The organism is Bacillus sp. FJAT-26390, from assembly GCF_001682865.1.
Lineage (GTDB): Bacteria > Bacillota > Bacilli > Paenibacillales > Paenibacillaceae > Pristimantibacillus.
In genome coordinates this window covers 55,914-111,431 of sequence record NZ_MAQX01000036.1, presented here as the reverse complement: position 1 = coordinate 111,431, position 55,518 = coordinate 55,914, and the positions used below count along the sequence as shown (strand labels likewise).

General features: G+C 48.4%; 66 protein-coding genes and 1 pseudogene (2 of these 67 running past the window's edge). 57 read left to right on the top strand and 10 right to left on the bottom strand.

Annotation, left to right across the window (positions count from 1 at the left end; all coding sequences use genetic code 11):
* From A7975_RS31195 to A7975_RS31155, 10 genes and pseudogenes are all read left to right on the top strand, one after another.
* A protein-coding gene (locus A7975_RS31195) for a hypothetical protein (RefSeq protein WP_053376776.1) crosses the window boundary here: on the top strand, positions 1-2 show a 2-nt sliver of it. The gene continues 199 nt to the left of window position 1, outside the view; a 2-nt sliver of its 201-nt coding sequence is all that appears in the window; its start codon lies off the left edge, out of view; the stop codon is cut by the window's left edge — 2 of its three bases fall inside, at positions 1-2.
* A 35-nt stretch (positions 3-37) separates the two neighbouring features.
* Positions 38-262 (top strand): hypothetical protein, encoded by a 225-nt coding sequence (locus tag A7975_RS31190; protein WP_053376775.1) that lies wholly within the window; start codon positions 38-40, stop codon positions 260-262.
* A gap of 74 nt (positions 263-336) precedes the next feature.
* Entirely contained in the window at positions 337-774 is a 438-nt protein-coding gene (locus A7975_RS31185; protein ID WP_065387742.1) for a Fur family transcriptional regulator, read from the top strand.
* 17 nt (positions 775-791) lie between these two features.
* A complete protein-coding gene (gene yidD / locus A7975_RS31180) occupies positions 792-1,031 on the top strand; it encodes a membrane protein insertion efficiency factor YidD (protein ID WP_065387811.1) in 240 nt (79 codons plus the stop codon).
* A 155-nt stretch (positions 1,032-1,186) separates the two neighbouring features.
* Positions 1,187-1,360, top strand: a complete 174-nt coding sequence (locus A7975_RS35720; RefSeq protein ID WP_483295941.1) for a hypothetical protein — start codon at positions 1,187-1,189, stop codon at positions 1,358-1,360.
* Positions 1,361-1,437: 77 nt separating this feature from the next.
* Entirely contained in the window at positions 1,438-3,420 is a 1,983-nt protein-coding gene (gene metG / locus A7975_RS31175; RefSeq protein ID WP_065387741.1) for a methionine--tRNA ligase, read from the top strand.
* A gap of 287 nt (positions 3,421-3,707) precedes the next feature.
* Positions 3,708-4,727, top strand: coding sequence for a metal ABC transporter solute-binding protein, Zn/Mn family (locus A7975_RS31170; protein WP_065387740.1), 1,020 nt, complete (start codon positions 3,708-3,710; stop codon positions 4,725-4,727).
* 188 nt (positions 4,728-4,915) lie between these two features.
* Positions 4,916-5,611, top strand: a pseudogene (locus A7975_RS31165) (metal ABC transporter ATP-binding protein); the annotation flags it as partial.
* A complete protein-coding gene (locus A7975_RS31160; RefSeq protein ID WP_065387739.1) occupies positions 5,595-6,404 on the top strand; it encodes a metal ABC transporter permease in 810 nt (269 codons plus the stop codon). The pseudogene A7975_RS31165 and the gene A7975_RS31160, both read left to right, overlap by 17 nt.
* A gap of 21 nt (positions 6,405-6,425) precedes the next feature.
* Positions 6,426-7,139 (top strand): cytochrome c biogenesis CcdA family protein, encoded by a 714-nt coding sequence (locus A7975_RS31155; protein ID WP_053376768.1) that lies wholly within the window; start codon positions 6,426-6,428, stop codon positions 7,137-7,139.
* A 10-nt stretch (positions 7,140-7,149) separates the two neighbouring features.
* Here A7975_RS31155 and splB read toward each other — a convergent pair whose 3' ends face one another.
* Positions 7,150-8,217: a spore photoproduct lyase gene (splB, locus tag A7975_RS31150; protein WP_065387738.1), complete on the bottom strand. Its 1,068-nt coding sequence runs from the start codon at positions 8,215-8,217 to the stop codon at positions 7,150-7,152.
* 211 nt (positions 8,218-8,428) lie between these two features.
* Here splB and mntR point away from each other — a divergent pair, with 211 nt between their 5' ends.
* Positions 8,429-8,851, top strand: a complete 423-nt coding sequence (mntR, locus tag A7975_RS31145) for a transcriptional regulator MntR (protein WP_053376766.1) — start codon at positions 8,429-8,431, stop codon at positions 8,849-8,851.
* Positions 8,852-8,924: 73 nt separating this feature from the next.
* Here the strand turns inward: mntR and A7975_RS31140 are convergent, their stop codons facing one another.
* The gene (locus tag A7975_RS31140) at positions 8,925-9,242 is read right to left on the bottom strand and encodes a hypothetical protein (RefSeq protein ID WP_053376765.1); all 318 of its coding nucleotides are present in this window, start codon (positions 9,240-9,242) and stop codon (positions 8,925-8,927) included.
* A 37-nt stretch (positions 9,243-9,279) separates the two neighbouring features.
* Positions 9,280-10,242 (bottom strand): DUF1385 domain-containing protein, encoded by a 963-nt coding sequence (locus A7975_RS31135; protein WP_053376764.1) that lies wholly within the window; start codon positions 10,240-10,242, stop codon positions 9,280-9,282.
* Between the two features lie 214 nt (positions 10,243-10,456).
* Here A7975_RS31135 and A7975_RS31130 point away from each other — a divergent pair, with 214 nt between their 5' ends.
* The 5 genes from A7975_RS31130 (at position 10,457) to A7975_RS31110 (ending at position 14,561) form a co-directional block, all read left to right on the top strand.
* Positions 10,457-10,957 (top strand): YqhR family membrane protein, encoded by a 501-nt coding sequence (locus tag A7975_RS31130; protein ID WP_053376763.1) that lies wholly within the window; start codon positions 10,457-10,459, stop codon positions 10,955-10,957.
* A gap of 92 nt (positions 10,958-11,049) precedes the next feature.
* Positions 11,050-11,490, top strand: a complete 441-nt coding sequence (gene aroQ / locus A7975_RS31125) for a type II 3-dehydroquinate dehydratase (RefSeq protein ID WP_053376762.1) — start codon at positions 11,050-11,052, stop codon at positions 11,488-11,490.
* A 26-nt stretch (positions 11,491-11,516) separates the two neighbouring features.
* Positions 11,517-12,590, top strand: coding sequence for a M24 family metallopeptidase (locus tag A7975_RS31120; protein ID WP_065387737.1), 1,074 nt, complete (start codon positions 11,517-11,519; stop codon positions 12,588-12,590).
* Between the two features lie 28 nt (positions 12,591-12,618).
* Positions 12,619-13,176: an elongation factor P gene (efp, locus tag A7975_RS31115; protein WP_053376760.1), complete on the top strand. Its 558-nt coding sequence runs from the start codon at positions 12,619-12,621 to the stop codon at positions 13,174-13,176.
* A 131-nt stretch (positions 13,177-13,307) separates the two neighbouring features.
* Positions 13,308-14,561 carry an aspartate kinase gene (locus tag A7975_RS31110; protein ID WP_065387736.1) on the top strand — a complete coding sequence of 418 codons (1,254 nt, stop codon included), beginning with the start codon at positions 13,308-13,310 and terminating at the stop codon, positions 14,559-14,561.
* Positions 14,562-14,658: 97 nt separating this feature from the next.
* Here the strand turns inward: A7975_RS31110 and A7975_RS31105 are convergent, their stop codons facing one another.
* The gene (locus A7975_RS31105) at positions 14,659-15,381 is read right to left on the bottom strand and encodes a 2-phosphosulfolactate phosphatase (protein ID WP_369688974.1); all 723 of its coding nucleotides are present in this window, start codon (positions 15,379-15,381) and stop codon (positions 14,659-14,661) included.
* A 130-nt stretch (positions 15,382-15,511) separates the two neighbouring features.
* Here A7975_RS31105 and A7975_RS31100 point away from each other — a divergent pair, with 130 nt between their 5' ends.
* The 26 genes from A7975_RS31100 (at position 15,512) to spo0A (ending at position 37,355) form a co-directional block, all read left to right on the top strand.
* Complete coding sequence (locus tag A7975_RS31100; protein WP_053376758.1) at positions 15,512-15,778, top strand: YqhV family protein; 267 nt, start codon at positions 15,512-15,514, stop codon at positions 15,776-15,778.
* A gap of 102 nt (positions 15,779-15,880) precedes the next feature.
* Positions 15,881-16,930: a stage III sporulation protein AA gene (gene spoIIIAA / locus A7975_RS31095; protein WP_082198575.1), complete on the top strand. Its 1,050-nt coding sequence runs from the start codon at positions 15,881-15,883 to the stop codon at positions 16,928-16,930.
* Positions 16,927-17,445, top strand: a complete 519-nt coding sequence (spoIIIAB, locus tag A7975_RS31090; protein ID WP_053376757.1) for a stage III sporulation protein SpoIIIAB — start codon at positions 16,927-16,929, stop codon at positions 17,443-17,445. The genes spoIIIAA and spoIIIAB overlap by 4 nt, the downstream gene beginning before the upstream one ends.
* Before the next feature lie 15 nt (positions 17,446-17,460).
* On the top strand, positions 17,461-17,664 hold the full coding sequence (spoIIIAC, locus tag A7975_RS31085; protein WP_053376756.1) for a stage III sporulation protein AC: 204 nt from the start codon (positions 17,461-17,463) through the stop codon (positions 17,662-17,664).
* A 39-nt stretch (positions 17,665-17,703) separates the two neighbouring features.
* On the top strand, positions 17,704-18,099 hold the full coding sequence (spoIIIAD, locus tag A7975_RS31080; RefSeq protein WP_053376755.1) for a stage III sporulation protein AD: 396 nt from the start codon (positions 17,704-17,706) through the stop codon (positions 18,097-18,099).
* A 5-nt stretch (positions 18,100-18,104) separates the two neighbouring features.
* On the top strand, positions 18,105-19,352 hold the full coding sequence (gene spoIIIAE / locus A7975_RS31075) for a stage III sporulation protein AE (protein WP_053376754.1): 1,248 nt from the start codon (positions 18,105-18,107) through the stop codon (positions 19,350-19,352).
* Between the two features lie 17 nt (positions 19,353-19,369).
* Positions 19,370-20,125, top strand: a complete 756-nt coding sequence (spoIIIAF, locus tag A7975_RS31070) for a stage III sporulation protein AF (RefSeq protein WP_065387735.1) — start codon at positions 19,370-19,372, stop codon at positions 20,123-20,125.
* Positions 20,126-20,156: 31 nt separating this feature from the next.
* Positions 20,157-20,789 (top strand): stage III sporulation protein AG, encoded by a 633-nt coding sequence (gene spoIIIAG, locus A7975_RS31065; RefSeq protein WP_053376752.1) that lies wholly within the window; start codon positions 20,157-20,159, stop codon positions 20,787-20,789.
* A gap of 31 nt (positions 20,790-20,820) precedes the next feature.
* Positions 20,821-21,438, top strand: coding sequence for a SpoIIIAH-like family protein (locus A7975_RS31060; RefSeq protein WP_053376751.1), 618 nt, complete (start codon positions 20,821-20,823; stop codon positions 21,436-21,438).
* A gap of 242 nt (positions 21,439-21,680) precedes the next feature.
* The gene (gene accB, locus A7975_RS31055) at positions 21,681-22,172 is read left to right on the top strand and encodes an acetyl-CoA carboxylase biotin carboxyl carrier protein (protein ID WP_053376750.1); all 492 of its coding nucleotides are present in this window, start codon (positions 21,681-21,683) and stop codon (positions 22,170-22,172) included.
* A gap of 53 nt (positions 22,173-22,225) precedes the next feature.
* The gene (accC, locus tag A7975_RS31050; protein ID WP_053376749.1) at positions 22,226-23,581 is read left to right on the top strand and encodes an acetyl-CoA carboxylase biotin carboxylase subunit; all 1,356 of its coding nucleotides are present in this window, start codon (positions 22,226-22,228) and stop codon (positions 23,579-23,581) included.
* Between the two features lie 135 nt (positions 23,582-23,716).
* The gene (locus A7975_RS31045) at positions 23,717-24,124 is read left to right on the top strand and encodes an Asp23/Gls24 family envelope stress response protein (protein ID WP_053376748.1); all 408 of its coding nucleotides are present in this window, start codon (positions 23,717-23,719) and stop codon (positions 24,122-24,124) included.
* Between the two features lie 102 nt (positions 24,125-24,226).
* On the top strand, positions 24,227-24,784 hold the full coding sequence (gene amaP / locus A7975_RS31040; protein WP_053377865.1) for an alkaline shock response membrane anchor protein AmaP: 558 nt from the start codon (positions 24,227-24,229) through the stop codon (positions 24,782-24,784).
* A 14-nt stretch (positions 24,785-24,798) separates the two neighbouring features.
* Positions 24,799-25,029, top strand: coding sequence for a DUF2273 domain-containing protein (locus A7975_RS31035; protein WP_053376747.1), 231 nt, complete (start codon positions 24,799-24,801; stop codon positions 25,027-25,029).
* A gap of 137 nt (positions 25,030-25,166) precedes the next feature.
* The gene (gene nusB, locus A7975_RS31030; protein ID WP_053376746.1) at positions 25,167-25,610 is read left to right on the top strand and encodes a transcription antitermination factor NusB; all 444 of its coding nucleotides are present in this window, start codon (positions 25,167-25,169) and stop codon (positions 25,608-25,610) included.
* Positions 25,611-25,675: 65 nt separating this feature from the next.
* Entirely contained in the window at positions 25,676-26,536 is an 861-nt protein-coding gene (gene folD, locus A7975_RS31025) for a bifunctional methylenetetrahydrofolate dehydrogenase/methenyltetrahydrofolate cyclohydrolase FolD (protein WP_053376745.1), read from the top strand.
* 8 nt (positions 26,537-26,544) lie between these two features.
* A complete protein-coding gene (xseA, locus tag A7975_RS31020) occupies positions 26,545-27,927 on the top strand; it encodes an exodeoxyribonuclease VII large subunit (protein ID WP_065387734.1) in 1,383 nt (460 codons plus the stop codon).
* Positions 27,899-28,159 (top strand): exodeoxyribonuclease VII small subunit, encoded by a 261-nt coding sequence (gene xseB, locus A7975_RS31015; protein ID WP_065387733.1) that lies wholly within the window; start codon positions 27,899-27,901, stop codon positions 28,157-28,159. Before xseA ends, xseB begins: the two co-directional genes overlap by 29 nt.
* Positions 28,160-28,161: 2 nt before the next feature.
* Entirely contained in the window at positions 28,162-29,076 is a 915-nt protein-coding gene (locus tag A7975_RS31010) for a polyprenyl synthetase family protein (RefSeq protein ID WP_053376742.1), read from the top strand.
* A gap of 67 nt (positions 29,077-29,143) precedes the next feature.
* Positions 29,144-31,093 carry a 1-deoxy-D-xylulose-5-phosphate synthase gene (dxs, locus tag A7975_RS31005; protein WP_442950633.1) on the top strand — a complete coding sequence of 650 codons (1,950 nt, stop codon included), beginning with the start codon at positions 29,144-29,146 and terminating at the stop codon, positions 31,091-31,093.
* Between the two features lie 15 nt (positions 31,094-31,108).
* Complete coding sequence (locus tag A7975_RS31000) at positions 31,109-31,939, top strand: TlyA family RNA methyltransferase (RefSeq protein WP_053376741.1); 831 nt, start codon at positions 31,109-31,111, stop codon at positions 31,937-31,939.
* 156 nt (positions 31,940-32,095) lie between these two features.
* Positions 32,096-32,593 (top strand): hypothetical protein, encoded by a 498-nt coding sequence (locus A7975_RS30995; RefSeq protein ID WP_255314624.1) that lies wholly within the window; start codon positions 32,096-32,098, stop codon positions 32,591-32,593.
* Between the two features lie 17 nt (positions 32,594-32,610).
* Positions 32,611-33,063 carry a transcriptional regulator AhrC/ArgR gene (gene ahrC, locus A7975_RS30990; RefSeq protein ID WP_053376740.1) on the top strand — a complete coding sequence of 151 codons (453 nt, stop codon included), beginning with the start codon at positions 32,611-32,613 and terminating at the stop codon, positions 33,061-33,063.
* A 15-nt stretch (positions 33,064-33,078) separates the two neighbouring features.
* Complete coding sequence (gene recN, locus A7975_RS30985) at positions 33,079-34,791, top strand: DNA repair protein RecN (RefSeq protein ID WP_065387732.1); 1,713 nt, start codon at positions 33,079-33,081, stop codon at positions 34,789-34,791.
* Positions 34,792-34,914: 123 nt separating this feature from the next.
* A complete protein-coding gene (spoIVB, locus tag A7975_RS30980) occupies positions 34,915-36,243 on the top strand; it encodes a SpoIVB peptidase (RefSeq protein WP_053376738.1) in 1,329 nt (442 codons plus the stop codon).
* A gap of 299 nt (positions 36,244-36,542) precedes the next feature.
* Positions 36,543-37,355 carry a sporulation transcription factor Spo0A gene (spo0A, locus tag A7975_RS30975; RefSeq protein ID WP_053377862.1) on the top strand — a complete coding sequence of 271 codons (813 nt, stop codon included), beginning with the start codon at positions 36,543-36,545 and terminating at the stop codon, positions 37,353-37,355.
* Between the two features lie 110 nt (positions 37,356-37,465).
* Here the strand turns inward: spo0A and A7975_RS30970 are convergent, their stop codons facing one another.
* Together A7975_RS30970 and A7975_RS33885 are read right to left on the bottom strand one after the other, a co-directional pair.
* Positions 37,466-38,686, bottom strand: a complete 1,221-nt coding sequence (locus A7975_RS30970) for a GNAT family N-acetyltransferase (RefSeq protein ID WP_065387731.1) — start codon at positions 38,684-38,686, stop codon at positions 37,466-37,468.
* Positions 38,687-38,957: 271 nt separating this feature from the next.
* On the bottom strand, positions 38,958-39,125 hold the full coding sequence (locus tag A7975_RS33885; protein ID WP_141680466.1) for a mechanosensitive ion channel protein MscL: 168 nt from the start codon (positions 39,123-39,125) through the stop codon (positions 38,958-38,960).
* Between the two features lie 135 nt (positions 39,126-39,260).
* On the opposite strand from A7975_RS33885, the gene coaD reads away from it, so the two are divergent.
* The gene (gene coaD, locus A7975_RS30965; RefSeq protein WP_053376736.1) at positions 39,261-39,737 is read left to right on the top strand and encodes a pantetheine-phosphate adenylyltransferase; all 477 of its coding nucleotides are present in this window, start codon (positions 39,261-39,263) and stop codon (positions 39,735-39,737) included.
* 83 nt (positions 39,738-39,820) lie between these two features.
* Here coaD and A7975_RS30960 read toward each other — a convergent pair whose 3' ends face one another.
* Positions 39,821-40,114, bottom strand: coding sequence for a DUF2627 domain-containing protein (locus tag A7975_RS30960; protein ID WP_065387730.1), 294 nt, complete (start codon positions 40,112-40,114; stop codon positions 39,821-39,823).
* A 208-nt stretch (positions 40,115-40,322) separates the two neighbouring features.
* Here A7975_RS30960 and lpdA point away from each other — a divergent pair, with 208 nt between their 5' ends.
* The 5 genes from lpdA (at position 40,323) to lipB (ending at position 46,031) form a co-directional block, all read left to right on the top strand.
* The gene (lpdA, locus tag A7975_RS30955; protein ID WP_065387729.1) at positions 40,323-41,750 is read left to right on the top strand and encodes a dihydrolipoyl dehydrogenase; all 1,428 of its coding nucleotides are present in this window, start codon (positions 40,323-40,325) and stop codon (positions 41,748-41,750) included.
* Between the two features lie 96 nt (positions 41,751-41,846).
* Entirely contained in the window at positions 41,847-42,881 is a 1,035-nt protein-coding gene (locus A7975_RS30950; protein WP_053376733.1) for a thiamine pyrophosphate-dependent dehydrogenase E1 component subunit alpha, read from the top strand.
* Positions 42,881-43,864, top strand: coding sequence for an alpha-ketoacid dehydrogenase subunit beta (locus A7975_RS30945; protein ID WP_053376732.1), 984 nt, complete (start codon positions 42,881-42,883; stop codon positions 43,862-43,864). The genes A7975_RS30950 and A7975_RS30945 overlap by 1 nt, the downstream gene beginning before the upstream one ends.
* 122 nt (positions 43,865-43,986) lie before the next feature.
* Positions 43,987-45,312: a dihydrolipoamide acetyltransferase family protein gene (locus A7975_RS30940; protein WP_065387728.1), complete on the top strand. Its 1,326-nt coding sequence runs from the start codon at positions 43,987-43,989 to the stop codon at positions 45,310-45,312.
* A 17-nt stretch (positions 45,313-45,329) separates the two neighbouring features.
* Positions 45,330-46,031 (top strand): lipoyl(octanoyl) transferase LipB, encoded by a 702-nt coding sequence (lipB, locus tag A7975_RS30935; RefSeq protein WP_053376730.1) that lies wholly within the window; start codon positions 45,330-45,332, stop codon positions 46,029-46,031.
* Here lipB and prli42 read toward each other — a convergent pair.
* Positions 46,023-46,124 (bottom strand): stressosome-associated protein Prli42, encoded by a 102-nt coding sequence (gene prli42 / locus A7975_RS34420; protein WP_169081880.1) that lies wholly within the window; start codon positions 46,122-46,124, stop codon positions 46,023-46,025. The two genes, lipB and prli42, sit on opposite strands and share 9 nt — an antisense overlap.
* A 96-nt stretch (positions 46,125-46,220) precedes the next feature.
* Between prli42 and A7975_RS30930 the strand changes: the two genes are divergently transcribed.
* Positions 46,221-47,354, top strand: coding sequence for a M20/M25/M40 family metallo-hydrolase (locus A7975_RS30930; RefSeq protein ID WP_053376729.1), 1,134 nt, complete (start codon positions 46,221-46,223; stop codon positions 47,352-47,354).
* A gap of 131 nt (positions 47,355-47,485) precedes the next feature.
* Here A7975_RS30930 and mciZ read toward each other — a convergent pair whose 3' ends face one another.
* Complete coding sequence (gene mciZ / locus A7975_RS35560) at positions 47,486-47,650, bottom strand: Z-ring formation inhibitor MciZ (protein WP_082198572.1); 165 nt, start codon at positions 47,648-47,650, stop codon at positions 47,486-47,488.
* A 168-nt stretch (positions 47,651-47,818) separates the two neighbouring features.
* Here mciZ and A7975_RS30925 point away from each other — a divergent pair, with 168 nt between their 5' ends.
* From A7975_RS30925 to fur, 3 genes are all read left to right on the top strand, one after another.
* Entirely contained in the window at positions 47,819-48,310 is a 492-nt protein-coding gene (locus tag A7975_RS30925) for an NUDIX hydrolase (protein ID WP_483295942.1), read from the top strand.
* Positions 48,311-48,901: 591 nt separating this feature from the next.
* Positions 48,902-49,528, top strand: a complete 627-nt coding sequence (gene spoIIM / locus A7975_RS30920) for a stage II sporulation protein M (RefSeq protein WP_255314623.1) — start codon at positions 48,902-48,904, stop codon at positions 49,526-49,528.
* 92 nt (positions 49,529-49,620) lie between these two features.
* Entirely contained in the window at positions 49,621-50,094 is a 474-nt protein-coding gene (gene fur, locus A7975_RS30915) for a ferric iron uptake transcriptional regulator (protein ID WP_053376727.1), read from the top strand.
* Positions 50,095-50,150: 56 nt separating this feature from the next.
* Here fur and A7975_RS30910 read toward each other — a convergent pair whose 3' ends face one another.
* Complete coding sequence (locus A7975_RS30910; protein ID WP_082198571.1) at positions 50,151-51,314, bottom strand: S8 family peptidase; 1,164 nt, start codon at positions 51,312-51,314, stop codon at positions 50,151-50,153.
* A gap of 258 nt (positions 51,315-51,572) precedes the next feature.
* Here A7975_RS30910 and ald point away from each other — a divergent pair, with 258 nt between their 5' ends.
* From ald to A7975_RS30885, 5 genes are all read left to right on the top strand, one after another.
* A complete protein-coding gene (ald, locus tag A7975_RS30905) occupies positions 51,573-52,715 on the top strand; it encodes an alanine dehydrogenase (protein WP_065387726.1) in 1,143 nt (380 codons plus the stop codon).
* A 77-nt stretch (positions 52,716-52,792) separates the two neighbouring features.
* Entirely contained in the window at positions 52,793-53,026 is a 234-nt protein-coding gene (locus A7975_RS30900; protein ID WP_053376724.1) for a YqzK family protein, read from the top strand.
* A 115-nt stretch (positions 53,027-53,141) separates the two neighbouring features.
* Positions 53,142-54,032 (top strand): site-specific tyrosine recombinase XerD, encoded by an 891-nt coding sequence (gene xerD / locus A7975_RS30895; protein WP_065387725.1) that lies wholly within the window; start codon positions 53,142-53,144, stop codon positions 54,030-54,032.
* A gap of 45 nt (positions 54,033-54,077) precedes the next feature.
* Positions 54,078-55,253, top strand: a complete 1,176-nt coding sequence (deoB, locus tag A7975_RS30890; protein WP_065387724.1) for a phosphopentomutase — start codon at positions 54,078-54,080, stop codon at positions 55,251-55,253.
* Between the two features lie 59 nt (positions 55,254-55,312).
* Positions 55,313-55,518, top strand: partial view of a purine-nucleoside phosphorylase gene (locus tag A7975_RS30885; RefSeq protein WP_065387723.1) — the start only. Its footprint extends 634 nt past the window's final position; the window shows 206 of its 840 coding nt (coding positions 1-206); it begins with the start codon at positions 55,313-55,315; its stop codon lies beyond the right edge, outside the window.

Below are 55,518 nucleotides of genomic sequence, written 5' to 3'. Positions count from 1 at the left end.
AGCATTTCTATAGCTGATCACAACCGGAGGTAGTAGCTTGTTCTGGACAGTCATTTGGTTTTTCGTTAACATGCTGTTTGTCGCTTCGATTATTACCTATATGTTCATGCACCGATCCTTTACGGAAACAAAACGGCAATCAGGTGATATGGCGCTTATCAACAGGCTGAATACTAGGCGCAAGCTGTTTGGCATTCTTAGTATCGTTCTGTTCGTCGCGATGTCGGCAAGCTTTATGATTAACATGAGATTAAACGGTTAAGAGGCTCTCATTGACGAGAGCTTTTTTTTTCGTCATTATGGAGATAGACATTATAGAGTCCGGAGGTTCGACATATGCATACAATGGAAGACATTATAAGACGCATGTCAAGTCAAGGATTGCGAATTACCGATCAAAGAAAGACGCTGGCCAAGCTGTTTTCGGAGACGCAGGGTTATTTGGCTCCGAAGGAAGTTTACGAATATATGGGAAAATCCTATACCGGCTTAAGTTTTGATACCGTTTACCGAAACCTGCGTGTCATGGAAGAGCTGGGCGTGCTGGAGCAGGTCATTTTCGAGGATGGCGGCAAGTTTAAGCTTCACTGCAGAGAAAATGATCATCATCACCATATGATTTGTTTGCAATGCGGCATGACCTATCCGATTACATTCTGTCCGATGGAGCAGACTAACGTACCCGAGGATTTCCGAGTGGTGAAGCATAAATTCGAGGTATTCGGCTACTGCAAGGAATGTGCTCAGGATGAGCCGGCCGTAAGCGAGGCCTAATGCCCAAACAGCGAATGATGCAACGGGTGACGCTGGCGCCGATTCATTTTTACCGCAAGGTCATCTCACCGCTCACCCCGCCGTCATGCCGTTTTTATCCGACCTGCTCGATGTATGCGCTGGAAGCGATTGAGAAGCATGGGGCTGCTAAAGGCTCATGGCTTGCGGCCAAGCGCATTGCGCGCTGCCATCCGTTTAATGCTGGAGGATACGATCCGGTACCGCTCGCAAAAAACGACAAGGCAGATGCTCCTTGACAGAGAGGGTTCTGTTTCGGTATATTTTGATTTATAAAGCATTCAAGTTATTTCTAGTAATCTCCATATATCCGAGGAATGGATAAGTACAATAGAACAACTTTTGCAGAGAGCCGGGATTGTTGGTGGAAGCCGGTAGGGGACACTATTGGAAAATGGTCCGGGAGGATTCGTTTTCGAGCCGCAGCATTTTTAATGGCTGGGTAAGGGGGCGACGCGAAGCTGGCGTTAACGGCGACAGCCGCCATGAAGGCGGCACACGAAGCTTTCTCGATAAGCCCGATTTTGCCGGCCGTTTTCGAGATCGAAATTTGGGTGGTACCGCGTGAGTTCAAACTCTCGTCCCATGATGGACGGGAGTTTTTTGCGTTTTTTTAAACCAAAAAAATCAAATAGGGGGATTCACATGACAAGCAAAAACACGTTTTATATTACGACGCCGATTTATTATCCAAGCGATAAGCTTCATATCGGCCATGCATACACGACGGTTGCCGGTGATGCAATGGCGCGTTACAAGCGGCTTCGCGGCTATGACGTATGGTATTTGACAGGGACGGACGAACATGGCCAGAAGATCGAGCGCAAAGCGAAGGAAAAGGATCAAACGCCGCAGCAGTTCGTCGATGATATCGTGGTAGGCATTAAGGATCTATGGGCGAAGCTTGAAATTTCCAATGATGATTTCATTCGCACGACAGAAGAGCGCCATAAGCTGGTTGTTGAGAAAATTTTCGCCAGGTTTTTGGAGCAGGACGATATTTACAAAAGCACCTATGAAGGCTGGTATTGTACGCCGTGCGAATCCTTTTTCCTTGAGCGTCAGCTCGTAGATGGCAATTGTCCGGACTGCGGCCGTCCGGTTGAGCTTGTGAAGGAGGAGAGTTATTTCTTCCGCATGAGCAAATATGCAGACCGCCTGCTGAAGTACTATGAGGATAACCCGGATTTCATTCAGCCGGAATCGCGCAAAAACGAGATGATCAACAACTTTATCAAACCTGGTCTTGAGGACTTGGCTGTTTCGCGCACGACATTCGATTGGGGCGTTAAAGTGCCTGGAGATCCGAAGCATGTCGTTTATGTGTGGATCGACGCTTTGTCTAACTATATTACAGCGCTTGGCTACGCCAATGAGGGCAATGATCAGAAATTCCAAGATTTCTGGCCTGCTGACGTTCATTTGGTCGGGAAAGAAATCGTTCGTTTCCATACGATTTATTGGCCGATCATGTTGATGGCGCTTGAGCTGCCGCTTCCTAAGAAGGTATTTGCGCATGGCTGGCTCTTGATGAAGGATGGCAAAATGTCGAAGTCCAAGGGCAACGTCGTAGACCCGGTAATGCTGATTGACCGTTACGGCCTTGACGCGCTTCGTTATTATTTGCTGCGCGAGGTGCCATTCGGAGCGGACGGGACGTTTACGCCGGAAAACTTCGTTGAGCGGATCAACTTTGACCTTGCCAACGACCTTGGCAATCTGCTGAACCGGACCATTGCGATGATCGACAAATATTTTGACGGCGTCGTTCCGAACTTCGCAGGCACCGTAACAGCTTTCGACGATTCCTTGCAGAAGCTTGCGAGCGAAACCATCGTGCAGGTGGAGGCAGCGCTGGAAACGATGGAGTTTTCGGTGGCGCTGGCAACTTTGTGGCAGCTCGTAAGCCGTACAAACAAATATATCGATGAAACGCAGCCGTGGGCGCTTGCGAAGGATGAGGCAAAGAGCGGAGAGCTTGCTTCCGTTATGTACCATTTGGCGGAATCGCTTCGCATCGTATCGATTCTGCTTCAACCATTCTTAACGCATGCTCCGCGTGAAATGTGGAAGCAGCTTGGCCTTGAGCAGGGCGAGTTGACGGCGTGGGAGAGCACCAAGCAATTCGGATCGCTGCCAGGCGGAACGAAAGTAGTCAAAGGCTCGCCATTATTCCCTCGCCTTGATACGGCGGAGGAAGCTGCTTTTATCGCAGCGGCAATGGGCGGCGGTGCGCAGGCTGAGCCGGCTGCAGCGGAAGCAAAGGCAGAAAGCGAAACGCCGCAGGCAGCCGTAGAGTCGAAGGAAGAGATCGCGATTGATGACTTTGCGAAGGTAGAGCTGCGCGTAGCGCAAGTTATCGCGGCAGAGCCTGTGAACAAAGCGGATAAGCTGCTAAAGCTGCAGCTGGATCTAGGTTATGAGCAGCGCCAGGTTGTTTCCGGCATCGCTAAGTTTTACACGCCGGAGCAAATGGTAGGCCGTAAAGTGATTTGCGTGACGAACCTGAAGCCGGTGAAGCTGCGCGGGGAATGGTCGCAAGGAATGATCCTTGCTGCTTCGCATGGCGATCAGCTGACGCTTGCTACTGTGCCGGATGACATGCCAAATGGCGCGGTTGTTAAATAAAGCATACAGCCTATCTACGAAACGGAGTCGCCCTAAAAGTCATAAAGACTTTTAGGGCGATTCTATTTTTGTTACACGATTCTCAGTCGTTGCGAGCGACTACAGTATCCTGTCATATTTTTCTTTATTTTTGTCCATACAAGTAATTGAAGGGCAGCAGCTTTTCATGTCGCCTCTTTTTTTTGCGAAAGAAATAAGGTTGACAGTCTATTTAAAGGCATCGTATAATACAAAACGTAATAGTAACGATTACGAAGAAGAGAGAAACGGAATGGAGAGAACACCAAATGAAAGATTCGAAATCATCGATACGTAGGATGGCGCTTAGCCTGCTGCTGACAGCTATGCTGCTAGTGACGGCAGCTTGCGGCAATAGCAACCATGCAGGCTCACCGAATAATGCAGCGAATCCAACAAATGATAGCTCGGCTGCTGCAAACAAAGCAGAGAAAAATCAAGTCAGCGTCGTCACGAGCTTTTATCCTTTATATTTTCTAGCATCGGAAATCGGCGGGGAACATATTAAAGCCGTAAACCTTATCGCTGCCGGCGTCGAGCCGCATGACTGGACACCGAAAAGCCGGGATTTGGACACAGCTTCGAAGGCACGGCTGTTTCTGTATCACGGAGCGGGCCTTGAGGGCTGGGTGGATGGATTTTTGAAGGGATTATCCAAGGATAGCGCGGTCGTAACTAAAGAGATTAGCGACGGGATAACGCTTATCGAGGGCACGGAAGAAGAGCATGAAGAAGAGCATGCGGATGAAGCAGGACATGATCATGGCAGCATTGATCCGCATACTTGGGTTAGCCCAAAATCAGCGCTTAAGCTAGCTGAGAATGTGAAAAACAGTTTAATTGAAGCCGATAGCGCAAACCAAGCCGATTACGAGAAAAACTATGCGGCGCTCAAAACAAAGCTGGAAGCCATCGATGCGGATTATTCCGCCAAGCTTGCACAGGTCGCAAACAAAAATATTGTGACATCTCATCAAGCATTCGGGTACTTAGCACGCGACTACGGCTTAAAGCAAATATCCATTATGGGTCTTAGCCCGGATGCCGAGCCGCGCGCGCAGGATTTGCTGGACATCGCGAAGTATGTTAAAGCAAACAACGTCAAATATATTTTCTTTGAAGAGCTGGTATCCGATCAACTGGCTAAGACGCTCGCAAGCGAAGCTGATGTCGAGACAATGGTGCTTAACCCGCTTGAAGGCTTAACGCCAGAGCAGGATAAGAAAGGCGAAACCTACTTAACGCTTATGGAGCGCAACTTGCAAAATCTTGTGCAAGCATTACAATAGAACAAAAGGCTAGCCTGCGGAGCTGATCTAAGCTCCGTATTGCTGTGAGGAGAGAAATTATGGCGCAATCGAATCGAATAACTAACGCCGACACTAGCTGCCACCAAGAGGTTATCTCATTGGAGGACGTCTCCTTTTCTTTTCAGCAGCAGAATGTCATTACGGATTTAAGCTTTGCGGTGAAGGAACGTGACTTCATTGGCTTAATAGGTACGAATGGCGCTGGAAAAACAACGCTGCTGCGCATGATTGTTGGCTTGCTCAAGCCAACGAGCGGCACGATCCGTTTATTTGGAGAGAGAGTGGATAAGTTTAAGCAGTGGGAGCGCATCGGCTACGTTCCGCAAAAAAATTCTTTAAATCCTTTGTTTCCGGCAACCGTGCGCGAGGTCGTGATGTCGGGACTTTATGGGCGAAGCAAGCTGTTTAAGAAGATGAACAAAGCGGATTTCATTAAGTGCGAGGACGCGCTTCATGCGATGGGCATCGAGGATTTACAAGGTAAACGAATCGGCCAGCTGTCAGGCGGCCAGCAGCAGCGTGTGTTTCTAGCCAGAGCGCTGATCAACAGCCCGTCATTGCTCATTTTGGATGAGCCTACGGTAGGCATCGATACGGAAACGCAGGAGAGCTTCTTCCATATGATCAAGCATATGCATCAGCATCATAATATTACGTTTCTGATGGTTTCTCATGATTTGGATATGATTCGTTCTTATTTAGGGCAAGAACCGGCAGCATCGAACGGGAAGCTCAAGTTTCACATTAAGCATTCGCATGAAACGCAGGATTGCGTGGAAAATGACCTTGCGCATAGCCTGAAAGGGCTTAGGAAGCAAATGGAGAGCAGGAAAGAGGTTGTTTTGATTGGAGATCGTAACTAGCGAATTTTTTCAACGAGCCCTAATTGGCGGGTTGCTTATCGGCGTAACTGCCCCGCTAATGGGCTTATTTCTTGTGCTGCGCAGACTGTCCATGATAGGAGACACCTTATCTCATGTCTCTATTGCCGGCGTAGCGCTCGGGTTTTTGATCGGCGTATATCCCATTGCTGTGGGGCTGCTGTTCGCCATCGCGGCATCCTTTGCGATCGAGAAGCTTAGGAAAGCTTACAAATCCTATGCTGAGCTGTCCATCGCCATTATCATGTCCGGAGGGGTTGCCCTTGCCTCCTTGCTCTTTACGATGGGAAAAGGATTCAACAATAATGTGAACAGTTATTTGTTCGGCAGCATTTACACCCTCAATAACACCGATCTGTATGTGATAGGAGGCGTTACCATCATTGTGCTTGCGGCGATTTGGCTGCAGGTGAAGGAGCTTTTCCTCATTACGTTTGATGAAGACGCGGCTGCTGTGAGCGGCTTGCCCGTGAAATTTTATAATGTTATGATTAGCGTGCTTACCGCACTTATTATTAGCGTTTCTATCAAAATCGTAGGTGCGCTGCTCGTATCCGCATTGCTCACAATACCTGCTGCATGCAGCTTGATCATTGCCCGCAGCTTCCGTCAAAGCGTCATTACTGTCGTCATTATCGGCGAGCTGGCTGTAATCATCGGGCTGTTAATCGCAGGAGTATGGAATTTAGCGCCAGGCGGTACGATCGTATTGCTGCTAATTGCGGTGCTGCTATTGCTGCTTGTGTTCAGGCGTGGTGTTCGGGCAGGCAGTTGATTCGAATCGGGGTGAGAGAACTTGTCTGATATTAACATTTGGCTGGCTTTCGGCGCCGGCTTTGCATCGTTTATTTCGCCTTGCTGCCTGCCGCTGTACCCCTCCTATTTATCGTACATAACGGGTATATCGGTAGCGGACTTAAAGGAGAATTCGAATGCAAAACAAAAACGTATGCGAACGATGTCGCATACGCTGTTTTTCATTTTGGGCTTTTGCACCGTTTATTACGCATTGGGCTACGGAACAAACGTGTTTGCCGAGTTTTTCAGTGAATACAGGCAGCTTATAAGGCAGCTATCGGCTATTTTGATCATTTTGATGGGGCTTTTTCTGATCGGTTTATTCCAGCCGCAGCTTCTCATGAAGGAGCGAAGAATGAATCTGATTCCTAAGAAAGCGAACTATGTCAGCTCGTTTATTTTTGGAATCGGCTTTTCGGCAGGCTGGACGCCTTGTATGGGTCCTGCTTTGACCGCGATTTTGGGCCTCGCTGCAACGGAGCCTGGCACTTGGTTTCAGCTGACGACGGCATATGCGCTTGGGTTCGCGATCCCGTTTTTTGTGCTCGCTTTTTTCCTAGGGACGGCAAGATGGATATTAAAGTATTCCGCAACCGTGATGAAGATCGGCGGAGCGGTTATGATTTTGATGGGAATATTGCTGTTTACCGATCAGATGACAAAAATAACGATTTGGCTGAACGTCATTACACCCGAGTGGCTTACCTTTTAAGCGTCGCTGCTCACGTGAAATATTCGATTTTAGCTTCTGGAAAATGCTCGAAGATGCGCTCCGATATATACATGCGGAGCGCATTTGCTTGTTCATCCGGGTAAACGTATTTCCCTTGGCCCCAGCGCCCCCATTTATATTTTCGTTTTTCGATGTCCATCTCAAGCTTCGTGCGCGGATATCGTTTTTCGATTACCGATTTTGCCGTTTTAGTAAAACGATGCTGGATCAGCTCGAAGGTGAGATCTTTCGTTACCTCGGCAGGGAGTGCAGCCGCAAGCGATGATATAAGCTCTCCATAGCCTTCCTCCCAGCCTTCATGCCAAATAATCGGAGCAATAATGAAGCCCATTGGGTAACCTGCTCTTGCCACCTTAACGGCGGCCTCAATTCGTTGTTCGAATTTTGACGTGGCAGGCTCAAAATGTTTAATGACGTATTTATCGTTGACGCTGAAGCGTATGCGCGTATGGCCGTTATGCTTGGCGTCAAGGAGCGAGTCCACATGATGGAATTTGGTTACGAATCGCAGCCTGCCATATTCCTGTTTGCCCATAAATTCAATTAATTCGCGCAGGCTGCCCGAAATGGGCTCAAGCCCAACAGGGTCAGAGGTACAGGCCGCTTCAAATCGCGTAATCTCAGGCTTTCTTTCGTCAATGTAGCCCTGTGCAGCCTCCATAATATCGTCAATATTGACATACACTCGGATATAAGGCTTAGCGCCTAATGTCGTTTGCAAATAGCAATAATGGCAATGCGCCATACAGCCTGTCGCGATGGGAATGGCATATTCGGCTGAAGGCTTGGAGGTGTCGAACTTCAACGTTTTGCGAATGCCAACGACAAGCGTGCGCTTGGCGATTTTATATTGCTCCAGCTCCGTATCGCCAGGCAAATTCGTAATGCGGTTATGCGAGGTCGTCATTCGGTAAGGTATGCCTTCCTTCTTCACCCAGTCAAAAATACGCTGGCCTTTTGGATAATCGAGCGCAGAAGGCTCAAAATAAACGAGCTCAGGAACGAAGGAGAGGGTGGAGCGATCTGTTTTTGGCCGGTCTGTAATGGCTGTACTCATCAGTCATTCCTCCTGTTGATCAATCACAAACGAAATCATCTTATTGTATGGAGGAGGTGATCGCGTCAAACTGGTAAGTTCAAGCTTGGTTTGCGCTTCATAATCGATTGAGGAATCGTGAACAGGTTGCAGTGAACATAATGAACAGTGTATGATACATAGAGTAACGCCTAAGAGACAAGGTGAAGAAGTATGGTTAGGGGGTTCTTCAGTGCCGACACCGAGCATGGAAGACTACTTGGAAAGAATTTATAAGCTGATTGATGAAAAAGGGTATGCGCGTGTTTCAGACATAGCAGAAGGACTCGAGGTGCATCCTTCATCGGTCACCAAAATGATTCAAAAGCTCGACAAAGATAATTATTTGATCTATGAGAAGTATCGCGGGCTTGTCCTAACCAATAAAGGCAAGAAAATGGGGAAACGGCTTGTAGACCGCCATCAGCTGCTGGAATCGTTCCTAACGACAATTGGCGTACAGGACGAAAATATTTATCAGGATGTCGAAGGCATCGAGCACCACTTGAGCTGGGATTCAATTACTTGCATTGAGACGCTGGTTGAATATTTTCGCCGGGACTCACAAAGAATGGACGAGCTTCGCGCTGTTCGTGCGGAAATGGACAGTGAGTAATTACATAGGGTGTAGGATGAGCGAACAAAAAGAAGGTCTGCAGCAATTATGCCGCAGACCTTCTTTTTGTTCATTAATGATATTTTGGCAGATCGTCGTCATCCTTGCCGCCTTCAATAACGCGGAACGGCACGGTTTTGGAACGGGGTTTGTTTGCTTTCATTTTAGCAGCGGTCGCACGGCTTTGCTTAACCTGAGTCCGGCCCTGCTGCGTGCTGTTTCCTCTTAAGAAGGAAGGCGGGTATTTATAAAGCAGGAAAATACCGCCTAGCACCACGATCGGAATAATAAATGCTGCCGGGCTTTGAAGAACGCTGTACACGAGGCCAATCGCCAGCAACGCCAGTAAAGTGATGGACCAAACATTCCATTTGCTCGGTATTCTGCTCATTGTAATACCGCCTTTCCTTTTTTAAACTTCGTTTCGATTATTTCATTTGTTTATCAAGCTCAAGCATCCGTTTAAAAGAAGCAATGGACACGGCTACTTGCTCGTCACGGGGCTCTTTGGTCGTAAGCAGCTGCAGCCACAATCCCGGATATCCGAGGTAGCGCAGAACTGGAATCTCACGCAAAGCGTTCGTCCAGCGAAGCACCTCATAGGAAATGCCCAGAACGAGCGGGAGCAGAAGAATGCGAATGTAGACGCGTTCCCAAATGCTATCCCATGTAAAGAACGGAAGCGAGTAGACAACCACGCCTACGATAACTGTAAATACGATAAAGCTGGAGCCGCAGCGATAGTGAAGACGGCTGTATTTTTGCACATTGCTAATACTAAGGTCTTCGCCGGCTTCATAAGCACTAATCACTTTATGCTCGGCACCGTGATACTGGAACAAACGCTTGATCAGCGGAGTCATTGAAATAAAGTATAAATAAGCGAGCAACAATATTATTTTGATAAGTCCTTCTAATAAGTTATGACCAACTTTGTTTTCAAATACCCCAGAAAATAGCAATTCTTCGAGCGCAGCAGGGGCTGCGGTGAAAATAAGCTTACCGAAAACAAATGAAAGCACGCCTGCGACGGCTACGCCAACCAGCATGCTGAGACTCCAGCCTTGTTTTTTCTCTTCCTTCGGCTTGACGGCTTGTTGTGCTGGCGCTGCTTCTTTTTCTTCGCCGGCTTCATCCTCTGCATAAGTCTCCATTGAGAAGTTCAAATGCTGCGAGCCTTTGGCGCTTGATTCCAAAATGCCGACAACGCCTCGAACGAGCGGGATTTTCTTTAGCGCTTGAATCCAGTTCTTCGATGTACGGGGCACCTCATAAAATACGATTTCATCATTTTTGCGTCGGACAGCCGTTACGTTAACGTGTTTGCCAGCAAACATTACGCCTTCAATAACCGCTTGTCCGCCATATATACTTCGGGAGTCTTGCGGCAAGTGCTTGTCACCTTCCTTGAGTGGAATATCGTCTTAGCTGATACGACGAATGTACCTTTAACTTTGTAAGTCTATTGTACTTTATCTATAGGCCAATTGCCAACGTCAGCATGTTGGAAGCGGACTCGCATTAATGGAAGCAGCGGTTATGGATCGGAATTATTTCACATACTAAGCTTAGCAAAGATGAATATAGAATGGAGGCTCTTTCGTTATGGGCATGCAGAAGCAGAAAAGCGACTATGAGGAGCATCATACGAACCCATGGTTATTTTCGATAAAAATCGGTTTTTTCGCAGGCCTCATCTGGGGCATTGTACGCTGGATGTTTTATGAAATGAAGTTTACGAGCGTGCTTCCCGGGTTTGCCGCAGATCCTTTCTTCAAGGCTTCCTTTCTAAAAACTGCATGGGGCGAGGTCGTAGGAATTGGCTTTTACGTCCTCTTCTCCATCCTTGCTGCATTACTTTATAAGGTGGTGCTCGGCCGATTGCGAGGGGCGTGGCCGGGAGTTTTGTACGGCGCAGTATGGTGGGCAATCCTCTTTGCCGCTATAGGCCCGATGCTCGGCATTATGAACGTCGTAACGAAAGCAGGCTGGAATACGCTTTATACCGAGCTTTGCGTCTCCTTGTTATGGGGCGTGTTCATCGGTTACTCCATCGCGTTCGAGTTTACGGATGAGGCATCGAGGGAGCCGATTAAAGCACAATAATGAGTTCTACTTCTCAAGGCACGGACATTTGTGGTAAAATGGCTAATGATCTTTGAACCTATGATGGATTCGGTTGCTTGGGAGGTGCATTCATGCACAAAATCGTTGTATTAAACGGACCGAACCTTAACATGCTCGGCATTCGCGAGCCTGGTGTGTACGGGACAGAAACGCTTGGATTCATTGAATCGCTCTTGAGGGATAAAGCCGAGGCGCTTGGCGTCTCCGTTGAATTTTTCCAAACGAATCATGAGGGCGAAATGATTGATCGAATACATAGTGCGTATGGAAAGGCTGACGGTATTCTCATAAACCCTGGCGCTTGGACGCATTACAGCTATGCGCTGCGCGATGCACTAAGCACGGTAGGGCTGCCGATTATCGAAGTGCATATGTCGAACATTCATAAGAGAGAATCGTTCCGGCATGTATCCGTAGTCGCTGCGATCGCGGTCGGTCAAATTGCCGGCTTCGGGTCACAGAGCTACGAGCTCGGACTTACTGCACTCGCACGTCATTTGCAAAAATCGTAAACGATTTAAGAAAGGGTGAAGCGGTTATGCCAAACGATAGAGTAAAGCGATTGCGCAAGCTGATGGAAGAACATCGCTTTGAAGCGATATTAATTGGAAGCGAGCATAATCGTCGCTACATAAGCGGCTTCACTGGCTCGTCAGGCATGGTGCTGATTACGCTTAGCGAAAGCTATTTGCTAACTGATTTCCGCTATCGCACACAAGCGCCGCAGCAAGCGGTTGGCTTTCAAATTATCGAGCATGGGGCAAACCCGCTTGAGAATGTGCACGAGCTGCTTAAAGAAGGCAAGCTGACAAAGCTGGCATTCGAACAGGATCATGTCGTGTACAGTGAATTCACTGCGTGGTCAAAAACATTGAGCGGCATTACGCTTGAGCCTGCTACGGGTCTAGTAGAGAAGCTTCGCATTATTAAAGACGAGTCTGAGCTCAAAATTATGCAAGAAGCCGCTGACCTTGCGGACAGCACCTTCAACCATATTTTGAAGATCATCCGTCCTGGCGTCCGTGAAACCGATATTGCCCTTGAGATGGAAGTGTATATGCGCAGTCATGGCGCGACATCCTCTTCCTTCGATACTATCGTTGCGTCGGGCGAGCGTTCCGCGCTGCCGCATGGCGTAGCCAGCGACCGCATTATCGGCAATAACGAGTTCGTTAAGCTTGACTTTGGCGCCTATTACAATGGCTATTGCTCCGATCTGACGAGAACAGTCGTAGTAGGCACACCGACAGCCAAGCATCTGGAAATTTACAACATCGTGCTCGAAGCGCAGCTGCATGCGCTTGAGAACATCAAGCCGGGAATGACTGGCCGCGAAGCCGATGCTTTGTGCCGCGACATCATTACGAAATACGGCTATGGCGATCTATTTGGACATGGCACCGGTCATGGGCTTGGCATGGAGATTCACGAAGCGCCAAGATTGTCCAAATTAAGCGAATCGATTTTAACCCCCGGCATGACGGTCACGGTTGAACCCGGCATTTACGTACCAGGCTTCGGCGGCGTACGCATTGAGGATGATATCGTTATAACGGAAACCGGTATTAAAATATTAACCTCGTCCCCGAAGGATCTAATCACTCTGGGGTAAGGACTATTCATTCAGGAGGGAATCAGCAATGATTTCAGTAAACGATTTTAAAACAGGCTTGACCGTGCAAGTAGACACAGATATTTTCACCGTTCTTGACTTTCAACACGTTAAGCCGGGTAAAGGCGCGGCTTTTGTACGCTCCAAGCTGAAAAACCTTCGCAACGGCAACGTTGTTGAGAAAACATTCCGCGCTGGCGAGAGCATCGGACGCGCGATCATCGAGAACCGTGAAGTACAATACTTGTACAACTCCGGTTCGGAGTACACGTTCATGGATAACGAAACGTTTGACCAGTTCAACTTGGACAAGAAGCAGCTTGAATGGGAGCTTAACTTCCTGAAAGAGAACATGAACGTAAACATTTCGAGCTACCAAGGCGAAATTCTTGGTATTCAAATGCAAAACAGCGTTGAGCTGAAAGTTATTGAAACAGAGCCGGGCGTTAAGGGCAACACGGCGCAAGGCGCAACAAAAACAGCTAAGGTTGAAACTGGCCTTAACGTTCAAGTTCCACTGTTCATTAACGAAGGCGACGTTTTGCTGATCGACACTCGTGAAGGCAAATACATCTCGCGCGCTTAGCAGCAGCTTGATTTAACCGTCCGATGCAACTCGGACGGTTATTTTTTTGGAGGCGGATATACCCATAAGGGCGCCTGTTGTGGTATAATATTGACTTGTATGTACATGTCAGGGTTGGGAGTGAATCGGCTTTGTCGTTAATCGTGATGAAGTTTGGCGGCAGCTCCGTAGGAACGCCGGAGCGGATGCAGCGCGTAGCAAAACGTATAATTGATCGGCAGCAGGAGGGCAACGATATCGTCGTTGTCGTCTCTGCCATGGGAGATACGACTGACGATTTAATCGATCAGTCAAAACAGCTTAATCCGAATCCGCCGGCGCGGGAAATGGATATGCTATTAACGGTTGGCGAGCAGATTTCGATAGCTTTGCTGTCGATGACCGTTCACGAGCTAGGAGCAAAAGCCGTATCCTTTACCGGATGGCAAGCAGGCATTCGCACAGAAGCGGTGCATGGCAAAGCGAAGATGACGAATATTCATCCGGAGCGTGTGTTCAAAGCGCTGGAGCAGGGCAATGTAGCTATTATCGCAGGCTTCCAAGGGATGACGGAAGACGAAGAAATAACGACGCTTGGCCGCGGCGGCTCCGATACAACGGCGGTCGCAATGGCAGCTGCTATGAACGCTGACGTTTGCGAGATTTATACGGACGTGGACGGCATTTATTCTACCGATCCCCGCGTCGTAAAAAATGCCCGCAAGCTAAACGAAATTTCTTACGATGAAATGCTTGAGCTCGCAAATCTGGGCGCTGCTGTATTGCATCCGCGTGCAGTGGAATACGCTAAGCATAACAATGTGAAGCTTGTCGTGCGTTCAAGCTTTACCCAAAACGAAGGTACAAGTGTGAAGGAGGAAGCGGTCATGGAGCAAGGCGTGGTCGTTCGCGGCATCGCGTTTGACAAAAATGTAGCTAGAATTAGCATTATGGGTGTTGAGGATGTACCGGGCGTGCTTGCAAATGTGTTCGGCGCGTTGGCAAAGAACGGCATCGACGTCGACATTATCGTACAAAGCGGCGTGCAGGACGGCAAGGCCGACTTCTCCTTTACGGTATCCGGTGATGACGAGGATAAAGCAATCTCGGTTATCGAAGGCATTCGCAGCACGGTTCCATACCGTGAGACAACTTCGGAATCCAACCTTGTGAAAATATCCATCGTGGGCGCAGGCATGGTCAGCAATCCAGGCGTTGCAGCCAAAATGTTCGAAACGATTTCTACGCTTGGCGTAAGCATCAAGATGGTAAGCACTTCGGAAATCAAATGCTCATGCGTCATTACGTCTGAGCCGCTGAGCGATGTTGTGCGCGCGCTTCATACGGCGTACGGACTTGATACGGCAGAGCAAGCATTCGTTGGCGGTCCTCAAGACCGTCGCTAATAGATTAGCGCATGTTCCTACAATAGCAAACGAGCCATAGAAGCGATTCTATGGCTCGTTTTTTTGTTGCCTTGCCTACATTTTGTCTTCGTGCATTCTAAAGGCTCATTCTCGTTAATTGATCGCCATTTAATCGAGGGACCTCGTTATATATGTCAATAGCGGAGCAAGCTTCAATATCTTTTCGCATCCCCAGCTTCAATAGTTTTTTCCCCGTCATTCCATTCATGATCGTATCTCTGGCTTGGCTTGAGCGATTTCGGTACAACGCCAGCATCGCTGATCCAAAATCATCCATTTCAACTGTAATTTGACTTAATGCTTGAAGCCTATCGAGCACAAGCCCTGCGCATAAACCATCCTCAATCGCAAATTCATCATGACTGCCCGCGCACAAAATAACGACATCGCGCCGCAGCTCGATCGCCGTGCGGGCACACGCCTCAGCATTCAGAAGCGAAGCGGTTATCACATGATCCGCCCGCATCGATTTGTGGATGGCACGCGTGCCGTTGGTCGTGGTAAGCACAATTCTTTTGCCCGCAACGACCTGCTCCGTATACTCCTCCGGCGAATTGCCCAGATCGAACCCAGCAATTTTTCGGCAAAAGCGCTCGCCGCCAAGCAAATCGCCCGGACGCTGCAGCGCTCGCGCTTCCATAACCGTCTCAGCCGGGATAATGCAGGATGCTCCGGCAGCGATCGCGGTAACGATGGTGCTTGTCGCTCTAAGAACGTCGATGATGATCGCCGTTTTATGATGAAATCTTGCTGAGCTAGCCTCGTTTACACTTGAAATAACCTGTACTTGCATGCTCATTACTCCGCCCTTCCTTCATTCCATGCTGTACTATATGCGTTTGCTTATGGGCAGGTGCCCGTCATGAAAGGTAGACAAGCGTGCATATGAATAAGGAACAGTTGGAAATGTGAAGGGAGGTCATATAATCATGCTGAACAAAATTGTATTGACGATGGCGTCACTGCGTCTTACTTCTGGCACGATCGAAATCTGCGCTGCGCTGCTGATGCTGCGACTAAACCAAATCGACAAAGCGCTGATCGTTAATTCGTCGCTAGCTTTGGTTGGTCCGCTCATTCTAATCGCGACAACAACGGTTGGGCTTGTTGGAATGTCAGATAAGCTGTCGCCGTCCAAGTTTCTATGGGTGGGAGCGGGCGTTATCTGCTTGATGATAGGCATTATTAAGAAATAATAGAGTTGACTCTAGCAATTGATAGATGAAGCAGTCATATTTTCGCCACGCAAGCATACAAATAGGAACTACGAAGGACAAACATCCGGGAGTGAGGATAACATGCTGGCACGCGTAGCACATTTATTGCCCCTAGAGCTGAAGTCGCTGCTGGAGCGCCTTCCTGAACAAATGCAGGAGCAGCTTGAGGAAATTCGGATTCGAGAGGGACGGCCGCTTGAAATAGGCTTTCGCGGACAGTCTCGATTTATGATGATTGACGGGACGCTGCGCCAAGCTGCAGATGGAGCATACAAGCCATCGGCAGACACATGCCGCAAGCTGCTCGAGCGCATAACCAACTATTCGTTGTACGCAATGGAGGAGGAGCTGCGCAGAGGCTTCATAACCGTATCAGGAGGCCATCGGATTGGACTTGCTGGCAGAACGATCTTGGACAGCGGAGTGGTACGCGGCATTCGCGACATTGGCGCATTCAATATCCGAGTTGCTAGAGAAGTGATCGGAGCGAGCACGCATCTGCTTCCGAAGCTAATTGACCGAACAAGAAAAACGCTGCACTCGACGCTTATACTGGCTCCTCCGCAGCAGGGAAAGACGACGCTAGTAAGGGACATCGCCAGGTCCGTCAGCTATGGCTTGTGGCCTACGCTTGAGGCTAGCGGCTGGCAGGGAAGAAAGGTCGGCATCGTAGACGAGCGTTCGGAAATTGCGGCTTGCGTCCGCGGCATCCCAACGTTCGATGTTGGGCCAAGAACGGATGTGATGGACGCTTGTCCGAAGGCGGAAGGCATGATGATGCTGCTTCGATCGATGTCCCCCGAGGTGCTGATTGCCGATGAGATCGGCAGGCCGGAGGACGGGGAGGCCATTCGCGAGGCCAGCCATGCTGGAATCAGCGTAGTCGCAACGGCGCATGCCTACGATTTGCAGGATGCAAGAGGCAGGCCCGTCCTGCTGAAGCTGCTGGAAGAGGGCGCTTTTACGTACGTCGTTGAGCTGAAGCGGACCGAGCAAGGCATTATGCACCGCGTTGTGCCTGCCGAAACGATTGCTCTACGGACATCCTCCCGCGAGCATGCGCCATCGCATCGCGCGGTGGCGGATTCGGCGCACGCCTTTGCCGGACGGCATCGAGCTGATGATCCGTGATTAAGCTGCTGGGCGCTGTACTGGTTTTGTTTGCAGGCACGATGATCGGCTTCCAGCAAGCGGCGAAATTCGCCGAGCGCCCAAGGCAGCTAAGACAGCTTGCACATGCGCTGCAGCGGCTGGAGACGGAAATCGGATATGGGCATACCCCGCTGCCGGAGGCGCTGGAGAGAACGGCATCGGCTACGCCGGAGCCGCTCGCGACCATTTTTCGCAAGGCGGCAAGCGGCGTTTGGGAGACGGAGAGCTTTACCTTCCGCGACAGCTGGGAGCAGGCGATTCAATCGCAATGGGATTCCACCTCCATGCGGAAGAATGAGCAATCCGTGCTCATACGGCTAGGCTCAACACTCGGAATTAGCGATAAGGAAGACCAAATGAAGCATATACATCTTGCGTTGTTGCAGTTGAAGGCTGAGGAGGACGCAGCGAGAGACGATCAGGGGCGTTACGAGAAGATGTGGAAGAGTCTCGGTATTTTGATCGCTGTGCTGGTCGTCATTTTGATGGTGTAGTGGGGTGCCGCATAGATGAACATGGATGTGAGCGCCATTTTCCAAATTGCCGGGATCGGAATTGTTATCGCCATGATACATTCGGTGCTTAAGCAAATGGGAAAGGAAGATATGGCGCATTGGGTTACGGTCATTGGTTTTGTTGTCGTCTTGTTTATGGTTGTTCGGCTCCTGAATGAATTGTTCCAAGAAATAAAAACGATATTTTTGTTCCAGTAGACGTCTTCAGTCGGACGTGCATGCAAGCAGGTGAGCGAGATGGAAATGATTCAAATTGTCGGCCTTGGCCTGATGGCTACAGTACTCATACTTGTCGTTCGGGAGCAAAAGCCGATGTTCGCTTTTTTGCTCGCTGCATTTACGGGCTTGTTCATCTTCCTGTATCTGATCGGCAAAATCGAAATCGTCATTACCGTGCTGGAGGATCTGGCTAATCGATCGGGCATTCCTTCCATTTACTTGAAGACGATCTTGAAAATTATCGGGATCGCGTACATTGCGGAGTTTGGAGCTCAAATCGTCAGGGACGCAGGCCAAGAGGGTATCGCATCAAAAATCGAATTTGCCGGCAAAGTGTTTATTCTCGTCATGGCCGTTCCGATTATTAGCGTGATCGTCGAGACGGTTATCGGGCTGCTGCCGGAGGGGGGCTGAGGCGTATGATCAAGCTCACTCCCGCACGGGACAGGGCCAAGCTGCTCCTCCTCATCCTTGCAGCGACGTTTCTGTTCTCCTTTGTTCCAAATGTCGGTTATGCCATCAGCGGAGAAAGCTCTCTGCCCGCTGCGGATGATCAAGCTAGGGCTGATCAGCTTTCCAAGGAGCTGGCAGCCGAGCAGGTGGGCGGATTGGAGACAGAAGCTGTTGAGTCTTATTGGAATAAGCTTCGGAACGAGTACGGCGGCTACTTTCCGCAGGAGCATATTCCAAGCTTTATGGAGATGATCGTTCCAGGCGGCAAAGGGCTTAAGTTTACCGATATGGCGCAAGGATTAGTGAAGTACTTGTGGCATGAGGTGTTATATAACGGCAAGCTGCTCGTAACCATAGTGATGCTGACGGTGTTCAGCATGGTGCTGGAGACGCTGCAAAACGCATTTGAGAGAAATGCAGTCAGCAAAGTTGCCTACTCAATCACGTATATGGTTCTCATCATTATTGCGGTGAACAGCTTCCATGTTGCGATGGGCTACGCCAAAGGCGCGATAGAGAGCATGATCCAGTTCATGCTGGCGATGGTTCCGCTGCTGCTTACGCTGCTTGCCTCGATGGGCAACGTCGTTACGGTATCGGTTCTGCACCCGCTGATCATTTTTATGATACATGCCGTCGGTACGCTCATTTACACGCTTGTTTTTCCGTTGTTGTTTTTCTCGGCGGTCCTTCATATCACGAGTGCATTGTCGGAAAAATTCAAGGTTACGCAGCTGGCAAATCTGCTTCGCAACATTGGCGTAGGCGTACTGGGCATTCTGCTGACCGTTTTTCTCGGAGTCATCTCCGTGCAAGGGGCAACCGGTGCAGTCACGGACGGCGTAACGCTTCGAACGGCAAAATTCGTTACGGGAAACTTCGTTCCGGTCGTAGGCAGAATGTTCTCCGATGCAGCGGATACCGTTATCTCGGCGTCCATGCTAGCCAAAAATGCGATAGGTCTCGCCGGCGTAATCATACTGCTCTTCATCAGCGCGTTCCCTGCAATCAAAATATTGACGCTGGCGCTCATTTACAACATAGCCGCTGCGGTCATGCAGCCATTGGGAGATTCGCCGATTGTAACCTGCTTGGAGACGATCGGTAAGACGATGATTTATGTTTTTGCAGCGCTGGCTGCGGTCAGTCTCATGTTTTTCCTCGCGGTAACGATCATTTTGACTGCAGGAAATGCGGCATTGATGGTGAGGTAAGGAAGGAGACGAGAGCTGTGATTGCTTGGTTAAGCGATTGGCTGAGAGACATCATCGCAGTCATCCTGCTGGCGGTGTTCGTCGAGCTGCTGCTCCCAAACAAAGCGATGCAGCGTTATGCGCGGCTCGTGGTCGGCTTGTTCATTTTGCTGACGATACTCTCTCCGATATTGAAGCTCATCCAAAGTGATATAGGAGCGAAGCTGGATGAAGGAATGAAGAGCTGGAGTGAATCTGCCATGACCAAAGAAGTTCAGATGACCGGTTTAAACCAAATTAAGCGGGATGCGGAAGCGATGAGCGAGAAGCGTACGCTCGAAGCGGCCAAACTAACCGAACGGACGCTTGAAGCATCGATTCAAAACGAGCTGAACGAGCGTACGAAAGTGCCGGTCGCCGAGGTGGATGCGCTGCTGAAGTGGGTGACCATTTCGGGCAAGCAAACGCCATATATCAGCCAAGTGGTTGTCACGCTTAAAGCGGCAGACGAGAAAAACGGATCAGGGAATGCCCCTGCGGTAGAAGCTGTGCAGCCCGTTATCGTGGATGTGACAATCGATCCGGTTGGCGAGAATGAAGCAGCATCGCCAAGCGGTAAAGATGAAAGCAAAGATCCCGACAAAGCGGGAGAGGCGGATCAGCCAGAGGGCAGGTGGTCTAGGGCCGATCCTGCCACTGCTTCCGCAATCAGCAGCGTTATCGTGAAAGGGTGGGGCGTTGATGTAGACCAAATCGTCGTAAGGCAGCCGGCGCAGCAGAAGATTGCCAAGTGAGAGGCTAGGTATGGAGAGGAGGTAAGGCGCGGTGGCCAAATGGCTGGAAGGCATAGAATCAGCGGTTGGCGGCGGTCCCAGCGGTCCGAAGCGTGTGCGGACGCTGCGAATTTTGCTAATCGTTGGGGGGATTGGCGCGGCGCTAATGATTATGAATTCATTTTTAACCTATAAGCAAGTAGAACCCTCGGCACAGGACCCGAACCCGCCGCCTCAAACGGAAGAAGCTTGGAGTGGTTCGGTTTCTTCGTCGGGATCCGTGTTTGCCGTGATCGAGCATTCGATGGAAACAAGGCTGAAGGAGATTTTGGAGAAAATCGTAGGCGTTGGTACGGTTGACGTGCTCATCACGGTTGATTCTACGGAAGAAATCGTCGTGCAGAAAGAAGGACAGGATTCACAGCAGGTAACTGACGAGAATGATCCAAACGGCGGCAGGCGGCATATAACCTCGATAACCAATGATGGACGGGTCGTATTGTATGAGGTTTCGGGCGACCAGAAGCCCATCGTGACCAAAACGATTAACCCTCGCATACGCGGCATTCTGATCGTCGCCAAGGGCGCTGAAAACGCGACGGTAAGACGCCTCATCATCAGCGCGGTCGAGAAGGGCGTCAACGTGCCGGTTAACCGAATATCTGTTGTGCCAAGCAAGCAATAAACCAAATTCAATTGTTGGGGAGGGTGTTCTCATGAACACGAAAAGACAAACGGTATGGCTCGTATCAATGCTTAGTTTAATGGTGGTATTGTCCGCGTATTACTTATTTACTCAGGATATAGAATCGCCGGATGTGCTGACAGACGGCACGAAAACAGAGCAAGCGGCACAAAATGCGACAGAGGCGGCAACCAAAGGTGATGGGCTTGTTGTCAATGAAGTACAGCAGCCTTCCGGCGAAGTCGCGCTAAGTGATGCAGATAAAGAGGCATTGAATTTAGTCGAGGAGCAAGGGCTTGCGGCAGGCGGGTTGTTCAGCGAGCTGCTTGCGAAGCGGGAACTGAAAAATTCTGAGGATGAGAACCGCATCATGGCGGCCATTGCTGAAACGCAAACGAAGCAAGAGGAATCCGTAGCTGCGATTGCGGAGCTGGATATGCTCGAGGAGAAAAATTCGAAATTGACCGGCATTGAATCAGAGCTGTTGAAGCAATTTGAAAATGTTGTCATCGATGAAGCAAATGACAAGTTCAATGTTGTAGTATCAAGCGAAAAGCTGGAGAAAAAGCAAGCGGCCGACATCATCAAATTGGTGATGAGCACGCTTGATGTAGGAGCGGATCAAGTATCCGTTCGTTATATTCCTTAAGGAAACAATTGCTTTAGTCCTTAATTGAGGTCCTGTCGTTCCCTGCATGATGCGGGGGGCGGCAGGGGCTTTTTTTGTGGCAGCGCAGATGCTTGTACAAAAAATGATTCGTGTTCAGGCGTGTTTATGATATAATGTTAAACGTTATGTGAAAGAATTGGTTATATTGGTATGGAAACTATTTATGCTTTCACGCTATGGAAGCCATTGTGCTATCGCAAATTTAAGGAGTGAAAATATTCATGTTCAAATTGAGCGAGATCAAAGAGTTGATCAAATTGGTTGATCAAACTTCCGTTCATGAGCTGGAGATCGAAAACGAAGGGACACGCCTGCTCATCCGCAAGCCTGGCAAAACAGAAGTGGTGAATGTGCAAGCGGCCCCACTTACGCATACATACGCGCCTGCACCATTACAAGCTCAGCCGACTGCTCCGGCAGCGCAGCCGCAAGCCGCGCAAGAAACGGCGCCAGCACGTCCATCTACAGACCATCTGCATCAAATCGTATCGCCTATGGTAGGCACATTCTACAGCTCGCCGACTCCAGAAGCGGCTGCTTTCGTCAAAATCGGCGATCGCGTCAACGATAAGAGCGTCGTTTGCATTTTGGAAGCGATGAAGCTAATGAATGAGCTGGAAGCGGAAGTACGCGGCGAAATCGTGGAAATTTTGGTTTCTAACGGACAGCTCGTTGAGTATGGTCAGCCTTTGTTTCTTGTTAAACCAGAATAATGAAGTGAGTTAACGTCCGAACAGGGAAACTGTCGTTTGAAAGGGGTTCCTACGTGAAATTTCACAAAATATTAATTGCTAACCGCGGCGAAATCGCGGTCCGAATTATTCGCGCTTGCCGCGAGCTTGGTATTAGCACTGTCGCTGTTTATTCGGAAGCGGATCGCGATTCGCTTCATGTGCGCTTAGCCGACGAAGCTTATTGCATCGGGCCTACCGCGTCGAAGGACAGCTATTTAAACTTAACGAATATTATGAGCGTTGCCACGATCACAGAATGTGATGCGATTCATCCCGGTTATGGCTTCCTAGCTGAAAATGCTGACTTTGCAGAAATTTGCGAGTCATGCAACATCACTTTTATCGGTCCTTCCCCGGAAGCGATTAATAAAATGGGTGACAAAGCGGTTGCCAAGCTGACGATGAGAACGGCAGATGTGCCAATCATCCCCGGCTCTGACGGACTTGTCGAGAGCATGGATGAAGCCATCAGCGTTGCGCGCGAAATTGGATATCCTGTCATTATTAAAGCGACTGCAGGCGGCGGCGGCAAAGGCATCCGGATTGCGGATGACGAGACGACGCTTGTCGCGCAGATTACGACTGCTCAGCAGGAAGCCCAAAAGGCATTCGGTAACGCCGGCGTATATCTCGAGAAATATTTGACGGGCATGAAGCATGTTGAAATTCAAATTATGGCGGACAAGCACGGCAATGCGGTTCATTTGTTTGAACGCGATTGCTCGGTTCAGCGCAGACGCCAAAAGCTGGTCGAAGAAGCGCCGTGCTCGGTACTTACTCCTGAGCTTCGCGATCGAATGGGGCAAGCAGCCGTTCGCGCCGCGCTCGCGGTAAACTACTCAGGCGCAGGAACGCTTGAATTTTTGCTCGGACCTGACGGTAACTTCTATTTCATGGAAATGAATACGCGCATTCAAGTAGAGCATCCCGTAACCGAGATGATCACGAACGTGGATTTAATTAAAGAAATGATTTCCGTTGCGGAAGGCAATCCGCTTTCCTTCGCTCAAAGCGATTTGAAAATTAACGGCTGGTCGATTGAGTGCCGAATTAACGCAGAGGATTCCGAGCGTAACTTCATGCCATCGCCAGGCAACATTCCCTTTTACTTGCCGCCAGGCGGGGCAGGGGTTCGTGTGGACAGCGCGGTATATCCGGGCTATACGATTTCGCCGCATTACGATTCGATGATTGCGAAGCTTATCGTCTGGGGCGCGACACGCGAGGAAGCGATCGCAAGAATGAAGCGGGCATTGTCTGAGTTTGCTATTGAAGGCATTCGGACGACGATCCCATTCCATTTGAAGCTGCTGAATCACCCTAAATTCGTAAGCGGAGACTTCGACATTAAGTTCCTTGAAGAGCATGATATTAACGCTCCGGAATAGAATTACGACAAAGATGTGAACAAGTTGTATCGATTGTCATATTTCTTGCCGAATGTTATAGTATATTAACAAGATGCGGTTAATTGCTTGGCTTCTTGCCGGGTACGCGCAACTTTAAGGAGGTGTACAGCCATCATGAGTACAATCGCTGCGGAGTATGAGAAAACGGACATTGGCACGATTCAAATTGCACCTGAAGTCATCGAAGTAATCGCTGGACTAGCGACGATCGAGGTGGATGGAGTCGCTGGAATGAGCGGTGGATTTGCCGGAGGCATTGTTGAGCTCCTTGGTCGCAAAAATTTATCCAAAGGCGTTAAAGTTGAAGTGGGTCAGCGCGAAGCTGCGGTAGATGTGTCCATTATCGTTGAATACGGAAACCGCATTCCAGAGATCGCTTCGGAAATTCAACGTAATGTGAAACGTTCTATTGAAATGATGACGGGACTCCACGTCGTTGAAGTGAACGTACATATTCACGACGTACATTTCAAGACGCCTGATAAACCGGAAGAAGAAGAATCCCAAAACCGAGTTAAATAAATATAAGAGTGTTAAATTAAATTCCGTACAACCCCCTCGTGAATGGGCATGCCGCTCGGCGCAAGGGGGTTTTCATTCGGCTTGGCAGGAGGAGGCGCTACGTTGGTTAAAGTCGTGGACAAGCTGCTTTTGTTTTTGTACAGCATCGTAATTGGTTGTTTATCCATCTTTCTGCTGGCAGTTGGATTTGGCGGGATATCTGAAGAGCTATTGAACGACTTCGTAGGCGATTTATATCGTAACAATCCTATCCAGATCACGCTTATTGTTACGGCCGTCATCGTCCTATTACTCAGCTTGAGATTTATCGTTGTATCGCTTCATCGCGGTTCGGCATCTGCTCCGTCTATTGACCAAAGAACGGATTTCGGCGACATTCGCATTTCTCTTGAAACGATCGAAAATTTGGCATTGAAGGCTGCTTCCCGCCAGCGCGGCGTAAAAGATTTGCGCGCTCGCATTCGTGCGACGGATGCTGGGCTAGATATCGTCATTCGTGCGGTTGTTGACGGCGAAAGCTCCATTCCTGTGCTTACTGAAGAAATTCAGCGCTCCGTGAAAGAGCATGTTGAGGATATTGCCGGCATACCGGTAACGAATGTTGCGGTCTATGTTGCGAACATCATTCAAACGGGGACATTTAAGAGTCGCGTGGAATAGAGGTGAGTTTGCTCATGTGGAGGGAGTTCCTAGCCATCTATGGGAAGCGCGCTGCTGGCGCTGCAATTGGATTGTTTTTTGGTTTGCTATATTGTTTTGTCGGTTTTTGGGACATGCTTTTTGTAGGGCTGCTTGTCTCAATCGGTTATTGGATCGGCTTACAGAAGGAAACAAGCAGCGGGCCTATTTTTCCTTGGCAGCGGCTTTGGTATGCTTTGCTAGAAAGATTTCGACCGTTTAAATGATCCTGTGGTCTCCTCCGTACTCCGGATTTCGGAAAGCCGCTAATTCGGGGCAGGGAGGAGATCATAGGTTTTTTTTGGAATATTGAGTTTACAAGAATTTAACCATTTTATCGGCAGAAAGCTGCCGCGGAGGTCACATGAAACGTAGATTAGCACGGGAAATTGCAGTATCAAGCTTATACCAAATGGAAATGAATGAGGTTTCGGCAGCAGAAGCCGTTGATATGCTAATGGACGAGCTTCGTCAAGAGAATGAAATTGGAGCCGATCCATCCGAGATTGGCAGCACAGACGAGTTCGCTCGTGAGATCGTATTAGGCGTAATGGAGCACAGACAGGCGATTGACGGCATGCTGCAGCAATATTTGACCGGCTGGCACATCGACCGTTTGTCGCGGGTTGATCGTCAAGTACTCAGATTAGCTTGCTATGAGATGGTATTCCGCGATGACGTTCCGCCTAAAGCAACAATTAATGAAGCGATTGAGCTTGCTAAACATTTTGGCACCGAGGAGTCCGGAAAGTTTGTTAATGGCGTACTCGGTAAATTGCTGACTGAAATTGAAGAGTTGAAATCTTAATCGCATTAAGCTAAACACGATCAATTGAAATCCAACATTCATCAATGCAAAAGGAGACTGGAGCTATGTGCGCACAAATCATTGAAGGAAAGAAAATATCCGACCTTATCCGTGAGGAAATGATTACGGAAACTGCAGACTTAAAAGAAAAAGGGATCATCCCTGGTTTGGCAGTTGTACTCGTAGGCGAAGATCCTGCTTCTAAAGTTTACGTTGGCTCGAAGGAAAAAGCTTGCCAGCAGCTAGGCTTCTATTCCGAGGTCCATCGTCTTGCGGCTGACACTAGCGAAGAAGAGCTGCTTGCCGTAATCGACCGTTTAAACAACCAAGCATCCATTAACGGTATTCTTGTTCAATTGCCGCTTCCTAAGCATATTAACGAGAAAGCTGTTATTGATGCCATTCATGTAGATAAGGATGTTGACGGCTTCCATCCGGAGAGCGTAGGCAATCTGGTTATTGGAGACGACAGCTTGCTGCCATGTACGCCTGCTGGCGTAATCGAGCTCATCAAACGCAGCGGTGTTGACATTTCAGGGAAACATGCCGTAGTTATCGGCAGAAGCAACATCGTCGGCAAGCCGGTAGCGATGCTGCTGCTGCGCGAGAATGCGACGGTTACGATTTGCCATTCGCGTACAGCGAACATGGAAGAAATCGCTAAACAAGCGGATATTCTTGTCGTTGCCATCGGCAAAGCGAAAGCGATCGACAGCAAATTCGTCAAACCAGGCGCAATCGTTATTGACGTAGGCATTAACCGACTGCCTGACGGGAAGCTTGCGGGTGATGTTGATTTTGACGATTGTTTGGATACAGCAGGCTACATTACGCCAGTACCGGGCGGAGTAGGTCCAATGACGATTACGCTGCTGATGAAAAATACGATTACAGCTGCAAAAAGGGCAAACGGAATTAAGGGGTGAGGGCAGGCATGGCAGATCAGCCTCGAATTTATTCCATAAAAGAACTTAATCGATATATTAAAATGAAAATGGAGTCGGATGCCCTGCTCGGAGATGTTTGGCTGCGCGGCGAGATTTCGAACTTCACGCATCATTCCAGCGGACATATGTACTTTACGCTGAAGGATAGCGAGAGCCGGATAAAATCGATTATGTTTGCGTCTTATAACCAGCGCCTTCCATTTATCCCCAAAGAAGGCGCTAAAGTAATAGCTAGAGGGAATATATCGGTCTATGAGCGAGATGGCAACTATCAGTTTTATGTTAGCTCCATGCAGCCGGACGGGATTGGAAGCTTATATCTAGCGTTCGAGCAGCTTAAAAGCAAGCTAAGCGCAGAGGGGCTGTTCGCCGAGTCTCGCAAACGCGCTATACCGCTTTTTCCTAAAGCAATTGGTATCATCACTTCACCAACAGGAGCAGCAGTACGGGATATCATCATTACGTTGCAGCGGCGTTACCCTTTAATCCCCGTATATGTCTATCCCGTACTCGTACAAGGAACGCAGGCAGCGCCTTCTATAGTTAAAGCTATAGAAGCAATGAATCGTTTTGGCGAAGCTGACGTATTAATTGTTGGGCGAGGCGGCGGATCACTAGAAGAGCTGTGGGCGTTCAATGAGGAGTCGGTTGCCCGAAGCATCGCTGCCTCCGAAATTCCTGTTATAAGCGCAGTAGGGCATGAGACGGATTTTACGATTGCTGATTTTGCAGCTGATTTGCGTGCTGCTACTCCAACTGCGGCGGCTGAGCTTGCTGTTCCAAGCGTTACAGAATTACAGCAACAGCTGCAACGCCAGCAACAGCGCCTTGTTCAAGGCATTAGGTACCGCGTCCAAGACGAGCATAAGAAGCTTCAGCGCCTACGGCGCTCGCCGTTCTTCTTACACCCGCGAAGGTATTTGCTGGAGCAGGCCGAGCGGCTTGACCGGCTGTCGGAGCAGCTTGAGCAGCGGACAAAACGAATAGCCGACCGTGGACATACACGCCTTGCAAGACTGCAAACGACGCTGGCGGGGCATCATCCCGGCGACCGTGTCGCTTTTGCGGCAAAGAGGTGGCAGACGGCCAAAAAGCAGCTAGAGCAAGCGATGAATATGAACGTCAAAGAAAATAAGCATAAGCTGTACAGCACAATGAGACAGCTGGACGCTTTAAGCCCATTAAAGGTTATGTCAAGAGGATACAGCCTCGTGTATGACGAGCAAGAACAGCGGTTAATCAAATCGATTCAAGATGTAAAGCTAGGCGATATCGTTAAGGTGAAGGTAGCAGACGGTCAGCTGGACTGTCATGTAGATTCATTGAGAGGAGATCAAATCGATGGCAGCAACAAAAAAAACGGAGCCTGAGCTTACATTTGAACAGGCGATGGAGCGGCTTGATTCCATCGTAACTAAGCTTGAGAGCGGCGATGTGCCTCTTGAGACGGCGATTGAGCTGTTCCAAGAAGGCATGAAGCTGTCTCAGCTTTGCGGAGGCAAGCTAGAGCAGGTTGAGCGTAAAATCGAATTGTTGATCGAAACAGAGCAAGGCTTCCAGAAAAAACCGTTTGCGGATGTGAACGAAGATAAAGGGGAATAAGCTTGAACGAGAGGGCGGCAATAAAAGCGTATTTATCGCAATGCGTGGAGCTTATCGAGGCTTCGCTTAAACAATCGCTTCCGAGCTCATGGGATGTTCCTGTGCGACTGCGCGAGGCGATGCAGTATTCGCTTGAAGCAGGCGGCAAACGGCTAAGACCTGCACTCGTTTTATCGGCTGCAGAAGCTGTTTTTGGCAAATCGTCAGCTTTTGAAGCTGCCTTGCCCGTTGCCACTGCAGTAGAATTCATTCACACTTATTCATTAGTTCATGATGATTTGCCAGCGATGGATAATGACGATTACCGCAGAGGCAAGTTAACGAACCATAAAGTGTTTGGAGAGGCGATGGCGATTTTAGCTGGGGATGCGCTGCTTACGCACGCCTTCCATTTGATTCCTCAGGCGGCTCGCCAAGGCGGCATTGCGGCTGAGGTAGCGCTTGCGATCGTCGAGGATTTGGCTAAACTAGCCGGTGCTCCGGGCATGGTTGGCGGGCAGGTTGCTGACATGCTAGGCGAACAAGGGATCACTTCCATCGGTGAGCTCGAATATATCCACCTTCACAAAACAAGCGATTTGATTGTTTTCTCAGTGACAGCAGGCGGCAGAATCGGCGGAGCAAACGATAAGCAGCTAGAGCTTTTGGCGCTTTACGGCCGTAATATCGGTCTTGCTTTCCAAATTCAAGACGATATTTTGGATTTGATCGGCGACGAGCAGAAGCTTGGCAAAAAAACAAATAGCGATGTAGAGCAAAATAAAGTTACCTATCCTTTCCTTATCGGAATAGAAGAGAGCAAGGCTCAGGTCGAACGATTGACACAGGAAGCAAAGTCAGCCGTGCTGGAAGCAGAGTTTGCAGCGCCGGATCGATTGCTTGAAATTGCAGACTATCTCGTCGGGCGCGACCATTGAGAATGTAATGCTTTTTCCATTTTGGTTGGGAAACAAAGCTCAGTATGCTATAATAGGAAAAATGTAGATGTACATGGGACGGCAGTTTAAGGCTGTCCGCGAAAGCGAGGAAAGTAACGTGCTGCTTGACCAGATTAACGGACCTCAAGATTTGAAAGCTTTGACTACCGCTCAGCTAGAGCAACTGGCTGGTGAAATCCGTCAGTTCCTTATTGAGAAGCTTTCCGTTACGGGTGGTCATCTCGCTCCTAACTTAGGAGTCGTAGAACTGACCCTAGCCATGCATTATTTATTTAACAGTCCAGAGGATAAATTTATTTTTGACGTTGGGCATCAATCATATGTACACAAAATTTTAACTGGCCGCATGGATCGGTTTGATACGTTAAGGCAATACAAAGGGCTGTGCGGTTTCGTCAAACGCGCTGAAAGCGAGCATGACGTTTGGGAAGCCGGACATAGCAGCACCTCTTTATCAGCTGCAATGGGGATGGCGCTTGCCCGCGACCTGAAGGGCGAGAGCAATCGCGTGGTAGCGGTTATCGGTGACGGTGCGCTAACTGGCGGGATGGCACTCGAAGCATTAAATCATATCGGACACGAGAAAAAAGATCTCATCGTCGTTTTGAACGATAATGAGATGTCCATCGCTCCGAACGTTGGCGCATTGCATCATTATTTAGGGAAAATTCGGACTGATCGCCATTACCATAAAGCCAAAGACGAGCTACAGCAATTGTTGAACAAAGTACCGGCTATTGGCGGCAAGCTTGCCAAGACGGCTGAGCGCTTCAAGGATAGCTTGAAATACTTGCTTGTCAGCGGTATTTTGTTCGAACAATTTGGACTTACTTATCTGGGTCCGGTTGACGGCCATGATATCGAGCAAGTTATTGATATTATGCGCCAAGCCGATTCGATGCCTGGTCCTGTGCTCGTTCATGTGCTGACAATAAAAGGGAAAGGCTACTCGCCTGCAGAAGCTGATTCGTTCAAATGGCATGGCATTACGCCGTACAAGATCGAATCCGGCCAAGTTGTAAAAGCGGTCGGCCCTCCTGTATATACAGATGTATTCGGCAAGATGCTGATTGAATTAGCAGAGAAGGATGAGCGAATCATCGCAGTCACGCCTGCCATGCCTGGCGGCTCCGGTTTGCTTCCATTTGCAGCCAGATTCCCTAACCGAATGATCGATGTGGGAATAGCCGAGCAGCATGCCGCTACAATGTCCGCTGCGCTCGCTCTTGAAGGGATGAAACCCGTTTTCGCGGTTTACTCGACCTTCCTGCAGCGGGCCTATGACCAAGTTGTGCATGATATTTGCCGTCAAAACTTAAACGTCATTTTCGCGATCGACCGTGCGGGCTTCGTTGGCCCAGATGGCGAGACGCATCATGGCGTATATGATATCGCATTCCTAAGGCATATACCGAATTTGGTTATTATGATGCCAAAGGATGAGAATGAGCTTAGACAAATGCTGAAAACAGCCGTTGATTATAATGATGGCCCAATCGCTGTTCGTTATCCGCGCATTGCAGGACTAGGCGTAGCAATGGACGCCGATCCGCAAGCACTTCCGATCGGCAAGTGGGAGACGGTTCGCGAGGGAGATTCCGGCGTTATTTTGGCAATCGGACCTATGCTGCAGGTTGCTGAGGAAGCTGCTGAATTGCTGAAGCGTGAAGGTCTTAATATTCAAATCGTGAATGCTCGATTTATTAAACCGCTTGACGAGCAGATGCTTTTATCCCTAGCTGCCGAAGGGAAACATATGATTGTGCTGGAGGAAGGCTCTGAGCTTGGCGGCATGGGAAGCGCGGTGCTTGAGTTCTATTCCCTCAAAGGCATCTATGGCCTTTCGATTAAGATTATCGGCGTTCCAGACATATTCGTGGAGCATGGTTCGATCAAAGAACAGAGAAAAGAAATTGGTTTGACATCTGAGAGAGTAGCGGCTGAGATGAAAGCCATGCAGCCAAAGCGCATGAAACGGGTTACTGGACAAAAGTAGGTTCGAGGGAGAAAGATGACAACAACAGCGAAAGAACGGATTGACGTGCTGCTTGTAGAGCGCGGGTTTTACGAAAGCAGAGAAAAAGCAAAAGCAGCTTTGATGGCAGGCCTGGTGCTCGTAAATGATGAGCCTGTCGACAAAAGCGGAATGAAAGTAGCGCGTACGGCAGATATTAAAGTAAAAGGGGCTTTGCATCCCTATGTCAGCCGCGGCGGCTTGAAGCTTGAGAAGGCCATTCGAAAGTTCGATATTGATTTAAAGGGACGCGTCATGCTTGACATTGGCGCGTCAACAGGCGGCTTCACCGATTGCGCGCTTCAAAACGGAGCATCTTATGTTTATGCGATTGATGTTGGCTATAACCAGCTTGATTGGTCGCTTAGACAAGATGAACGCGTTCATGTGATGGAGCGAACCAACTTTCGCTACACGCAGCCGGCTGATTTGGCGGGACCTTCGCCAACCTTCGCTTCTATCGACGTATCGTTCATATCATTGAAGCTCATTTTGCCTGCCTTATCTACGTTGCTTTCGGTTGATTCAGGAATTGTAGCTTTAATAAAGCCGCAATTTGAAGCCGGTCGCGAAAAAGTAGGCAAATCCGGCGTTGTTCGGGATTCGGCCGTGCATAGAGATGTGCTAAGGACGGTACTGACAGCAGCGGCAGAGCTTGGATATATGCTGCAGGATCTAACCTTCTCGCCCATTACCGGCGGAGAAGGCAACATCGAATTTTTAGCTTATTGGAAATGGGCTGCAGAACCAAACGCTGCAATTCCGGATGATGTTGCATTAGCTGATTTGGTCAAACAAGCGAACGAAACCTTTACTACAGGCAAATAAAACGACAAAACCAGGAAGGTGTCGAGCAGAGTTTTAGCTGCCCGGCATCTTTTTTTCTTTACAGCGCCCTGCACGATTTGATAAACTATAGAAAAGCAAACAAACGTTCGGTGTGATGAGCAAACAGGAATATACCCCCAGCGCAGCGAACGATTAATGAAACAATCCATTTACGAATGGGGGATGCTGGTGGGTACGTACGGAGATTGGTTCATTATGCTGGTTGCCTCTTGCTTGTTTGTATTTTGGATGTTCAGAATGTTTCATCGGTGGCTTCATGAGCCGGCAAGCGTCAATCGCCTCAAGCTTGGCAAAGGCGGGGTGCTTGATGCAGATGATGAGAACATTCGATTGCTGGAGCAGGCTGGTTACGAAGTAACCTCAGGAAAACATTTGGTTCCGATTCCGATTAAGCTGGACGATGTGCCGCTTGGCAAAGGAAGTCGGTTATATATTGATTATATTGCGGTAATGGATAATAGTACGTATATCGTGAAAACAGCGCGTGATCGGATGCCGATGGATTGGTCGGCAAGCGGAGTTAGAGATCGATTGCTCGTGTATTCACTGCTCTTGCCTGAATGCGATGGCGTCTTGTTCGTTGACGCAAGGGAGAGGGTCATCCGTAAAATTACGTTTCACATTGCAGACTAAACAATGGAGGTTTTTTCATGAAAGGGATTCGCCAATTTCGAATCAAGGAAATTATTACGAACCGAGTGATCGAGACGCAGGAGGATCTTGTAGAGGCGCTGAGGGATTCCGGCATGCAAGTAACGCAGGCAACGGTATCGCGCGATATGAAGGAACTGATGCTCATTAAGGTGCCCGCTGGAGAAGGAAGATATAAATATTCGATACCGCAGGATCAACAGCGTCCGAATCCGATCCATAAGCTTAAGCGTGCGCTGCTTGACCATTTTGTACATATCGATTTTACCGACAATCTTGTCGTAATGAAATGTTTTCCCGGAACGGCCAATACGATATGTGCGTTGATCGACAATATGGAATGGTCAGAAGTTATGGGTACAATCTGCGGCGACGATACGATTCTAATGATCTGTCGCACCAAGACGCAGAGCGCGGAAGTTGTAGAACGCTTACTTGAACTTTTGAACTAGGGAGGATATTAAACCATGCTGCGTGAGTTGTCTATTAGGAATTTAGCGGTAATCGAAGAAGTAAACGTTACATTTCATCATGGATTTCATGTATTGACAGGAGAAACAGGTGCAGGTAAATCAATATTGATTGATGCGCTAAGCTTGCTGGTAGGCGGCAGGGGCTCAGCAGACATGGTACGGTATGGGTGTGACAAAGCCGAGATGGAGGCGATGTTTGACCTGTCAGCCGGCCATCCGGTTTGGAACGTATTGAATAAGCTTGGTGTGCATGCGTCATCCGAGGAGATGCTTGTCATAAGACGCGAGCTCTCGTCGCATGGGAAAAGCAGCAGCCGTGTGAATGGACAGCTTGTGACGATGACGATGCTTCGAGAGATCGGCGAATGTCTTGTCAATATCCATGGTCAGCATGAGCATCAATCGCTGCTTCGAACCGAGCAGCATCTGGAATGGCTGGACTTGTTCGCAGGCGATTTGTTGATTGAACGCAAGCAAAATTACCGGATGATATTCAGCCAATTGCAGCAAACGCGCGCGTCACTGCGCGAGCTTGAAAATTCAACGAGGCAAAATGTGCAAATGCTTGATTTGTACCGTTTTCAAATTGAAGAAATTACGAATGCCCAGCTCAAGCCGATGGAGGATGAATTGCTTACGGAACAGCGACGCAAACTAATGTATGCAGGGAAAAGGATGGATGCCGTTTCCGAAGCCTATTCCTTGTTATACGGTGGCAAGGGTCTTGATATGGTCAGCAAAGCGGTAGCCAAGCTAATCGACATTCAATCCTATGACGCTGCAAAGCTCGGACCTTTGTTGGAACAGCTGCAATCTGCCTTTTATCAAGCCGAGGATGCTGCCTTTCAATTGCGCGATTACCGCGACGGCATCGAGTCCGATCCGGATCAGCTTTCTCAGGTTGACGACAGGCTTGATTTGATCAATGGCTTGAAACGTAAATACGGCGAATCCATTCCTGACATTTTAGCTTATTTGGAACGCACGATTGTTGACCGTGACAAAATCGAAAATCGCGACCAGCTGCTTGAAGAATTTAGAGCAGAAGAAACACGCTTATATGATCAAGCACTTGTACTGGCGCAAGAGTTATCGCAGCTCCGGGAGCATGCGGCAGCAAAGCTGTCTGAAGCTATCGAGAATGAGCTGGTTCAACTGCAAATGCCTTCGGCTAAGTTCCGTGTCCAGATCGATTCCTCTGTCGGAGACGCTGACGAGACGAAGCAAGTTCGATTGCACATAAATGGAATGGACGAAGCGATATTTATGCTTACTACAAATCCGGGCGAACCGTTAAAGCCGCTTAGCAAAATTGCTTCCGGAGGAGAGATGTCACGGATAATGCTCGCCCTAAAGAGCATTTTCGCAGAAATCGATCAAGTTCCGGTACTTATATTTGATGAGGTTGATACAGGCGTAAGTGGTCGTGCAGCGCAAGCGATCGCGGAGAAGATGTCAAAGCTAGCCTTGAAATGCCAGATTTTTTCGATTACGCATTTGCCGCAGGTAGCATGCATGGCTGATCACCATTATGAAATTCGAAAACAAGTTATTGGCGCTCGAACATCTACATCCGTGACAGAACTGATCGGAACGGTTCGAATCGAAGAGCTTGCGCGCATGCTTGGCGGCGTAGAGGTTACAGAAAAAACAAGGCATCATGCACAAGAAATGCTTGATTTGGCTCACAGACAGAAGGGAGCGTAATGGAAGCCAATTAGGGAATGTTTTTGCGGACATAAAACGACCGGGTGAGGGTAACTTAAAGGTACGCCAATGGCGACTTAGCCTTCTACGTCATGCGATGGAATAACAGGGAGCGTGAAATCATTGAACTCCAGTAAAAGGAAGCGATGGTTTGGCCTAGTTCTCGTTTTCTTCATTTGCATGATCGGAAGCTCCACCCCGTTTCAACACTTTGCCGCAATCCCGAATGAACTTCGTTTATTCTCCGGGCAACTGAAACGACTACAATACGGAGTGCCCGTTCATGCAGAAGTAACGGTCGATCCTCAAATGCTTCAGATTAACGGATCAAAAAGCCATTCATTATCCGTAAATTTGAACGAACCACTGTCATTGCAGCCTAGTCAAAGCGGTCAAACCAAGATGAAAGTGAAATTATTTGGTAAAATTCCATTCAAGACTGTAAAAGTTAATGTTGTGCCTGATTTACGCGTTATTCCAGGTGGGCAAACGATTGGAGTTAAAGTCAAATCCTCAGGCATCTTAGTTGTAGGCCATCATCAGGTTGCAGGCAGCGACGGCATGAAACAGTCGCCTGGTGAAGCCGCAGGTTTGCGGCTAGGCGATTTGATTGTCAAAATCGATGGGACAAGCATTAATCAAGTCCACAGGGTTGCGGAGCTAAGCGAGAAGGCTGGCACCGACAAGAAGCCGCTTGAAGTCACTTATAAACGTGACGGGCAACTGAACAAGACGCTTCTGAATCCCGTTTTTGATGCAGAGGATAAAGCATGGCGGCTTGGCTTGTATATTCGTGACTCAGCAGCAGGTGTTGGCACATTAACCTTTTATGCTCCAGATCAAGGCGTGTATGGGGCGCTGGGACATGTCATCACAGACATGGATACCCAAACGCCGATAGATGTAGGCGAAGGTCAAATATTACAATCAAGCGTGACGTCCATTAACAAGAGCCAAAATGGCGAGCCGGGAGAAAAAAGAGCGCATTTTGTGAAAGAAAGCAAAATATTGGGTAATGTAGAGCGTAATACTCCGTTTGGCATTTTCGGCAAAATGAATGAAGTTCCTACGCATAGCTACAGCGATAAATCTTTGCCGGTAGCCTTTGCCGAAGATGTCAAAGAAGGGCCAGCGCAAATTTTGACTGTTGTAAATGGACAGAAGGTTGAGCGATTTGATATTGAGATTGTTCATGTATCGAAGCAAACCGGTCCAGCGACAAAAGGAATGGTCATTAAAATTACGGATAAACGTCTGCTAAGCAAAACAGGCGGAATCGTTCAAGGGATGTCAGGCAGTCCGATAATCCAAGACGGAAAATTAGTGGGGGCTGTAACTCACGTTTTCGTAAACGATCCTTCATCGGGATATGGTTGCTTCATTGAGTGGATGCTGCAGGATGCGGGCGTGTTGCTCAAATCGGCTAATGGCCGAGTAGACAAGGCTGCTTAAAGTTGAAAAAAGCTATTTAAAGGACGTCTGCTAAAGCTGATTGTGGGCTGAGGCAGACGTTTTTATTATGTTTTCGATTAAACTAAAAAACGCGCGGCAGTACAAATCAGCGATGAATTTTGTCGAAGAAGAACGAACGGAATCGGTAACTGTAATAAATTTTTAATTATATCGAAACGCAGTAAAAAAATAAAGAAAAATAATTTTCGACAGGAGGAATTCAACTTCACATGTCGAAAACTTTAAGCAGACAACTAGTGAGCGAAAAACATCAACATCATTTAAGGGAGGACTACAACTTGCATAAGATCGAAGTATTATTAGCAGATGACAACCGTGAATTTACTAACCTGTTATCGGAATACATATCCGAACAAAGTGATATGAGTGTAAGTGGTGTCGCGTATAATGGAGAAGAGGTTCTAAGACATTTGGAGGAAACAAGAAAGGTTCCAGATGTTCTTATCCTTGATATTATTATGCCTCATTTAGACGGACTAGGTGTTCTTGAGCGTCTGAAGGAAATTAACATATCTCCAATGCCCAAGATTATTATGTTAACCGCATTCGGTCAAGAGAACATCACTCAGAAAGCGGTACAACTCGGTGCGTCTTATTATATTTTGAAACCGTTTGACATGGATATTTTAGCAAATCGGATTCGTCAGCTCGTTGGCAATCCTACGTATTCCTCAACGGGAAGCTTTACGACTGGCTCCTCCTCCTTGAAGTCTAATGTAGTGCCAATCGCCAAAGGCAAAAACCTGGATGCCAATATTACGAGCATCATTCATGAAATCGGAGTGCCTGCTCATATTAAAGGGTATCAATACTTGCGCGAAGCCATTACGATGGTTTACAACAACATCGAAATTTTGGGTGCGATTACAAAAACGCTTTATCCGGCCATTGCCGAAAAATTCAAAACAACGCCTTCCCGCGTTGAACGCGCTATCCGCCACGCCATTGAGGTGGCATGGACACGCGGCAACATCGACAGCATCTCTCATCTGTTCGGCTACACAATCAACATCAGCAAATCGAAGCCTACTAACAGCGAGTTTATCGCAATGGTGGCTGATAAGCTGCGGATTGAGCATAAAGTCAGCTGAAAGGGGGAAGATTAGCGGATTTGTTTTATCCAATAAACTTCTAAACAAAAATAAAAAATACCACTTATTTATTGGTTACTTCAAACCGTAAATAAGTGGTATTTTTATTTTTAGAAATAATCCGAAAAATACGGATGCTCCTGATGAATCAGCTGCTCAAGCATGCGGATAGAGGCGTCATTAGCCTGCATCCGTCCGATGCGAGCGAGGTAAGTTGGTCGCTTGTAACCCATTAACATGGTAGTGAGCGTAGGGATGTCGATGACAACGGTTGCGTCGAGGCCCCCTTGCTGCAAGGTTCCTTTGCCGGATGTATCAACCGTTAAGGTGAATATACCTTGATTCCATTCCAGCATGGGATCATGCAGGTTCATAACGAGCCTGCATTCCTTCTCTTGACTCAAGAACGGATATTGCTCAATGAACAAAACGATATCCACTATCCGTGCCATATAGTAAGGGGCAATGGTTTCCTTAATATCCCCATCGTCTAATAGGAAAGCAAGCGGTTCATCCTTATAGATGTCCCCTTTGACAAGCGTGATCATGGAGAAATGGGCGCTGATAAAATTCCATAGCCCTGTCCGAGCCTCTTCAATAATGTAAACCATCTCTTTGATATAAAATATTTCTTCAGCTATCCAATACAGCAGATAACCCATTGGCGTATCACTGCTGTCATAGTAAATCGCTACAGTCATATCGTCGAGATCCCAACGCAAATATTCTTCCCAAGCAAGCTCATTGCGCAGCATAGCTCCATGATGAAGCAGTGCAAACTGCTTATAGATCGTTTTAATATCAGGATGCTCAATTGTTACGCGTTCCACGTTGCCCGGCACGTTTTTGAGCTTTGGCAATTGGGTATCAGGAACTTCAAATGAGATTTTATCGGAAATGATCTCCCAGCCCTTGCGTCTATAATAGGGGATGGAATACGGATAGAGGTACGAGATGGACTGCCTCCGATCCCTCATTTTACTTAAAGCCGTAAGCATCAACTTATTCATTAATCCCAAATTGGCATACTCAGGGTAGGTTCCAACGCCGGTTAGTCCGCCCATATCATAAATGTGTCCAAAAATGTTCACTTGGAACGGGTAAACGGCAAGCTGTGAAATGAGCTTTTCGCCATCAAACCAGCCCAGAACGTCAGCATGCTTGAGAACCGGAATCTTGGATTGCGCTATCTCCCTATTTTCCCAGCCGAAGGTTTGCAAATCGCGGTTGGTTACTTGAAAAACATAACGCAGCAAATTGTTGAATTGCTCGCCATGTACGGTTTCTACATTTTTCAACTTGAGTCTATCTTGCAATTTCCGGCGACTCATCGGTTATTACCTCCATTTATTCAAGCATATCCAACAGTTTACCATGCAGCTGGAATACGAACAAATCAGGCCCTCGGAGTGAGCGGGACCAAGTGACATTATTCATGTAATACTTATAATTAGATGGGCGAGTGGGAAGAAAACTTGACTTTACAAGCTAAAGTTACTTAAATTAAGGATGATTATACGAGGCATGGTTGGAGGGGAGCTAAGCTCGAGTTGGTCATTTCAGTTCTCTTCGCTAAAACAAAAAAGGCTATCGTAGGATGCCTCAGTTGTAAACCACTCTGCGGTTTATATAAACGTTGCTGCCGTATTTTTGGATTAGACCGGATGCTTCCGTTTTGATAAAGCTGCGAATTTCATTTAAGCGCTGGCTTTGCGGTTGAATAGTTTCTTTTACTTTACCGTCTACGGTAACGTCGAACACGATTTTCATTTGCGCACCTCGTTTCTTTTGATGTTCTAATCATAGTGAAGTTGTATTACGGAATGATAAAATGAAATAGTGCGAATTGTAATTTTATACGAAAAGCGTTATCGCAATGTAAACTAAACCATTCGAGGTGATTAGATGAGAGCTGTGTATGCAGGTAGCTTTGACCCCATTACGCTTGGACACGTATCGGTAATCGAGAGGGCATTCCAACTATTTAGCGAGGTTCATATTATCGTCGCCAATAACAGGTCGAAGAGGCATCATTTTACGATAGACCAACGGACGGAGCTTGTCGCTTTGTCTGTACCGCAGGATGAAAAAATTCAAATTATCCCGTATGAGGGCATCGTAGCGGATTACATTAACGAGCATGATATCAACGTTGTTATTCGGGGTATACGCAATGCAACGGATCTCGAATATGAGCTTCAGCTTGAGCAATACATTCGTAATACGACGATGGCTGATACGATTTATTTGTCTCCCTACACGCATTACATGCAAACGAGCAGCTCACTTGTCCGAATGTTTCTGATGTCCGATAAGACAGAGCTGGCTGCTTCGTACATGGTGCCTAAAGCGTATATGAAAATGCTTGAATACGAGGATTAACAAAAAAACCGCTGAGCGAGGATCAAATGGGATCCGTGCCTGCGGTTTTATACGCTAAAGAAGTAATATCACACATAATCGTATTAGCTCTGAGGCTTAGGCGGACGTGGGCGTTTTTGCTTAAAGCGCGGTGCCACATAGTTTCGTTTGCGATCGCGGAAAAAGGTCCAGCCAGCGATAAACCCAGCGCCTGCGGCAAACATAATAAATCCGAGCAGAAATTTCAGCCAATCAAAATCGGGAGTGATGGCTTCATTTCCGAAATCGGAGAAATAAACAAAGACGGAATCTTTCATTTTGAGAAAACCAAAGCAAGCGAGCAGACCGGGAATTACAAGCATGAGGATTGCGATAAAACGGGCAGCAACTAATTTCATAAATACGGTGTCTCCTTATCGGTCAAAATATACAGTTAGCTCTATCATACCTTTTTACGCGGATAGTGTCTATTTCGTAAAAGGACGATGCCATCGCGGGTAAAAACAGGTACAATAGGAATGAATGTCATGTTACAATGCGATTGGGCAAAAAAAGAACAGGCTTCACCAGCATATATTGAAGGCAATTATGAAGGGAATGATAGTTATGGCTATACAGGTGGACGTAGCAGTTCTTGGAGGCGGCCCTGGCGGCTATACAGCTGCGATTCGAGCAGCTCAGCTAGGCAAGTCGGTAGCGATAGTCGAAATGGATAAGCTCGGAGGCACATGCTTACATAAAGGTTGTATTCCAAGCAAGTCGCTGCTTCGCAGCGCGGAGGTATATTCAACGCTTCTCGAGGCGAGCTCATACGGCATTCAAGTTGCAGAAGGAGCTATTTCACTCGATTATGATAAAGTCCAGCTACGTAAGGATCAAACGGTAGAGCAGTTATACCGTGGACTACAAAGCTTAATGAAAAAAAATGGCATCCAGATTATTCAAGGCAAGGGCAGAGTCATTGGGCCTTCCATTTTCTCGCCAAAAAGCGGCTCGTTAGCTGTTGAGCTGCCGGATGGAGAAATGGAATCCGTCGTGTCAACCAATTTGATTATTGCGACTGGTTCCAGACCGCGTCATTTGCCGGGCTTGACGCCGGACGGTGAATATATTTTGTCTAGCGATGAGGCGCTTGTGATGGACAAGCTTCCTAAATCCATCATTATTGTAGGCGGAGGCGTAATCGGAGTAGAGTGGACGTCGCTGCTGCAGGATTTTGGCGTTCAGGTGACGCTGGTGGAAGCAGGCTCCCGCTTGCTGCCTGGCGAAGACACGGAGGTTTCCGCTGAGCTGACCAGAGTGCTTAAGGGACGCGGCGTTCGCGTTCTGACAGGCGTTCAGCTTCAAACGGATCAATATAAAGGCGAAAACGGCGAGGTTTCCATTGTAGCTGCCACGCAGGACGGTGATGTCGTTCTGAATGCGGAGAAGCTGCTCGTTTCTGTTGGGCGTCAGCCAAACGTTGAAGGAATCGGCCTTGAAAATACAGATATTCGCACGGTTAATGGCGCGATTGAGGTAAATGCATTCGGGCAAACGAGCGAGCCTCATATTTACGCAATAGGCGATGTAATCGGCGGCGTTCAGCTAGCGCATGCTGCTGCCCATGAGGGTTTAATCGCGGCGGAGCATATTAGCGGCCAGAAGCCGGCTGCCATCGAGGCGCATTTGATTCCTAGATGCATCTACTCACGGCCAGAGATTGCATCGTATGGCTTAACTGAGGACGGCGCTCGCGCGAAAGGGCATGACATTAAGACGGGCAAAATTCCTTTTCAAGCGATTGGCAAAGCGCTTGTGCTTGGCGAGAAGGACGGCTTCGTGAAGGTAATTGCCGATCGCAAGACAAACGATATCGTTGGCGTCCATATGATTGGAGCGCATGCGACGGATCTTATTTCCGAAGCCGCGCTGGCTGGCGTGCTTAATGCAACGCCTTGGGAAGTCGGCCAAATGATCCATCCGCACCCGACGTTAGCAGAGGCGCTGGGCGAAGCTATGCTGGCTGTTGACGGCAAAGCGATTTCGTTCTAAGCAAGACTGTTTTCTTTTTGGAACAAATGGAGTTATAATGTATATGATCAAGTCTTAGTACCAGGTTATAATAGTACGTAAAAGGAGGAACACCTTATGACCCAACCTGCATCTACTGGGCAAAATGTTCGTCATTTGGAACTCGGGCTCAGCAATGAGCAAGCAATTGATATGTATGCAACGATGGTGACGGCACGCAAGTTTGACGAGCGAATGCTGCTGCTGCAGCGCGCCGGTAAAATCAATTTCCACGTATCCGGTGTAGGCCAAGAGGTCGCTCAAGTAGCGGCAGCTTACGCGCTTGATCGCGATAACGATTATTTTCTGCCTTATTATCGGGACTATGGCTTTGTCCTCTCCGTAGGGATGACGCTGCGCGATTTGTTATTGTCAGTGTTCGCGAAGGCGGAGGACCCAAATTCCGGCGGACGCCAAATGCCTGGCCACTTTGGTTCGAAGAAGCTTCGCATCGTAACGGGTTCAAGCCCGGTAACGACTCAGGTTCCGCATGCGGTAGGCATTGCGCTTGCAGCAAGAATGAAAAACAAGCCGCTAGTCAGCTTTGTTACCTTCGGAGAAGGATCGAGCAATCAAGGCGACTTCCATGAGGGCTGTAACTTTGCAGGCGTACATAAGCTGCCTGTCATTTTTATGTGTGAAAATAATCAATATGCCATTTCCGTACCTATCCATAAGCAGCTAGCCGGTACGGTCGCTGATCGTGCGCTCGGCTATGGCTTCCCTGGCTATCAGGTTGACGGAAACGATGCGCTTGAAGTGTTCCGGGTCGTTAAGGAAGCGCGTGAGCGCGCAATCGCGGGCGAAGGTCCAACGCTGATTGAAGCGCTTATGTACCGCATCTCGCCTCACTCCACATCAGATAACGATCTCGCTTATCGTACGAAAGAAGAGGTTGATTCCAATCGTGCGAAAGACGGCATACCTAAATATAAGCAGTACCTGATTGACAGCGGTATTTGGTCAGAGGAGCTCGATGTAGAGTTGCAAGCGAAAATACGCAAGCTGCTTGACGAGGCTACCGAATATGGCGATAAAGCGCCATTCCCGACGCCGGAATCTACATTGCTGCACGTGTATGCGGATGATGCTGAGCAAGGAGGCAGGGAATAATGGCAGTAATCGAATATATTGATGCAATTCGCCAAGCGATGAAGGAAGAAATGGAAAGAGATGACGATGTCTTCGTGCTTGGTGAGGACGTTGGCCTTAAAGGTGGTGTATTCACGACCACGAAGGGGCTGCAGGATCAGTTCGGCGAGTCTCGAGTGCTCGATACGCCGCTTGCGGAATCTGCAATAGCGGGCGTAGCGATTGGTGCGGCAATGTATGGCATGAAGCCGATCGCAGAAATGCAATACTCCGACTTCATGTTCCCGGCAACCAATCAAATCATTAGCGAAGCGGCAAAGGTACGTTACCGCTCGAATAATGACTGGACATGTCCGCTCGTAATCCGCGCGCCGATCGGCGGCGGTATATTTGGTGGTTTATACCATTCACAATGTCCAGAATCCGTGTTTTTCGGGACGCCTGGCTTAAAGATCGTTGCCCCCTATCGGGCTTACGATGCGAAAGGTTTGCTGAAGGCCGCTGTTCGCGACCCTGATCCGGTGCTTTATTTTGAGAATAAAAAATGCTACAAGCTTGTTACGGGTGAAGTTCCGGATGACGATTACATCGTTCCAATCGGAGTTGCTAACGTACTGCGCGAGGGCGAAGACATTACCGTTATCGGCTACAGTCTTCCGCTTCACTTTGTAGAACAAGCTGCAGCCGAGCTTGAAGGCGAGGGCATCAGCACGCATATTCTCGACCTGCGTACGCTTCAACCGCTCGATAAAGAGGGGATTCTTGAGGCAGTTCGCAAAACGGGCAAGGTGCTTATTATTCATGAGGACAACAAGACGGGCGGCGTAGGAGCCGAAGTGTCTGCAATTATCGCTGAAGAGCTGCTTTATGAGCTGGATGCTCCGATCATGCGCCTTTGCGGGCCGGATGTGCCGGCAATGCCGATTAACCCGCCGGGCGAGAAATTTTTTATGCTTAACAAAGAAAAAGTAAAAGAAGCCATGCGGCAACTAGCACTTTATTAAAATATAAGAAAGTATAAGTGTTGATTTTATACGAGGCTTATATGTCACCGCGAAACGTATGCTGCGCCGCCAGAGGACGGCGGTAGCCGTTTACGCCTTGGGCCAGTAGGGAGATGTGAACTATGAAAACAATGACGGAAATCGTCGTGCCGCAGCTTGCGGAATCGCTTGTATCGGCTACAATTGATAAATGGCTGAAGCAGCCAGGTGATTGGGTTGACGTATACGAGCCTGTCTGTGAAATCATTACGGATAAAGTGAATGCGGAATTGCCTTCAACAGTAGCGGGCAAGCTTGTCCAAATCTTGGTTGGCAAAGGTGAGACCGTTCCGGTCGGAACACCAATCTGCATCATCGAAGTCGAAGGCTCAGCGGCTCCATCTGGAGACGCACCGGCACAATCCCAAGCAGCAGGAGCTGCTTCCGCTGCACCACCGTCTGAGATCGCATCGGAAGACGCGCCTATGCGCAACCGATTCTCGCCGGCTGTGCAGCAGCTTGCAGCAGAGCATGCGATACGCTTGACCGATGTTCCTGGAACGGGTCTTGGCGGTCGGATTACGCGCAAGGACGTACTCGCTTACGTTGCATCCGGAGCGGGCAAGACAAGCAATGCGGCAAGCGGAAACGCTGCTGCGCCAGCACCGCATACGGTCGACTCGGCTGCACAGGTTCGTTCCTCCGGTCTGCATTTGACGGAAACGCCTAGATTTCCAAAAATCGAGGTGGAGGGCGCAACGGGAGCTGGACGAGGCGATAACTTTATTGATGTAACGCCAATCCGTAATACGATTGCCCGCAATATGAGGCAGAGCGTGAGCGAAATTCCGCATGCTTGGACGATGATTGAAGTGGATGTAACGAATCTAGTTCTTCTTCGCAACAAGCTTAAAGATGATTTCATGAAGCGCGAAGGCATCAATTTGACTTATTTGGCTTTCCTGCTCAAAGCAGTCGTCAATGCGATCAAAGATGTGCCTATTATGAACTCCATGTGGGCGGTAGATAAAATAATCGTGAAGCGGGATATCAATATCGCGCTTGCCGTTGGTACGGAGGATTCCGTTCTTACGCCCGTTATCAAAAATGCCGATCACAAAAACGTTGCCGGGCTTGCCAAAGAAATTGAGGAGCTTGCACGTAAGACTAGGGAAGGCAAGCTGACCTTGTCCGATATGCAAGGCGGAACGTTCACGGTCAATAATACAGGGTCGTTTGGTTCGATTTTGTCATATCCGATCATTAACTATCCGCAAGCAGCGATTCTGACGTTCGAGTCCATCGTTAAGCGCCCGGTTGTCATTAACGACATGATTGCGGTTCGCTCAATGGCTAATCTGTGCCTATCGCTGGATCACCGGATTTTGGACGGCGTTATTTGCGGACGTTTCTTGCAGCGCGTGAAGGATAACTTGGAGAGCTTTAACCTAGAAAGCAAATTGTATTAGAAAAGGGGAACACCATCATGTCTGACGCGGATAACGCAAATGGCTTAAGACGGCTGGACGCCCACTATATAGGCATGCTCGAATACGCGCAGGCGTGGGAGCTGCAAAAAGCATACGTAAAGCAAATTGATCAGGAGGAGCGCATGCAGACGCTCCTCCTTCTTCAGCATCCGCCTACCTATACGATGGGCTCTGACAAGCATCCTGAACATTTGCTTCTGGATGAAGCGGAGCTTAAGGAGCAAGGCATTACGCTGTTCCAGATCGACCGCGGCGGAGATATTACCTATCATGGGCCTGGACAGCTAGTTGGCTATCCGCTGCTTTATCTGGAAGCGGAGGGACTTGATTTGCATGCTTATTTGCGCAGCTTGGAGCAAGTCATTATTAATTGGCTAGCCGAGTATGGTATAGAGGCGGGCAGAAAACCGGAATATACAGGAGTATGGGTAGCGGATCAGAAGATTGCGGCTATCGGGGTGAAATTTAATAAAGCCCGGCATCGGCGGGGCTTTATTACGAGTCATGGATTTGCGCTCAACATCAAATCAGGGATTGCAGCAGAAGGTTTTAGCGGAATCGTCCCTTGCGGCATTCAGCAATTCGGCGTGACTTCCTTCAATGATTTGACGGGGCTTGAGCTATCGGTTGAGGAAGCGGCTAAGCAGTTGCTCCCTCATTTTGTCAAAGAATTTAAATGTCAAATGGACCTAGTATAGAAATAACGATCCAAGGCCTGCTAACAAGGACGATAACACGAGTGCGGATACGAGCAAAATGGCAACAATTCGAATCAATCGTTGTCTGCGCATTTGGAAAACCCCTTTCATGATTTAGAACATAACAGCTTAATGATAGCTTGTCACTTACTCTATTGTATACGAAAGTAATGGACGGAGGAAACGTTAATGATTGAAAAAGATCGTTTGGTAAATGAATTCATGGAATTAGTGAAGATAGATAGCGAGACAAAGCATGAGCAGGAAATAAGCCGCGTGCTCAAACAAAAGTTCGAAGCGCTGGGCTTGCAAATCAGCGAGGATGATGCCGCAGCGAAAACGGGGCACGGGGCAGGCAATCTGTTTGCGATTTGGGAAGCAGAGGGTGCGGATGCTGCTGCGCCGACGATTTTCTTCACATGCCACATGGATACCGTAACGCCAGGCGTTGGCATTAAGCCGCAGCTGGATGCGGACGGTTATATTAGAAGCGACGGCACGACTATTCTTGGCGCCGACGACAAAGCAGGCATTTCCGCCATTTTTGAAGCGATACGTGTCGTGAAGGAGCAAGCAATACCTCATGGCCGCATTCAATTCGTCATTACAGTTGGCGAGGAGTCTGGTCTTCTAGGGGCGCGCTCGCTTGATGCATCGAAGCTGGAAGCGAAGTTCGGTTATGCGCTGGATTCCAACGGAGCAATCGGAGATATTGCGGTAGCAGCGCCAACGCAAGCTAAAGTAACGATCAAAATGTATGGCCGTTCTGCACATGCAGGCGTGAATCCAGAGGATGGCATAAGCGCGATCCAGGTCGCTGCCAAAGCGATCGCAAGAATGCCGCTTGGCCGGATTGATAATGAAACAACAGCGAACATCGGCCGGTTCGAGGGCGGCGGCGCTACAAATATCGTGTGTGACTACGTGAAGCTGGATGCAGAGGCAAGAAGTATTGTTCAGCATAAGCTGGACAGCCAAATCGAAGCGATGCGCAAAGCAGTGGAGAGCGCAGCAGAGGAATTTGGAGCGCGCGGCGAGCTGGAGAGCGAAATTATTTACCCGGCTTATCAATATGATGATGAGGATTCCGTCGTACAGCTGGCGAAAAAAGCGATAGTTGCGATCGGTCGCACGCCTCGCACATTCCATTCCGGCGGCGGCAGCGATGCGAATATCTTTAACGGGCTAGGCATTCCTACCGTCAATTTGGCTGTTGGCTATGAGCATATCCATACGACAAAAGAGCAAATTAAAGTGGAAGATTTGGTCAAAACGACCGAGCTCGTCGTAGAAATCATCAAACAAGCGGCGACTGTAGAATAACAAAAGCGCTGCTCTCGCGGCATGCTTTGCCGCTACATGACAGAAAGCCCTTCAATCCCATTGTTCAGCTAAAGCTGATGGCGGATGGAGGGTTTTTTGTCTAAAAATCATTTTTAAATGTAGAAGGCTGATTAATTCGTTTTGTCTAGAGGAAGGCGGCGCACGCTGATGACATTCGTATATTCGGACATCGGAGTTCTGGAAAGGGAAGAAGCAGACAGCTTGCGCAGCTGATGACGGATTTCCCAGCCTTTACCTACTAATCGCAAATGATTAACCGCTACATATTGTTTCATATTATTCGCCCCTGTCAATTTGATATAATGATAGTTATGCAGGTGCAGGACAAGTTATGCGCAATAAGCATGCAGTACAAAAAGGAGCGATCACGATTGGAAGAACAACAGCCAGCTGCGCTATGGCGCGAGGAAACGATTAAGACCGAGCCTATTTTTGAAGGCAAAATGATTACGCTTCAGGTAGATACCGTTGCTCTAGCTGATGGCAGAACCGCTACAAGAGAAATCGTAAAACATCCAGGTGCCGCAGCCGTTATGGCGTTATTGGATGGCAAGCTGCTCGTCGTCGAGCAATTCCGCAAGCCGCTTGAAAAATTTCAAATCGAAATCCCGGCAGGCAAGCTTGATCCCGGCGAAGACCCGCTTACCGCAGCAGCCCGCGAGCTGGAAGAAGAGACAGGCTATCGCTCAGATGACCTGAAGCTGCTAAGCGCTTTTTACACCTCGCCTGGCTTTGCTGACGAGAAGTTATACATCTATTTCACGGACAAAGTCGAGCAGGGCGTTCAAAATCCGGATGAAGATGAGGATCTAAAGGTAGAAGCGATTACTCTCGAGCAAGCCGAAGCTTACATACAAGAAGGCCGCATTAGCGACGCCAAAACGATTCTAGCTGTCTACGCATGGAAACTATACAATCTGACAGGTCGGCTTTAGCCGACCTTGTCTTCCCTCAACAAACCCGTCATACCCCTCTAAACCCCCTCATACAATACACTAGTAAGACAACCTATGCGTAAAACCATATCTCCAAAATCATTAGTTATGTATGCTAACTAACTAAATTTGTATTGATCTAATTTTTAAACCTCTATAACACCTTTTCAAACAACTTTGTTAAATAAACCTAATTATTAGTTCAATTTGTCATTCAAACAATCACCAAGGCTTATTAATCCTTATTCATGCACAATCTTCCAGCGTGTCCCGAAGGGACGAAAGCTCCTAGGCAGTCCATGCTCACACCCATCTCTATCCCTTCGACGTTAGTCCAATTGCGGGTGTCCAGAGGGTGCAACCCTTGGGGCCCTCCCTTGGAAGGGAGGGTTTGGGTGGGTTCGAAAAGGTTTGAAGCGATTTGATAAAAGGTTTGATCCGATTTGAAAAAGTTTGAAACGCCTTTAAGGCTTTTGGGTTCCGAAGCAAAGGGTTTTAAGCTTCAATCCAAATTTTCTATAAAATAAAACCTTTGAAGGCATAGTAGAAACCCTTCAAAAGGGCAGGGGTTTAAAGTAGCTGAAAGGATTGGTGAGCGTCATCAAAAATCAACTATCGCTGTATGTTTTCGTGTCGGTATTGTTTGTGGTAGGCGCCATATTTGGCGCACTCATGGTCAACGCGCTTACGCTCGAGCAACAGCAGGAGCTTGCCCAGGATGTAGATCAGTATGTACAGCTGATGAATGATGGCGCCGGAATTGGAGAAGCGCATTCATTCTGGGAACGGTTTTTTTTCCATAGCAAATGGCTGCTTGTATTGTGGGTGCTCGGCATCACCGTTGTCGGAATACCGGGAGTGCTTGCGCTTAATTTCTTAAAAGGTGCGCTGGTTGGTTTTTCGGTGGGTACGCTAATCAATCAATATGCATGGAAGGGCGTTCTTTTCTCGCTGGTGTCGATCGCGCCTCAAAACTTAATTGCCGTTCCGGCGATGATTATAACGAGCGCTGCCGCCATTTCCTTCTCTATCTTTGTGATCAAAAACAGGCTGTTTCGCCAGACAGGCGAGCTTGCCCCTCAGCTAGGCTCCTTTACGTCGACCGCTATGCTCATGTTGATCCTTTTTGCCGGAGCGGCGCTGCTTGAAGCCTATATTTCACCAACTCTAATTGCCTGGGTTTCCCCTCTTCTTTCGTCCGGTAACGCCACGATATGACACCAAAATGTTTGACTTTATTACAGGTTAGCACCTATAATGAAAGGAAACGTTTCCTGAAATAGGCGCAGTCATGTGGTAGGGGGGAAATCATGGAAGCCCGGATTGAGAAGATTAAACAACAGTTGCAGTCGCAGGGCTACAAATTAACCCCGCAGCGGGAAGCAACGGTACGTGTTTTGCTTGAGAATGAAGACGACCACCTAAGCGCTGAGGATGTATTCATGCTAGTAAAGGATAAAGCTCCCGAAATCGGGCTTGCAACGGTTTATCGGACATTGGAATTGCTAAGCGAAATGCATGTTGTCGAAAAATTGAATTTCGGCGACGGTGTAGCGCGGTATGATCTGCGTACGGACAGCAACAAGCATCACCATCATCACCTAATATGTGTGCAATGCGGCTCAATGGACGAGATCAAAGAAGACTGGCTTTTGCCACTCGAGGAGCGGCTTGAGCTGGAATACGGATTTTTTGTAGTTGACCATCGCCTAGATTTTCAAGGTATATGCCGTCGCTGCAAAGAAAAAAATGATATCGCAAACCCAACTGAAAATCAATCTTAAACGGCTTGGCTGCCCAGCATAACTGGACGGCAAGCCGTTTTGGCGTTTTATTGGCATCAAATGTTTTTAAAAATGCGATCCAGCTGCAAAAGCCCTGCGCCTTGCGAGCGCGATTTGAATTTTTTAAGCTTGAATGCCCGCAAACGCAGCCTTTTTTTGATTGCTCGAGCGCTTATGCCTGGTTTGCCCGCCAGCAGCAACGCGGCGCCGCCTGCAACATGCGGAGATGCCATGCTGGTTCCAGAGAGAGTCATGTACTTGCCGTTCAGCCACGTGGACAAAATGCTGTCACCAGGCGCTGTTAACCCGATTCCTCTGCCTCTGCTGCTAAAGCCAGCCACTTTATTCGCTTTAGTAGAAGCGGCAACAGCAATCGTCTCCTTAAAGGAAGCAGGTACGTCTATTTGCTTGCTAGACTTACCGGAGTTACCCGCTGAGGCAACCATGACGATACCTTGCTTGGCTGCTCGTTTGATCGCATCATGAAGAGTACCGCTGTTATTAGAGTCAAGAATGCCAAAGCTCATGTTAATGACTTGCATCTTGTTCGTGATGCACCAGTTGATGCCGTCAACAATGTCAGATACAAAGCCATCACCGTATAGATCGAGCGCTTTGACCGCGTATAAACTTATCTCCGGAGCAGTCCCCGTTACTTTTCCGCTTTTGCCTGCAGCAGCTAGAATGCCAGCAACATGGGTACCATGTCCATTATCATCCGCATATGAACCGCCATTAATGGTATTAATTCCGCCTGCTATTCGCAAATCCGGGTGACTGGCGATGCCGGAATCGATGATGGCGACTTTAATCGATTTTCCGCGTGTAGTTGCCCAAGCTTCGGGTGCTTTAATGCTGCTTATGTTCCAAGTTAGCAGTGCCGGCGTCGTTGCAGGCGTCAGCAATGGAATCGAACGTCCCTTGAGCTTGATTCTCTTACGCTTTGTGATCGCACCGTGCGCGCGGATTTTGAAATCTTTTTCGATCAGCTTGACTTGGGGATGATTAGCTAAGTCATGCCAGGAAATGCTTTTATGAAAATGGCAGCCGATAATCCGGCAGCGTGAAACCGTTTTGAATGGTTTGATTCCGAGTTCCTTCAGTTGCCTTAGGCATCGCTTATATGCTTTCGCTGAACGAAACGTTATCAGCTTTCGATAAGTATGCTTAGAAGGCATACATGTCGCACAGCTTTTTAATAAGGCTTTAAGATCAGACAATGGACAAAGAACCCCCTATGATGGCATTTTTCTTAACCAGTTTATGGTAGAAGCATTGATTTCGCATGGGTAATAGCCAGAATCACACATATTTTTTGAAATATAACAAAGCATAGAGAGGATGCCTGCGTTCGGGTTATATTTTCCGCAAAAAGGGTTAAGAAAGGACGATCATTCCGCGCCGATCGTTCATACAACATAGAAAGAGAATGTTTATGGCGTTATTAAAAAGAGGATTGCGCAGGAGGAGGAATAGTCATGATTGTAGGTGTGCCGAAGGAAATTAAACAAAGCGAGTACCGCGTAGCATTGACCCCTGCAGGCGTTACGGTGCTGGTTGCGGCTGGTCATAAAGTACTCGTTGAAACGGGAGCAGGAAGCGGTAGCGGCTTTGAGGATAGCGACTATGAGCGCGAAGGAGCAGAGCTGATAAGCACGGCTTCAGAAGTATGGGCGAGGGCCGAAATGATGATGAAAGTAAAGGAGCCGCTATCCGAGGAGTTTGGTTATTTTCGGGAAGGGCTGCTCCTATTTACGTATTTGCATTTGGCAGCAGCGCCTGAGTTGACAAAGGCTCTGGTTAGTAAAGGCGTAACGGGTATTGCCTACGAGACGATTCAACTCGCAAACGGCAGCCTGCCGCTGCTTACGCCGATGAGCGAGGTTGCAGGCCGAATGTCTGTTCAAGTAGGCGCGCAATTTTTAGAAGCTTTTAATGGCGGCAGAGGCGTCCTGCTTGGCGGAGTGCCTGGCGTACCGCCTGCGGAGGTTGTTATCATTGGCGGGGGCATAGTCGGGACAAACGCTGCGAAAATTGCCCTTGGCATGGGGGCAAACGTGATCATTTTAGAAAGAAGCGCGGATCGGATGAGGTATTTGGATGATATTTTCGGAGGCAGAGTCCGCACGTTGATGTCAAGCCCCTATCATATCGCCGAAGAGGTATCCAAAGCGGATTTGTTGATTGGAGCCGTTCTTATACCTGGCGCGAGAGCTCCGCATCTGGTGACGGAGCAAATGGTGCAAAACATGAAGAAAGGGTCGGTTATCGTAGATGTTGCCGTTGATCAAGGAGGTTCGATCGCTACCGTAGACCGACCGACGACCCACAAAGACCCGATCTATGTGAAGCATGGCGTCGTTCATTATGCTGTTGCTAACATACCTGGCGCTGTGCCTCGTACTTCAACGTTTGCGTTAACGAATGTCACGATACCATATGCGCTGGAGCTTGCAAATCATGGCATGGAAGCTGTACGCAAAAGCATTCCGCTGCAAAAAGGGGTAAATACGCACGCAGGCAGCGTAACCTACGAGCCGGTCGCGAATGCGGTTCAATTGCCGTTCACGCCGCTTGAGAAATGGTTGGACAGTGTTTCCTACGACAGCTTGCAGGGTTAATGGCATATTCGGATAAGCCTCCTCATATGGTGATACGGATGGACATTCGTATTGGCATCATAAGGAGGCTGGTTTGTATGGTTTTTTCAATTCGGAGATGGACGAGCCGTATTTTTTTTATCATTGTGTTTTCTGTTTTGCTATTAGCTGTTACAGGCGGCTATCGCTGGCTTGCAGATGCGATATCTCCCATTCATCCTTATCGGGAGCCTAAAGGTGCTGCCCTTAAAGTTTTTGTGACCGACCCAGACTCGCCAGACAGCAAAAACGCCGCTGACCGATTGCGCTGGTTTTATTGGTACGGGGAATAATGGGCCAGACAGCTGATACGGAATATTGCTGAAAGCAGGATTTTTGGCGTCGAATGTTGAATTGTTTTGTAGAAATAAACCTGTCAGAAACGTGCCATATGTGAAAGGAAGTCCAATGAAAGCTCATTTAAATCGTTATATTCAATATTTACGCTTGGAGAGAGGGTTGTCAGCAAATACTCTTTCATCATATGAACGGGATTTGAATCAATTTATTTCATATGTGCAAGAGCTTGGTCTAATAGAGATTGCCGATGTGCAGAGACATCATATTTCAAGGTATATGCTGCATTTGAAGGAACAGGGAAGGAAGGCTGCGACGCTGTCACGCCATATTGTTTCTGTGCGTGCCTTTTTTCACTATTTAATAACGGAAGGGATTATAGTGAATAATCCGTCCATTTATATGGAAGCGCCGAAGCAAGAGAAAAAACCTCCGAGCATTTTGAGCGTCGATGACACGAGCGCACTCCTTGAAACGCCAAACAGTGCAAGCGCCGCTGGCAAGCGGGATAGAGCGATGCTGGAGCTCATTTATGCAACAGGCATCCGTGTTACTGAGCTTGTATCGCTTAATCTGGAGCATATTAATATGCAGCTTGGATTTGTGCAGTGCATTGGCACGAACCAGAAGGAGAGGCTCGTTCCGTTCGGAAGGTTAGCCGCTGAAGCATTAACGGATTATTTGCAGTCGGGCAGAGATGAACTAACTTCGCTGAGAGAGTCGCAGTCGGCGTTATTTCTAAATCATTTGGGCACGAGATTGACAAGGCAAGGATTTTGGAAGACGATTAAGAAGCATGCAAAGGAAGCCGGGATTGCGGAGGAGATTACGCCTCATACGCTTAGGCATTCGGTTGCGGCACATTTGTTGGATAATGGCGCGGATATTCGTGCGGTGCAGGAGCTGCTTGGGCATGCGGACATTTCGACAACGCTCAAGTATACGCAGATTCCCAAAACGCGCATGAAGGAAACCTATAACCGTGCGCATCCGCGAGCTTAATGAGCAAGCGAGATGCATCCACCTACAGAGGAGGGAATTATACATATGAAATTTGATCGTATTGCCGTTATCGTTTTGGACAGCGTGGGAATAGGCGAGCTTCCTGATGCAGCTGCATTTGGGGATGTGGGCTCGCATACGCTTGGACATATTGTAGAGAGAGTGCCTGGAACAAAGCTTCCGAATTTGCGTAGATGGGGATTGGACCGTATAGCGTCCATTCATGATTGGAAGCCGTCAGAAGAGGCTCCGGCTGCTTATTATGGCAAAATGGCCGAGGTGTCAGTTGGCAAGGATACGATGACTGGCCACTGGGAGCTGATGGGACTTGAACTAACCGTTCCGTTCCAAACTTTTCCTGAGGGCTTTCCGCCTGAGCTGCTGGGACCGTTCGAGGAACGCACAGGCCGCAAAGTGATTGGCAACAAACCCGCGAGCGGCACGGACATTTTGGATGAGCTCGGAGCAGAGCAAATGGAGACCGGGGCATGGATCGTTTATACATCGGCCGATAGCGTCTTTCAAATCGCGGCGCATGAGGATATCATCCCGCTTGATGAGCTGTACCGCGCTTGCGAAATCGCGAGAGAGCTGACGATGGATGACCGCTTTACGGTTGGCCGCGTTATTGCAAGGCCTTATTTAGGCAAGCCGGGCGATTTCAAACGTACGCCGAACCGTCATGATTATGCGGTGAAGCCGCCTCAGCCTACTGTTTTGAACGCATTAAAGGACGCCGGTTTCGATTCGATTGCAGTCGGGAAAATCAATGATATCTTTGATGGAGAAGGCATTACAGCCTCCTTGCCGACCAAAAGCAACGTTGACGGCATCGAAAAAACGATTGAGCAGCTAAAGCAGCCATTCAAAGGATTGCTGTTCACAAATCTAGTTGAATTTGATTCGCTATACGGGCATCGCCGTGATCCAGTTGGCTATGCCTCTGCTTTGGAGGAATTTGATCTTGCCGTTCCCGAATTGGAGAGTCAGCTAGGCGAGCGGGACTTATTGATCGTAACCGCTGACCACGGGAATGATCCCGTTCATCCAGGTACGGATCATACGCGCGAATACGTTCCTATTTTATTGTATAGCCCATCGTTTAAGCAGCCTCGTCAGCTTAGCATCCGTTCGACCTTCTCTGATCTTGGGGCGACGATCGCCGAAAACTTCGGTGTGCAAGCACCTCCGAACGGGACAAGCTTTTTGTCCGAGCTATAATCTCAAGAAATTTAGGAAGCACTAGTTACAATCTGGCATTTACCTTAGGAGGAATTATAATGAGTTCGATTACAGCAGCAGGTCTAACTGCAGCACATATTAAAGAAGCGGCAAATTTTATCGAGGCACAAACGGAGCAAAGACCAGAAATCGGATTGATTATGGGCTCAGGCCTTGGCGTATTAGGCGATCATTTGGAAAGTGCTGTGACGATTCAATATCAAGATATCCCGCACTTTCCGATTTCTACGGTTGAAGGTCATGC

Excerpts from the sequence above, each read along its gene's own strand:
- xseA (WP_065387734.1), top strand. The coding sequence starts at position 26,545 with ATGGCAGATCAGCCTCGAATTTATTCCATAAAAGAACTTAATCGATAT.
- dxs (WP_442950633.1), top strand. The coding sequence starts at position 29,144 with ATGTACATGGGACGGCAGTTTAAGGCTGTCCGCGAAAGCGAGGAAAGT.
- metG (WP_065387741.1), top strand. The coding sequence starts at position 1,438 with ATGACAAGCAAAAACACGTTTTATATTACGACGCCGATTTATTATCCA.
- nusB (WP_053376746.1), top strand. The coding sequence starts at position 25,167 with ATGAAACGTAGATTAGCACGGGAAATTGCAGTATCAAGCTTATACCAA.
- xerD (WP_065387725.1), top strand. The coding sequence starts at position 53,142 with ATGAAAGCTCATTTAAATCGTTATATTCAATATTTACGCTTGGAGAGA.
- yidD (WP_065387811.1), top strand. The coding sequence starts at position 792 with ATGCAACGGGTGACGCTGGCGCCGATTCATTTTTACCGCAAGGTCATC.
- A7975_RS30900 (WP_053376724.1), top strand. The coding sequence starts at position 52,793 with ATGGTTTTTTCAATTCGGAGATGGACGAGCCGTATTTTTTTTATCATT.
- A7975_RS30970 (WP_065387731.1), bottom strand. The coding sequence starts at position 38,686 with ATGAGTCGCCGGAAATTGCAAGATAGACTCAAGTTGAAAAATGTAGAA.
- xseB (WP_065387733.1), top strand. The coding sequence starts at position 27,899 with ATGGCAGCAACAAAAAAAACGGAGCCTGAGCTTACATTTGAACAGGCG.
- A7975_RS31105 (WP_369688974.1), bottom strand. The coding sequence starts at position 15,381 with ATGAGCATGCAAGTACAGGTTATTTCAAGTGTAAACGAGGCTAGCTCA.
- prli42 (WP_169081880.1), bottom strand. The coding sequence starts at position 46,124 with ATGCGCAGACAACGATTGATTCGAATTGTTGCCATTTTGCTCGTATCC.
- efp (WP_053376760.1), top strand. The coding sequence starts at position 12,619 with ATGATTTCAGTAAACGATTTTAAAACAGGCTTGACCGTGCAAGTAGAC.
- ahrC (WP_053376740.1), top strand. The coding sequence starts at position 32,611 with ATGAAAGGGATTCGCCAATTTCGAATCAAGGAAATTATTACGAACCGA.
- accB (WP_053376750.1), top strand. The coding sequence starts at position 21,681 with ATGTTCAAATTGAGCGAGATCAAAGAGTTGATCAAATTGGTTGATCAA.
- A7975_RS31060 (WP_053376751.1), top strand. The coding sequence starts at position 20,821 with ATGAACACGAAAAGACAAACGGTATGGCTCGTATCAATGCTTAGTTTA.
- A7975_RS31140 (WP_053376765.1), bottom strand. The coding sequence starts at position 9,242 with ATGAGCAGAATACCGAGCAAATGGAATGTTTGGTCCATCACTTTACTG.
- coaD (WP_053376736.1), top strand. The coding sequence starts at position 39,261 with ATGAGAGCTGTGTATGCAGGTAGCTTTGACCCCATTACGCTTGGACAC.
- A7975_RS31045 (WP_053376748.1), top strand. The coding sequence starts at position 23,717 with ATGAGTACAATCGCTGCGGAGTATGAGAAAACGGACATTGGCACGATT.
- A7975_RS31185 (WP_065387742.1), top strand. The coding sequence starts at position 337 with ATGCATACAATGGAAGACATTATAAGACGCATGTCAAGTCAAGGATTG.
- A7975_RS31130 (WP_053376763.1), top strand. The coding sequence starts at position 10,457 with ATGGGCATGCAGAAGCAGAAAAGCGACTATGAGGAGCATCATACGAAC.
- A7975_RS35720 (WP_483295941.1), top strand. The coding sequence starts at position 1,187 with ATGGTCCGGGAGGATTCGTTTTCGAGCCGCAGCATTTTTAATGGCTGG.
- spoIIIAC (WP_053376756.1), top strand. The coding sequence starts at position 17,461 with ATGAACATGGATGTGAGCGCCATTTTCCAAATTGCCGGGATCGGAATT.
- A7975_RS31100 (WP_053376758.1), top strand. The coding sequence starts at position 15,512 with ATGCTGAACAAAATTGTATTGACGATGGCGTCACTGCGTCTTACTTCT.
- A7975_RS31000 (WP_053376741.1), top strand. The coding sequence starts at position 31,109 with ATGACAACAACAGCGAAAGAACGGATTGACGTGCTGCTTGTAGAGCGC.
- A7975_RS31035 (WP_053376747.1), top strand. The coding sequence starts at position 24,799 with ATGTGGAGGGAGTTCCTAGCCATCTATGGGAAGCGCGCTGCTGGCGCT.
- spoIIIAE (WP_053376754.1), top strand. The coding sequence starts at position 18,105 with ATGATCAAGCTCACTCCCGCACGGGACAGGGCCAAGCTGCTCCTCCTC.
- A7975_RS30940 (WP_065387728.1), top strand. The coding sequence starts at position 43,987 with ATGAAAACAATGACGGAAATCGTCGTGCCGCAGCTTGCGGAATCGCTT.
- ald (WP_065387726.1), top strand. The coding sequence starts at position 51,573 with ATGATTGTAGGTGTGCCGAAGGAAATTAAACAAAGCGAGTACCGCGTA.
- splB (WP_065387738.1), bottom strand. The coding sequence starts at position 8,217 with ATGAGTACAGCCATTACAGACCGGCCAAAAACAGATCGCTCCACCCTC.
- lipB (WP_053376730.1), top strand. The coding sequence starts at position 45,330 with ATGTCTGACGCGGATAACGCAAATGGCTTAAGACGGCTGGACGCCCAC.
- A7975_RS31120 (WP_065387737.1), top strand. The coding sequence starts at position 11,517 with ATGCCAAACGATAGAGTAAAGCGATTGCGCAAGCTGATGGAAGAACAT.
- A7975_RS30995 (WP_255314624.1), top strand. The coding sequence starts at position 32,096 with ATGAAACAATCCATTTACGAATGGGGGATGCTGGTGGGTACGTACGGA.
- A7975_RS30960 (WP_065387730.1), bottom strand. The coding sequence starts at position 40,114 with ATGAAATTAGTTGCTGCCCGTTTTATCGCAATCCTCATGCTTGTAATT.
- A7975_RS30945 (WP_053376732.1), top strand. The coding sequence starts at position 42,881 with ATGGCAGTAATCGAATATATTGATGCAATTCGCCAAGCGATGAAGGAA.
- spoIIIAA (WP_082198575.1), top strand. The coding sequence starts at position 15,881 with ATGCTGGCACGCGTAGCACATTTATTGCCCCTAGAGCTGAAGTCGCTG.
- mciZ (WP_082198572.1), bottom strand. The coding sequence starts at position 47,650 with ATGAAACAATATGTAGCGGTTAATCATTTGCGATTAGTAGGTAAAGGC.
- lpdA (WP_065387729.1), top strand. The coding sequence starts at position 40,323 with ATGGCTATACAGGTGGACGTAGCAGTTCTTGGAGGCGGCCCTGGCGGC.
- A7975_RS30925 (WP_483295942.1), top strand. The coding sequence starts at position 47,819 with ATGATTACGCTTCAGGTAGATACCGTTGCTCTAGCTGATGGCAGAACC.
- recN (WP_065387732.1), top strand. The coding sequence starts at position 33,079 with ATGCTGCGTGAGTTGTCTATTAGGAATTTAGCGGTAATCGAAGAAGTA.
- folD (WP_053376745.1), top strand. The coding sequence starts at position 25,676 with ATGTGCGCACAAATCATTGAAGGAAAGAAAATATCCGACCTTATCCGT.
- A7975_RS30930 (WP_053376729.1), top strand. The coding sequence starts at position 46,221 with ATGATTGAAAAAGATCGTTTGGTAAATGAATTCATGGAATTAGTGAAG.
- A7975_RS33885 (WP_141680466.1), bottom strand. The coding sequence starts at position 39,125 with ATGAAAATCGTGTTCGACGTTACCGTAGACGGTAAAGTAAAAGAAACT.
- A7975_RS30950 (WP_053376733.1), top strand. The coding sequence starts at position 41,847 with ATGACCCAACCTGCATCTACTGGGCAAAATGTTCGTCATTTGGAACTC.
- deoB (WP_065387724.1), top strand. The coding sequence starts at position 54,078 with ATGAAATTTGATCGTATTGCCGTTATCGTTTTGGACAGCGTGGGAATA.
- spoIIIAD (WP_053376755.1), top strand. The coding sequence starts at position 17,704 with ATGGAAATGATTCAAATTGTCGGCCTTGGCCTGATGGCTACAGTACTC.
- A7975_RS31170 (WP_065387740.1), top strand. The coding sequence starts at position 3,708 with ATGAAAGATTCGAAATCATCGATACGTAGGATGGCGCTTAGCCTGCTG.
- aroQ (WP_053376762.1), top strand. The coding sequence starts at position 11,050 with ATGCACAAAATCGTTGTATTAAACGGACCGAACCTTAACATGCTCGGC.
- fur (WP_053376727.1), top strand. The coding sequence starts at position 49,621 with ATGGAAGCCCGGATTGAGAAGATTAAACAACAGTTGCAGTCGCAGGGC.